This is a genomic window from Vibrio sp. Vb2960 (genome assembly GCF_033337665.1).
In the GTDB taxonomy this organism is placed as follows: domain Bacteria; phylum Pseudomonadota; class Gammaproteobacteria; order Enterobacterales; family Vibrionaceae; genus Vibrio; species Vibrio alginolyticus.
In genome coordinates, this window is sequence record NZ_JAWORD010000002.1 from 57,672 (window position 1) to 115,342 (window position 57,671).

Here is a 57,671-nt window from a genome sequence, read left to right on the forward strand (position 1 = left end):
AAGGCAGCATCACGAGCATGCGTCAGGAAGCGGGTGGTTTTCAAGTCTATACGCTATCAAACGGTATCGAAGTGTGGTTCCAAAAAGATACTAAAGCGGGTGGTCGAGCGTATATTTACTATGCGAGCCAAGGTGGTAAAGCCGCTGTTGATCCGACGTTGTATGCCGCTTATGAAATCGCAGCAACAACGGCAATACGCAGCGGGTTAGGGGCATTTTCTGGTTCAGAGCTAGATAGCTACTTACGCAAAAACAACATTGCGCTTGGCGCGATGCTTGATGCGACCAGTCACGGAGCTCAAATTACGGCGCCAAATACGCACCTAACTGATGCTTTGAATGGACTATACAACCTAGCGACGGAGATTAAAGTCGACGAGCGCCAGATGGCAGCAGCGAAGCAAGAGTTTAAACAGCAGAGCGGCGCTTTTTTTGAATCACCGATGGGAAAACTGATTCAAAAAGCAAACGGCAATTCTTATTTGCCGGGGAGTCGTCATCGTATAGTGTCCAGTGATGATGTTGAACAAGTGACTTCCGAGCAGGTACTAGCGGTGCATGAGCAACTTTTCAAAACCAATGATGGTTTTAAGATGGTTATTGTTGCAAACGTAGAGCCGGAAGAAATTACACCACTTTTGCGTAAGTATGTGGCCTCTATCGAAATGAAACCGAGTCGTTCGATTGATTATCACGTTGCGTTTAACCCGGAAGTGCCGGAGCGAACTGTGGTTGCGGATGGGCATGAACCTTCATCGTTGTATGTAATGCGTTTGACTAATACGAGCGATTACCAACGTACGGCAAGAGACACGGTTATCGAAGATATTTTGCAACGTATTAGTAATGCACGTGTTTTGGATATTGTGCGAGAAGAGTCTAGCCTTGATTACAGCCCGAGCATTTACACCATGACACAAGATCGCGAACCCATCTCTGATTGGCTCTTGGAGTCTCAAGTTGAGCCCGAAGACGTGGCACTTTTAGAGAGTAAACTGGGCAAAGTGTTTGATGGTTTAGCGTCAAATATTACCCAAAAAGAAGTGGATACGGCCGCGAAACAACTGGCAGTCGCGATGCAAGGATTGGATGACAACCCAGCACAGAGATCATGGGCATATACTCGTTATTTGGTGCATGATTACGGCGTCGATGTGTTGCTTGACGTTGAGAAAGTGGCTAAGAGTGTGACGTTAGATGAAGTGAAAGCGCATGCAAAATCAGCTTTTGGTCCACAAGCAAAACGCTCGGTGATGGTTTTAAATCCGGCCGAATAATCACGTAGTTTCTGACGAAAATCGTGGCAATAGTAATAAAAAAGACGGCGTGAAAGCCGTCTTTTTTAAGCACTTTAATCAGAGCGTTTTATGCTGATTTACGCGCAAGTCGCTTTTCATTGTTGGTGTTGTTTTCTTTTGTGTTCGCACTGTCTTGAGCCTTACCCTTTAACGTTACCACTTCTTTTTCAGGTAATTCAGCTGCTTCACCAAAGAATTTACCACCAGGTTCAATGCTGAGGTTATTGCTCCAGATCCTACCGCTTACGCGTCCCTTGGCAAGTACTTGAATGTGTTCTGCGTGACAGTTTCCGTCCATCATGCCATTAATGATCAGCTGTTTAGCGTAGATTTCACCGTTTACTCGCCCGCTTTCTGCGACAACGAGAGTGCCTTCCACGTTAATTTGACCATCGACGATGCCATCAATCTGGACATCGTTTTCTACTTTGAGTTCTCCGCTAAGAGAACAGCCTTTGGCGATGAGAGTTGAAGCTGCTGAGCTACTCGTTGTTCCACTGTTTTGATTAAAGATTCCCATCGTATTCTTCGCTCCTTAGTAAAAATGTCTTCGAAATCATTAAGGCTCCAATCGACAAATGGTTTCGGATTCAGTGCTCGCCCAACAAATCGCACCTCGTAATGCAGGTGAGGGCCAGAAGAGAGCCCACTGTTGCCGGAAATTGCAATCAGCTGCCCTTTTTTGACGAACTGACCACTTTTTACTTTGAACGCTTTCAAGTGCGAATAAGAACTCGAAAAACCGAAAGAATGTTGTAGCCTGAGGAAGTTACCAGAGCCTTTATTACTGCGGCGGGTAACTTCCACTACCCCATCGGCAGGGGCATAAATTTTGGTACCGATATTTACGGCAAAATCGAGCCCACGATGCATCTTGGCAACTTTTGTCACCGGATGGATACGCTTACCGAATCCGGAAGATAGCCGTACGTTGCCGACTGGAGAGCCACTTGGTATTTGGTTTAATAACACCATGCGAACGTTTGAGGTTATCGCCGCTGCATCGAGCCTAGCATCCAAGTTATTTGTCGAGGTATGTTCTCCAACCCCAAGCACTTTCTCTAATTCACCCAAACGTTCCGAAACAAGTTGTACCCGTTCTTCCCGTTCTGAAAGGTCATTTTCTAGCTCTGATTTAAGTGTTTTCAGTGTGCTGAGCTCTTCACCCATGGTGCGTGAATACTCTGTCAATTCAGCTTGTTTTAACGCTGCATTATCAACGCGAGTGTACAAGTGATGAATTAAGATTACGGTCGCGGCCAGAGCAACAACAAAAAAAACGAAAAACGTTTTTATGTTGCGTTGCATCCTTTTACTGAAGTACCAATGTCTTGAGCCATTGATAGTTGATATAGAGATCGTCAACTGGTCTTTCATCGTCTTCTATTGCTCGTATTTGGTATACGTCTCGTCACTGAGTTAGTAGGAATGTAAGGAAAACGAGTAGGGACCGCCAGAGGCAAATTGGAAAGAAGTGTCAGGTCGTGAGGCGTTTTCAGATATTAGATAAAAGACTCAATAAAGATTTAATATTCTGCTGATTTTGGTCGTAATTACTCCAAATCGCTTCATTTAACTGAATATTATGATTTTTAAGGCGGTTATCCGAGAAATTGGATTGTGAATATTGCCAATAGCATCCGCACGCAATTCAACTTACTTCACGGTTTGCCTTATAAATGTTGGATAATTTATCAAACCGACATTCATTACATCGATAACTTGTTTATGATAGCGGTTGATATAAAGCACTATTCATTGGCTTTAAACCTAAGCGTTACATTTCGTTTAGGAACACATAACTATGACAACGGAGTTGGTCGTGAAAAAACTACTATTGGCTACAGCAGTGGTCGCAGCAGCAGGGGGCGCTGGCTACCTGTACCAAAACAATACTACCGCGAGTGATGCAGGCTCACTGTTAACGCAAGTTCCTGCAGATTCACTTATGGTGACGTATCAGACAGAACCTTTTAACCATTATAAATACATGAACGCATTCGGTACGGCGAATCAAGGCTCGATTGCAGAACTTTTTGCCGATGAACCACTGTCTCCACAACAGCAGTTTGCAGTTAACTTATTCGATGGATACCTAGAGAGTGCTGCGTCGCCAGAAACATTAAAAGCTTATTTGGGCACCGGGGAAAACATTAATCCTGTGTTGTACACAATTGGTATGGTACCGGTGTACAAAGTGGATATTGAAGACCCTGCCGCGTTATGGAAAACACTGGATCATGAAGAGCAGATGAGCGGCGCTAAGCATGAGTTGGTTAAGCTTGGTGAAGTCGAGTATCGTCGTTACGAGATGACTGATTCAATTGACCCGCAGGACGGTATTGGCTTGGTTGTAGCCGTGGTTGATAACGTGCTTACGTTAACGGTTGATGTTCCGCAACTGGGCGTTCAAAACCCGATTAAAATGGCATTAGGGCTTGAAGCACCAAGTCAAAATATTGCTGACAGTGGACGCCTTGAGGCGTTGCAAGCCAAATACGGTGAAAACAACAACTCTTTTGGTTACTTTGATCATCGCGAAGTGATTAAAGGTTTGACGACGAAAGATGGCAATATGTTTGCTCGTCAAATCAGCACGTTGGATGCAATAGATCCTGAACCAACGATTGAGGAAATGCGTTCACCAGCCTGCCATACTGAGCTTACTCAAGTTGCAGAAAACTGGCCTCAGTCCGTCGCGTTTGCAGAATACAAGATGAAAGGCGATCAGGCGTTCATTAAAGGTTCTTTTGTTGTTGAGTCCAACAATAAAGTGATTCTAGATGCGCTCAAGTCGATTCGTGGTGTATTGGCTGAGTCTAAAAGTGATAAGAGTTTCTTTAGTATGGCGCTTGGTTTAGACATTAATACTCTAGCGCCATCGATTGGTCAGATTTGGGCTGACTTGACCCAGCCTCAATATCAATGCTCTTTATTGACACAAATGCAGCAAGAGATGGGCGGCCAGAATCCAGCAGCCGCTGTAAGCATGGGGTCAGGCATGGTTAATGGCCTTAAAGGGTTAAGCCTGCAAATGTTTGATATCAAAGTAGATACTAATGCTCAGCATGGTGAAGTATTTAGCCAGCTAGATGGTATGTTGTCTCTTTCTGCCAATGATCCAATGATGCTTATTCAAACTGCGCAAATGTTCGTTCCTGAACTTGCTCAATTGCAAATTCAACCGGATAACCAACCTGTTAATGTCAGTGACCTATTAGAAATGCATACTGGCATGAAGGTGGACGTGTTTGCTCGTCTAAACGAAAACCATTTCACTCTTTACAGTGGTGATAGTGCTGCGGAAGCAAGCAAAGAAGTGATGGCGCAATCACTTTCTCCAAATGGCTTGTTCAGCTTTGATTTTGATTCAGAACGTATTTTGGAAGTGTTAGAGAGTGCGTCGTCAATCACTGGGGAGCCGGTTCCGGATGATGTTGTCAAAAGCTTACAAGGCGAGCTTGTTGGTGGTATGACGATGGACGTGACAGACCAAGGTATTGGTTTTGAGTTTGATTACCGCGGTGCAACTAAACCTGTAACGGTTGCACAGCAGTAACACATTGCGTAGAAAAAGGCGGCTTGAAGCCGCCTTTTGTTATTATGTACCGTATTAAAAAGCGAGTGGGAAGAGCGACGCTTACTCATCTATTTGAGGATGAGAGTATTGCTGATATTCAGGTAACTCTTTTCTTAAATTACTAAATGTCGCCCATGCACTTTCTTTTGAGAGTTTGTTGATCAGCCAGTTTGGCAATAGACCTCCGGGGTCAGCAAACGCCTTGTATTCCACGAGTGTTGTATCGTTTGTGAGTTTTTGTAACTCCCAAGTCGCATCAACCGAGCGAATTCGAACATAACCATTTTGTTCAGCAAGATATGAGTCAGGTGCGCTTTTGATTTCTATGGTGAATCCCAGCTCATCGACCCAGTACTTTGAGTAGGTGACCATATCCCGATTTTTGGCAGGCCATGGTGCTTTAAACTGGGTGTAAACGATGTTCTCGGTGGCCGATATCTGATTTAAAACCCGGCTATGACTGGCATTGTCAATCCAGTTCGGGATATTGTCACTGTCTTCCAGTAGCGTTAAAAATGCACCATAGCTGGTGGGTGTGAACATCCGGGCACGGATCTCAACTAAACCGTCACTATGTTCTCGGGAGTAAATTGTGATTCCATTCTTGTCACTCTCGAACTGCCAGTTCTCGTTGGCGCTCGCATCAGTGCCAGCGGATATCAATGTGGCGAGTGTTAAGGCGCCCATTCTTAAATGCAACATCATGTTAGTATCCGCCAACTTTTCCTAAATTTAAGTTTATACGATTTGTCGTAACTATAAGGACAATAGTATGTTTTTTGTTATCGTTCTGAAGGTTGCTCTGCACTGAAGCCACGTTGAATGTTGGTGAAGGTAAGCGATGCAAATATTACGATAACGATCGCTAGATGCCATGCTTGACTCAATCCAAGCTGCACCAGAGTTAAGCTGACCAATGAGGAGACGACCATTTGTCCACCACCAGACATTGCCGCTGCGGCACCTGCTTGCTTTTTATAAGGTTGCATTACCATCGCTTGTGCACAAGGTAGGGCAATACCATTACCCAAGATCATTAATAGCTGTCCTAGCATCAGAAATAGAGGCTCAACAGGACAGAAAAATAACCATATTGCGGCAGCGAGGTGAAGAAATGGGGTGCAGAGCAGCATTTTTTTATTGCCAATAATTGGCCTTACTCGGTTACAAATCGTGGTACCACATAACATACCCAAAGCGGGAATGAGCGCCCACATCGCGTATTGAGCGGAGGTCATGCCAATTTGATCTTGCATGATAAATGGCATCACAGAGACTGTCGTAATCATTAAGCTGAAGTTTAACCAACTGATACTGGCGAAACTCATAAAGTAACGAGACGTAAGTAAGCTCTTGTATTGGAGTAACATTTTTCGGGGTGACGGAATGACAGAACGTTTTGTGATGGTTTCTGTGAACTTAAAGGCGATGATTACCCAAGCCAGCGAGACATAGCCCAACAGAGAAATAAACACCATACTCCAACCGAAGTGGAAGTTGATAAAGCCGCCAATCACAGGTGCAATAAGTGGCGTGATTGAAGCCGCCATGGCGATGTAAGACATTGCCACTGGGAGTTCATCCCCGCTAAATCTATCTCGAGTCGACGCCCTCGCGAGTACCGCGCAGCATCCTGTACCTAACCCTTGTAAAAAGCGCCCCATCACCATCCCTGTAAATGTGTCACTGAAGAAAATAATTATCAGCAGACCAGACATCGCGATGAGTAAACCGGTAAGTAATACTCTTTTTCGTCCTAAAGCATCTGACACTGGCCCGTAGATAAATTGAGAGGGGCCGAAGCCGAGCAAATAAATACTCACAAGCAGTTGAGCTTGGTCGAGGGAGATGGAAAAGTCTTTTGCTATCCATGGCAAAGAGGGCATAACTAGCCCCATGCTCAACTGGCCAACGCTAATAATAAGACAGGCGAGTAGTATAGTATGAAAGTTGATTGGGCGACTCATGACTGGTCTCCATTCAAACAACCTTTTTGGCGTCGTGAGCTTAAGCCGCCTTCGTCATCCACTTCATTTAGCTTTGCTTTGACCCGCTTCACAGTCGATAGACTGACTTCGCATTGCTCTGCTACGTTTTGCAATGTGTAGCCTTCTAGCAGTAACGTTGCGATCTGTTGGTGTTTGGTTTTGTTTGCGGGGCGGCCGCGAAACTTCTGTTTCCATAATTCTGGCTGCTCTTTAATGGCCTGTCGCCCTTGCTCTGCGGCAAACAGGCGATGTTCAGTCTGCACTTTCCCATATCCAGATAACACTGTGAGTAGTGTTTGAGTCTGAACAGAACCTGGCTCAAAAGTTATTGATTCACATACAGTTTTCAATGTTACCCCTTTATCGAGTAGCATTTTTATCGTGTTCAATGCTTGACTAAAGTCGCGACCAAATGCGGTCAGCCACCAGAGCACAATCGTATCCCCAGCTCTGACGGAATCGAGCAGTCGTAAGAATGCCTCTCTCTCGGTTGGAGGCATGCAACCACGAACCTTATCCTCAAAATGCTGAGCTTCGGGCGCAAAAGCTTTTAGAGTATTAAGGTGCTCTTGGTAAGCTCGATTTTTTGGCGAATAACGAGTGTAAAGATACGTGGTCATAAGGATTATGAGCCTCTTTTTGTTTGGTTCATATAGTGTAATAGCTCATAAATATACATGGGTTCATTAATGCTTACAACACTAAATGAGCCGTTTGGGAGTCAGAGGCAAATAAAAAAGCCAACCGAATGGCTGGCTATAGCTATTTAAGCTTTTGTTGTCTGGCGCTCGATTAACTTCACTGGCACCATCATTTTTACTAGGCTGCCGTTTTTCGTATTAATTTGATCAACAATGATCTTCACGCACTCGCGAGCGAGGCGACGGAAATCCTGGCGGAACGTGGTTAATTGATAGCTTAACCATTCTGTCTGAGGAATATTATCAAAACCAATGACTTGTAAGTCCTGAGGAATCCTCAACCCGCATTCTATACGGGCGATATCCATGACCGCCATCGCAAGGTTATCGGTTGCACAGAACACCGCTTCAGGCCGATTTTTGTCTGCCAGTATGGCACGGACTTTATCAAGTGAGCTCGCGTAGTCATAGCTGGCTTCAATGATGCGTGGCGTCTTGCCGGTTAGGTCTTCAAATTCAGAGCAGAAGCCGCTTTGACGTTCGTCATTCGTAAAGGTTGGCACTTCTCCCGTCAAATAAACCGCGTTCTTCACGCCACTTTTGTGCAGAAGTTGCGCAGCTTGTTGGCCTGCTTCGTAGTTGTCACTGATAACGTAGCTACTCCTAGTACCTTCAACAACTCGTGCGTATTGAACAATTGGGATATTAAACTCTTCACATTCTTCATAAAGGGACTTATTGAAGGTTGCGGAAGCAGCAATGACACCATCGACGCGATACTGGAAGATATTTGGGATTGAGTGGCCCTCTTCTTCATCCACTTGCCATGGAATCAATACGGCAGAATAACCTTTTTTCTGTAACTCACTGGAAATTAATTGCAGTGTTTTCATATGGATAGGGTAATCCGCATCAGGAAACACCAAACCTATCAATTTCGATTCGTTTGTGGTCAGGCTACGTGCAAAGGCGTTAGGGCGGTAGTTAAGGGCTTTAGCCGCTTCAAAGACTTTTTGCTTGGTCTTTTCGGATACTGAGCTACCCGGAACAAACACGCGCGATACAGTAGATTGAGAGACGCCTGCCATCTTTGCCACATCTTTTGATGTGACTACGTGTTTAATTGATTTCATGAATAAAACTTAGTTGCCAGTAATTGAGGTCATAAGACTAGCATAAATAGGTACGTATTCATAAATGTTCTGACGGGGTATCCTAAGTAGAATAATGGTTTTGGAGTGTTAAAAAGCAAAATGTGGGTTAACCCATTTGGTTTGCTTTGAACTAGCACTAGATCTAGAGCGTAGATACTGTCCGTTTGTTGGACGTACAGTATCTACGTAAAGAACATTAATTTGCTTGTTTGACTGCAACTTTACGTTTTGGGGAGAGGAGTGAATACCCCATGTATCCGATGCAAGCGGTAGCGACAAGAATAGAGCAGCCACGCATAAAGTTAATCAGCATAGGAGCGTTGTCGGTAAACGCGTTGATCCCCCAAAGCATCACGATCGAGAATACAAACATCACTAGTAAGCCATAACATGGAGCATCGATTTTGCCGGGAACGACATACCAACCATCTTCCTTGATTGGTTTATTTAGACGAGCATATTCCGCTTGCTGGCCTTTCACTGTGTAAAGATGCATTTCATCTTGTTTACCCGTCAGGAGAAGGCTAGCAATGTAAGCGACAACGGCATTCACAAGGACGCCAATCACGCAATACCAAGGCCACGCAATATCGGTCGCAACGGCTACATACCAAATCACCAAGAAGCTAGCAGCAACGCCAATCAACAAGCCTTTTTCCGTAATGTGTTTTGAGTAGAACCCAAGGACAAACATACAGAAGCTTGCACCGACAAAGTAAGAGCCTGCCTTACTCAGCACTTCCAGTACCGAGCCTGTGCTGGTGGCAAACATGATCGCTGGAATGATGACCAAAATCGCCCACGCTACCGTGAAGAAACGCGATACCTTCAAGTAATGCTCTTCCGACTCGTTTTGCTTGTAGAAGCGTTTGTAAAAGTCAGCCACAGAAACGGTCGCCATTGAGTTAAATGCGGAATCGAGACTCGACATACTTGCCGCCAGAATCGCAGCGGCAATGATGCCCATCAAGCCTGGCATTCCATATTCACTCGCATAATGAAGAATGATGGTGTTGCCGTTTTCGAACTCTTTACCGTCGTAATAAGCGTTGAACAGGACGCCAAGCAAGATAAAGACAAAGTAAATAAAGAAGGCCACGTAGCCCATCATCAGCATTGCCTTTTTCGCATCGCCCATGTTTTTCGCGGCCATACATCGTTGTACCATCATCTGGTTACCGCCATACACGGTGGTGTGGAACATCGTCATTGCGATAACACCAGCCCATACCGTCGTTACTTGGCTTAGGTCAAAACTTGTCTGTAGGGCATCGGTCATTCCTTTCGCTTTGAGTTCTGCCATGACCTCCGTCATTGGAGCAGGCATGCCATTCCAAACGGCTTCAATGATGATGAATGCGCCAATAAATAAGATTACTGCTTGAATCACATCGGTCCAAATGACAGCCGCGATACCGCCCATTACGGTGTAGATAAGGGCAATTGCAGTGACGATCATGATGCAGTACATCACGTCGATACCAGTAATGAACTCTAAAATCATTGCTGTCGCATAGAGTACGGCTGCCGAGCTCAATGCTTGTTTGATAAGGAAGATAAACGACAAAGTCAGTCGTGAAGCCTTACCGAAGCGTCGTTCTTGATACTCGTAGATAGAGGTTAAACCGTTGTTGTAGAAAAACGGCATAAACACAGCCACGATGAAGAAGATCACCAGCGGATAATTGAGGTGAATCGCGATAACCGACAGGCCTTCTTTGTAAGACCAAGCTGGCCCGCCAAGGAACGACATGGCACTCACGTAAGTACAAACGACAGAAATACCGATCGCCCACCAAGGGATGCTCTTATCACCCAAAGCGAATTGGCTAGCTGAAGTTACTCGCTTACCAATCACCGCACCCAATACTAGCGTTAGGGCTATGTATCCACCAAGGATGCTCCAGTTAAGTGCGCCAAACTCATGCATAATTAGGTCCTTCTAACTGTTCTTTCATTTGTGCAAACACGTCATAGCCAAGTTGCAGCAGGATATGAACGATGTCGATCGCCACCCAGTTTTCCTTCAGTAAATCGCCTTCGCGTCGCCAAATGTCCATAACGCGAAGTTCGATGTGTTTTCCGGTTGGGGCAAGACCGAGCCAGCCACTGTGACCAGTGTGAGTACCATGCATATGTGGCCAACCACCTGTGGATACGTAGTCATTTTTGGCCAAAAAATTGACCTCAATATCGACACTTCGGTCAGGGAAGGCAAACACAAATGGCGCTTGATGGTGGTTACGGAAACCTTTGATACCGCGCGTAGTACCAATACCAGCAGGGCCGTACCACATGAAGTCATTGTGCCAGTAGTTTTCAAGATCCATCGAGAAAAGATCTTGACCATCAAAACGACCCAAGCAAGACAGCATATCTTCAACCAGCTGGGCGCTCTTTTCACTTTCTTCCAAAGACACAACAGAATGTTGGATACCATTAGAAGTCGCAGGAGAAGGGACCAAGCCATCGTGACCTAAGCTTTTACGAAGAGGGTTGCAGCCTGCTTGATTCATCGCGTCGATGAAGTCTGGGATCATGTAAGATTCGGTGATTTGGTCGTTCTCCACACACACCATTTCGGTGTAACGCAAGTAGAGTGTTTTCCCTGTTGCTGGGATGCTAAACAGTGGTTGTTCAAATGTACCGATAAAATAGCCGGTAGAGTTGTACCAAGTGCGACCTTCGTATTCGCCGTGCATCACAATTATTGGTCGGCGCTCGGCGTCAGGCAAAGCATTAACAAGTGGTGAGAGGAAAGATTCGTGGGTTGCATCTGGGCCATTAAGATCGTTCACAGGGTGCGCCACGCACCATTTTACGTCAGGGTTCAAAGTTTGCAGAGCGGCCTGTTTTTGCTCGATGTCTGCGGCTTTGAAGTAGTTCTGGTAGAACTGTTCGATGATGTTGAGTGACATGTTGCTTCCTTACTGTCTGTGATTTTAATAAATAGTGTTTAGTCAGCCGTTAGCCTTGCTGAAGCAGGATTTGCTTCCAGATTGCGGCCTCGTCAAACAAAGTGAATTCGCGACGAAGACCCCAAGGGCCAAACTCAGCGTGGCTGATCCCCATGATGTAAACCTCTTTTCCTGAAGGCTTACCAAACATCCCATATCCCTCATGCTTACCGTGCAAAGACCATCGAATTGCAGCGCGTGGTGACATCATGTCGTCATCTCGGCCAATACGATGGTGAACGGTAAATTGAGCATTTGGGAAAGACGCACGAAGTGCCATCCAAAAATGATCGACTTCCGAGTGTGATAGGGCAGTTTGACCGCCAGTGTATTCGCCGATACAAGCGCGGTCGTACTCTTTCGGTACTATAGAGAACTCGGCATTCATAAGGCTTCTGAGAATTGCTTCGTATCGCTGACCATATTCGTTGTCGTTGCCTACGCCCAAATAAGGTCCAGGAATGTCGATTTCAGGTGTGAACGGAAATGGGCTTGATTCCACGCCACCTTCAAATTCGATTTGTTGGCGTGCAAACTCTTCTGACGTCATACCCAGTTGTTTCGCGATATCGGCTTGATCGCGAACCAACCATTCGTCATTGATTTGGTTATTGATAGCGTGGCAATCTGCGATAATACGGAAACGAAGTTTGCGGTTCGAGGCTTGCCCGTAGAAGCCGTTGCCACTGTGTGTTGCAGTAGAGATGATTCGATGAGAAGAAAGCATGCCTTGTTCCGGGGTGCCTGACCAAATGACGTCTTCGCCATATAGCGTGCGATCGGGAAACTCGGCCAGTGTCGCCATTGTTGCACTGATCACCCCTTCGTTTCCTTGAACGATAGAGAGTGGAGTACGCACAACAATGTCGGGAGAGTAGTAGTGTTCTAAGGTGTTTAAACCTCGGTCTTCCCAAATCTCTTTTGTGATACCAAGAATGTAGTCGGGAAAATCACGCCACTTTTCATCGAAGCCAACCATGGCCATAAATCACCTCCGTAATTGAATAATTATGTTTGAATTATGTTTTGATTACGTATTCAAAATATATCATGTTGCCATTTTGTCAACGGATTGTTTTTCGATTGTTTAAATATCGTGCTGATGATCAGGTTTTTAACAATTGAGCAGAAAACAAACTAAAAAAGTACAGGCGAGATGGAAGCTATCTCTTATCGAGACGTGTTAATAAGAAAGGAGGTCAAAGTTTTTTGTATGAATTTCCTAATATCTTATTGTTTTTTAATCGCTTAATTTATTTTGATCTGTTTGAATGGAAACAAATGATTAAGCCAAAACTGATAATCATGCAGATCAAGGCACCCAAATAGACTTTATCGCTAATATTCAGCTATTTTGGTGTCAATTATCCTTATATCTTTCAAATTTTCCTTTTGCATACGAATGCTTTAAGTCTTTTTTATTAAATCGGAAGTAGATAACGAATAAGCCACTAGAAAGGTGTTTATCTAGTGGCTATAACAGTCATAAGCGCTCTATGAGTGCAACGATCAGGATAAAAGCGCAGGTAACGATAGCGAGATGGCAGGGATGAAGGTAATCAACATCAACGCCACTATCATTGCACCAATCCAACCCATGATGGCTTTAGAGAGCGACTCTATCGGTACTTTGCCTACCTGACTTGCCATAAACAGGTTGGCTCCCAGAGGAGGCGTAACAAAGCCAATGGCCAAGTTCACGATCATCACGATACCAAAATGAACGGGGTCCATGCCGAGTGCTGACGTTATGGGTAGCAGAATTGGCGTGAGAATAACAATGGCCGCCAGCGTTTCCATAAAGGTACCAACAAGCAACAACAGAACATTGATGCAAAGCAGTATCAGAAGTTTGTTTTCGGTAATCGATAGAATGAACTGAGCAATCTCGGTCGGTAGACGTTCTAGGGTCAATATGCGGCCAAACGTCACGGACGCACCCACAATGACGAGCACAGCGCCAACTAACAGTGACGACTCTAGAATGATTTTCACCACTTGCGCTGGTTTGAGTTCTTTATAAACAAACATGCCAAAGAATAAGCCATAGAGCACACCAATGGCGGCTGATTCGGTAGGTGTGAAGATACCGGAATAGATACCGCCGAGAATGATCACGGGTAGTAGCATTGCCCAAGTGGCTTCTTTTAGCGCATCAAGACGCTCTGCCCAGGTCGCTTTGCGCTCGTTACCTGTGTAGCTCCGCATTTTTGAGACAATTAGACAATAGCCGATCAATACCATACCGACGACCAAGCCAGGAATGATGCCCGCCATGAACATCTTAGTTACCGAGACTTCAGCTGTGATCGCGTAGACGATCATCACCACAGAGGGTGGAATAATGACCCCAATTCCGCCGGAAGAGGCTATCAAGGCACCGGCAAAGCTGCGGTCGTATCCTTTCTTCACCATAGATGGAATCATCGTCAGGCCGATAGCGGCAACAGTGGCAGACCCCGTACCAGAGATGGAAGCGAAGAACATGCACGCCACAATGGCGACGATGCCAAGCCCACCAGTAAAGTGGCCAAAGAAGACCTCCGCCACGTGTAATAATCGTTTTGAGATCCCTCCTTGGCTCATAAGGTTACCTGCCAAGGTAAATAGAACGACGGCGAGGAGAGGGAAAGAGTCGAGCCCTGTTACCATTCCTTGGACTAAAAACTCGATGTTAAGAAACGGCAGACTGAGTATCGCGACCATACTGGCTGCCGCCAGAGCAATACCGACCGGAACGCCAATGAGCAGAAGCAGACCAAAGCTGCCAAACAAAAGTGCAGATGTCATGCGTTAAACTCCAATAGTCGGTTAGAAGTACGATACTTTGCTTTGATATGGCGATAGCGTTGGCGAGAAAAGCGAACTCGTTCATTGCTGGTGGAGCACGCGCTCACACGTTGATAAATGCTTGTCACTAGGCGCGCGCAGCTTAATAGTGCGCAAACTAAAACAGAGGCATACAAACACGCAATAGGAATTTCCATTGCGGGTGCAATCTGACCGAGTTGTAGGCTGCGATTGATCACCTTAAATCCAAACCAGGCGACAGTGGCACTAAAGGCAAGGTAGATAAGATCAGAAACAATCAAACTGAATTGCGTCCAATTGCCCGGAAGTTTATCGATGAACACACGAATGCGGATGTGTCGATCATTTCGGATACAATAGCTGATGCTCAGGTACATCGCCCATACGAATAAATAACGTGCCAGCTCTTCAGCCCACGCGATCGTTGCATCGAACAGGCGTAGTGCGATTTGCAAGCACAGTAAAGTTGTCATCGTCGAGATCGCGATAACGATAAGGGTAGGTTCTAGGTATTTGTCTAGTAAGCGAAACCACTTCATGTTCACCTCCAAAACGAGAAAGCACGACCTGTTGCCAGATCGTGCAAAAGAGTGGGAGTTATAGGCGTTCTATCTCGGCAATCACGTTGTCAAACAAGTCTTTACCCGTTTTACTGCGCAAGTCCTGGTACACGGCCGCATTCATTTTCTCTTTCATGATGCTGCGTACCTCGTCTGGGACGATGTTAACCGTCATGCCTTTTGCTTCGAGCTCTTTGATTACTTCTTGGTTTTGTTGCGCGGCGAGCTCACGCTGTTTTGCGATGGTTTCTTTGCTTACTTCACTGATCAGCGCCTGTTGCTCTGCAGGCAGTGAATCCCAAAACGATTTGTTCATGAACAGCACGTAGTTAGTGTAAATGTGGTTAGTCAAAGAGAGGTATTTCTGCGCTTCATAAAAGCGTTCGGCATAAATTGAATAGATGCCGCTTTCTTGAGCGTTAATCAGACCTTGTTGGAGCGAGGTAAAAATTTCTCCCCAAGACAGAGGTGTTGGCGCAGTACCAATAGATTTCCACGCGCTTATTTGAGTGGGGTTAGATGCCGAGCGAATCTTTAGCCCTTTCAGGTCCTCAATACTATCAATTGGCTGTTTGTTGTTGGTCACGCTACGAAAGCCGACCTCCATAAAGCCAAGTCCATGAAAGCCTTTTGATTCCATAGCATTCAACAATGGTTGTCCGATCTTCTCACTGTCGAGCGCTTTGTGTGCTTGCTCTTCGCTATCAAAAAGGTAGAACACGTCGAGCACGTTAAACTCTGGGACGTAGGGAGAGAGTAAAACTGACGCACCAAACGTCATTTGTAAGTTGCCTTGCTGTACGAGTTCAGTCGTCTCACGCACATCGCCTAGTTGTCTTGCCGGATAGATTTCAACTTCTATCTCACCGTTTGAGCGAGCTTCCACTTCTTGTTCGAAATAGAGCATTGCTTTGTGTACGGGAGAGGTTTCTTGACTGTCATGAGCAAGACGAATAACACTGGTTGCAAACGTATTCATACTGCTAAATGCAAGCCCCAGTGCGGTAAGTGAAGTAAGGATTGCTTTCTTCATCGTTCTTCCTTGTTTCTAGTATGACCTGCGATTGGCATTCGTCGGCAAGTCACACAACTTTTTATGTTTTTATAAATTAGTTGAGCAATTCATATCCATTTTGCATACGAATCCAAAATAAAACATTAAAGTAACAAGTCAATAACAAGATTGATGAATTGATGAGGAATTAAATAACGATTGGTGAAAATTTAATCGTGATCACAGAAAATGCCTTACTCGAAAGCAAGGCATTTTGTTTATGAAGAATGAATAAAAATGGATTTATTAAATGGTGCTACTACGTTCGATCAAGGTGCCTTGCTCGAAAAGGTATTCGCCAGTTGCATCCAGGTTGCCGTTGATTCGATTCATCAAGTCTTCAACCGCTCGTTTAACAATTTTGTCGACTGGTTGAGCAATGGTGGTCAAATCATAGCTCGGCCATGCAGACATCGGAATGTTATCTACACCCATCACAGAGAAGTCTTGGGGGATCTTTGCTCCGGCTTGTCGCAAGCCATCCATAACGCCCATTGCCAAGATGTCGTTTGCACAGAAAATCGCATCGGGTTTGCTAGTGTGCGACAAGATCGCTTTCGCCGCTTCTAAGCCTGCTTCAAAGCTGTACTTGGCTTGGATAAAGGTTGGTGACGGGGAGCCGAGTTCTTGCAATTTTGAAGAGAAACCCAGCCAACGCTCTTCACTGGTCATGGAGCCAGCATCGCCACTGATGTAAGCACACTGTTTTGCGCCTTTCTGCGTTAAATACTCGGCTGCTTGTTGGCCCGCCAAGCGGTTATCAATACCAGAGCTGTTGGCATTAATGCCTTCGGCGTAGCGGTTGATCAAGCTTAAGTGAACGCCAAACTTTTCGCATTGGGCAAACGCGCGTGAGGTTAAACGGCTGGTGGCGATAACGAGTCCGTCCACTTGGTATTCAATGGCGCGTGAAATGGCGAGATCGAGGTCGTCTTTGTCGATAGGGCAAAGCACAACTTGTCCGCCACGCTTTTGAATTTCGACAGCCAAAGCACGAGATTGCATGTCGTACATTGGGTTTGATTCGCTATCTAACGCAATCGCCACTAAGCCTGAACGATTCGAAATCAGACCTCGGGCGATGGCATTCGGTGTGTATCCGAGCTTAGCTGCGGCATCCATCACCATTTTGCGTTTCTTCTCGCTAATACTCGCAGTCGGGCTGAATGCTCTAGATACCGTCGATTGAGAGACGCCGAGCATCTTCGCGACGTCGATCGAAGTTACTTTCGCTTTAATGGTGATACTCCTTATTTAAGGCCATTGAACCTTCTCATACGTGCTGAGTGTATGGGCTAGGGGATTTCTGTGTCTAGAGCATTACATTGATAAGGCGTAAATATCAGAGAAAACTCAAGAATTCATCACATTTCTCTCTTGTTTGAAGCCATCAATGATCATTTTGTGTTCAGACCCAACACAAAAGAAGCTAACGCCGAGTTCACGCCATTCCCGAGCTTGTTGAGCCGTCGCGACAAACATGCCAACAGGTTTATTGGCGGCTCTGGCCGCTTCGATTACTCGCATACTTGCTTGTGCGACGTTCTCATCATGAACGCTATCAGCACCATAAGCGACAGTGAGATCAACTTGGCCAATGAAGAGCGCATCAATACCTTCAACATTGGCAATCGCTTCAACATTTTCGACCCCTTGAGGGTCTTCAATTTGTGCAATGACAATCGTATTCGCACGGCTGTCTTTTAAGTGTTCAACCATGGGCTTAGTGGCGTATTGCGCTGCTCGACTGGAACCAGCATACCCTCGGCCACCTTCTCCGTAATGGCAGATTTTCGCCAGTTGCGTCGCTTGCTCAGCAGTACAAACATGGGGAATTTGTACACCCGCCGCGCCACAGTCAAGCGCGTTCAAAATGGTTGAAGGAGCGCTGTCTTGTACTCGTACCACGCACGCGAGGTCATTCGCTCTAGCCGCCATGATGCACAGATCAAGCGAGGAACGATCGAAAGGTGCGTGCTCTGCATCCAGTACCACAAAAGGCAACTCTGCCAGTGCCAATACCTCGATAATGTGAGGGTGAGGGGTTTTAACAAATGTACCTAATAGCGTTTCTTTAGTCAGACGTTGTTTAAAATTGCTCATGATTATCTCCTTTGCAAACGTATGCAAAAACTAACACGGAGAAATGTAAATTATGAGTAAAAATGATGTGATCTAAAACTCATTTTTGATTAAAAATTAAACTCAATCAAGGTCCTTATTACTTGCTTTTATTTGTTTAAATTAATTAATACAAAGGCTTAAGGGTTGTTTTTGTGGTTTGTTGACTTAACTTGTCAAATGTTAATTAAGTGTTTAATCTGATTTTGCATTCGTATCCAAAAGCATAAAAATAACCGTTCGTCAGCCTCAATGTTCAAGGAGAAAACCAATGGCACGCATTTTAAAAAACGGAATCACTGAAGAAGCATCAGCATCAAACGACGCAAAAGTGCGTCAGATTGTTGAAAGCATTCTTGCTGATATTGAATCGAAAGGTGATAGCGCTGTACGTGAGTTGTCTGAAAAGTTTGATAACTGGTCGCCGGAGCAATTCCGCCTGTCAGAAGAGCAAATCCAAGCCTGTGTGGATGCGCTTGATGAATCGACTCGTCATGATATCGAGTTCGCTCAGCAACAAGTTCGAAACTTTGCTCAAATTCAACGTGACTCAATGAAAGACGTCGAAGTAGAAACCATGCCTGGTGTGGTACTGGGGCATAAGAATATTCCAGTGAACAGCGTGGGTTGTTACATCCCTGGCGGTAAATACCCATTGGTTGCATCCGCTCACATGAGTGTACTGACGGCGAAAGTCGCGGGAGTAAAACGTGTTATTGCTTGTGCGCCTCCATTTAACGGCCAGCCGAATGTCGCGATTGTCGCTGCGATGGCAATGGCGGGTGCGGATGAAATCTACTGCTTCGGTGGTGTTCAGGCGGTAGGAGCTATGGCATTGGGCACGGAGACTATTGCGCCAGTCGATATGATTGTAGGGCCGGGTAACGCATTTGTAGCAGAGGCAAAACGTCAGTTGTTTGGTCGCGTTGGTATCGATTTGTTTGCAGGGCCAACGGAAACTCTTGTCATTGCTGATAAGAAAGGCTGTGACCCGGAATTGGCAGCGGCAGACTTGCTTGGTCAGGCTGAGCACGGTTACAACTCTCCAGCTGTCTTGTTGACCAACAGTGAGACATTTGCACAAGAAACCATCAAAGAGATTGAACGTCAGTTAACCATTCTCCCTACGGCTGAAGTTGCGGGTAAAGCGTGGGCAGATTACGGACAAGTGATCGTATGCGATAGCTACGAAGAAATGGTGGAAGTGGCAGACGATATTGCGTCTGAACACGTTCAAGTTATGACCGAAGATCCTAAATACTTCCTAGATAACATGACCAACTACGGTGCCTTGTTCCTAGGTCGTGAAACCAACGTTTCTTACGGCGATAAATGTATTGGTACCAACCATACACTGCCAACGAAGAAAGCGGCGCGATACACCGGTGGTCTTTGGGTAGGTAAATTTATCAAGACCTGTACTTACCAGCGTGTAACGGAAGCGGCATCCTTAAAAGTCGGTGAGTACTGCTCTCGCTTGTGTGCACTCGAAGGTTTTGCTGGCCACAAAGAGCAAGCGGATATTCGTGTGCGCCGTTACAAAGGCAAAGTAGAAGAGGCGTAATATGTCGAAACTTGCCTTAGTCACAGGCGGCAGTGGCGGACTGGGTGCCGCCATTTGTCGCAAGCTAGCTGAATCGGGATATCGCGTAATTCTGACTTACAACAGTAATCAGAAAGCGGCCGAGGATGTGCTTTCCTCGCTGCCACGTAACGAGCATCTAGCATTCAAATTGAACGTGGCAGATTCTAGTGCGATTGAACAGCTTAAACATCAAGTCAGTGAAATAAGCGACAAGCTGGATCTGTTGGTCAACTGTGCGGGGATGACGAAATTCGTCGCGCACTCTGATTTGCAAAGTTTAGATGACCAGCTGTTTGACCAAATTTTCCAAGTGAACGTCCGTGCGCCTTTTGCCATGGTTCGAGCGTTTGAGCCTTGGCTTAAGCAAGCCAATGGTTGTGTGGTGAACATTACTTCTATCGCGGCACAGACTGCGATGGGGAGCAACATTGCTTACTGTGCAAGTAAATCTGCCGCGGAGAACATGACCCGTTCTTTAGCTCGCGCTCTGTCTCCCGAGGTTCGAGTTCTGGCTGTTGCTCCAGGGCTTGTCGACACTGAGTTTGTCAAAGGCTTGGATGACGCATGGCGTAATCAACAAGAACAATCCACACCGCTTAAGCGTTTAGCCAATGATGAAGAAGTCGCTCAAGCCGTGTACGCCGCGGCAGATCTTCTGACCTTCTCGACAGGCAATACCATCGCGGTTGATGGTGGGCGACCTTTAGGTCTGTAACACACTTTCGGTTTGTAACTAACTTTAGGTTTGTAACTAACAATTCAAAGGCTAGGTCCAAACAAGGACAACAAGGATTTACAATGACTCTACAATCTAAAATGAATAATAATCTGGTCCGCTACATGGAACTGATTCCGGGTACGAGTGCGTTTATTGATGCGCGCACGCCAGGCAGTGATCTGAAAGATAACTTCTGCATTATCGGTGCTGGGGTGGCAGAAAGCAGTCGTCAGCATGTTCATATTCGCGATACGGCGGGCTTTAACATTGGTGCCGCAGGCCAACCGCCGGGCATCAAAAATTCGTTGCACTCTCATCGCACCGCTGAGCTTTTCTTGGTGTTCAAAGGTCAGTTCCGTTTTTATTGGGGGAACGATGGAGAGCATGAGGCGGTGTTGTCTCACGGTGACGTCATCTCGATTCCAACCAATCTCTTCCGTGGATTTGAAGTGGTTGGCCGCGATTACGGCTTTATGTTCTCGGTACTTGGCGGCGACGATTCAGGTGGCGGCGTTATTTGGCATCCAAACGTTATTAAAGACAGTCAAGGTTATGGTTTATACCTCAAAGCCGATGGCACACTCGTGGACACCATTAATGGCGACCCGGTGCCACAAGAATCAGAATTGATGCCGCTGCTTACCGAAGAAGAGCTCGCGACCTTCGATACCTACACCGCAGAAGAGATGATGCCATTTGTCGCTCTGCAAAAAGATTATCGTGAAATCAAAGGCGATTTCGGCGGAAGCAACGTGAAACAATACGCCTTAACGGGTCATCCTTTGGCGAGTTATGACTTCCAAGTAAAGAGTGAAGATGAAGTGAGCATCATGGCTTATGAGCTTTCTGAAGGTGGCTCGATTCCTCAACACTGCCGAGAAGAAAAACAAGTGCTTATCAACTTTGATGGCGATACTGAAGTGGTCCTCACGCATCAAGGCGAACAAGCGAGTGTTGTTTTAACGCGCGGTGATGTGCTGAATGTTCCAGAAGGTGCGTCTTATTCACTGACGAACTTGCGGGGTAATAGTTTGACGTATTGCATTCTTGGCTCTGATCAACCAAAGCCGCTTGCAGGAGAATAAAATGACGCAACCCACCTCGTTAGTTTGGCTACCCGGACTACTTTGTGATGGCACATTGTTTGAGGATATCAACCGAGCGTTGCCAAGTTGGGTTGAGCCTTCATGCCCGACGCTGGCTTCATTGCCGTCAATGGAACAGCTGGCGCAGAGAGTGTTGCAAGACGCACCGCAGGAGTTTGTCTTGGGTGGCTTATCAATGGGTGGGATTCTTGCCTTTGAGGTGTACCGTCAAGCGCCAAACAGAGTCAAAGGCTTGATCCTCATGGATACCAATGCAGCAGATGAAAAGCCAGAGGTGACACAAAAGCGTGATGCACTGGTTAGCCGTGCGTTAAGTGGTGAGTTTGAACGCATTACGGCTGACACTCTGATGCCTGTGCTGATTCATCCAAGCCGTTTGCAAGACAAAGCGTTAACTGAGCGTATCGAAGGCATGGCGGTTAATGTAGGTTTGGAGGCATTTGAAGCACATGCTAAAGCGTTAGCAACTCGCCCGGATGCTCGACCTTTATTGGCGGACATTCAAGCTCCTACGTTGGTGATAACAGGTAAAGAAGATAAGCTTTGTCCGCTAGACAATCATCTGCTCATGGAGAGATGCATCCCAAACGTCACACTTCATGTTATCCCTGAGTGTGGGCATCTATCTACGCTTGAGCAGCCTTTAATTATTAGTGAAGTGATGGCTACTTGGCTTCAAGATAACTTTGCTTAGTGTTGATAAGAACTTCATCACTCACCACCTTAAGGTTACTTGGGTATAGGTGGTGAGCGATGAGTATTATCAGAAGTAGTAGCGAATACCTGCCGCGAATTGATCATCACGGTTTTCGAATTTGCTGCCATCGTACTGATCTTTACCTAGGTCGAACTGGTATTCAGTCCAAACTAGGAATTTGTTCTTCTGGAAGTGGTATTCAAGACCAGGGATCAGCAAGTTACGCTCGTAACCTTGTGTCTCGTCACCACTATCCTCCATGTAGTTGTAGTTCAACGTTGGGCGCAAGCCGTTGTCGAAGTGGTAGTAAGTGTAGATTTCGCCACCTAGGGTATCGAACATTACGTCCGTACCGCCTTGGCTCACTGCTTCCCAGTTTTCGCCAACGTGGAAAGTCGCACCTGCGTAGAAGCCACCGTTGCTGTAGTTTGCGCCCAATAGCATGATGCGCATGTTGTCGCCGTTTTCTACGCCAACCACGCTTGCGTCTAGATCCGCAACTTCATTTTGATGGTAAGCCGCACCCAGTGTTACGCCATCAACGGGTTTGTAAGTGATCGAAGCACCCATGCCGTTTTTCAGTGAGGCTGTCGCATTGCTTGCTAGAGCAACACCTTCACGCGTGGTCTGGTAAGTAAAGCCGTAGCTCACTTTTTCATTAATTGAATTACGGTACGTAATTGAGTTTTCCGCACGACCAGCACCGGATGCGATACCCCAGTCAGCTAGGTTGTAAACACCTGAGCCACGAGTACCGAATACACGACCTAAATCGGTGTACCATGCTACGTCGTAGAAGGTAGACCACTGTTTAGTACCCGCAGCAATCTTGCCGTATTTTTCGTGATCAACACCTGCGTATAGCAAGCGGTCGTAAATGTTGTCGCCGTTCGCGCCAGAGTTGTAGCCCCATTCCGCGTGACCGAAACCAGTCCAGCCGTTATCCAGACCCATTTGGCCTTTCAAACCGAAACGTGAGCTGCCGCTGTTCCATTCGCCGTTGTCATCACCGCCACGGTCTTGGTAGCGAAGATCGAAACGGCCATCGATGGTTAGGCTGTCGCCAGCGTCATTAACAAAAGTGTGTGCAGCAAAGGCTGAGCTAGAAGTAAGCGCTGCTAAAATCACTGCAGAAAGGGTCGACTTTTTCATCATCAATCTCATTATTCAGGGCGCAGAAAGCCACCGTGCGTTCATGCCCGTTTTGAATAAGGGTTCTATCTTGAGGTTGTGCCCCATCCTTGAGGCACGAGTTGGGAGCATGTCGCCTGAACCGAGAGGGGATTCAGGCAACATAAAGGCGGGTTGACAATCCGCCCCTAGGACTTCTTATAGAGAAGGGTTTAGGATCTGTTGAGTACGCTCGAACACGTCTAGACCTTGCTGTTTTAGCCAGTAAGGAAGGTCGATCAGTACCCAGTTCTCAGATAGCTTGTCGCCGTCACGGTAGTAAACGTCAACCACTTGCATGTCTGCACGTACTTCACCACCTGTCATACCTAGGAAACCACCGATAGGCGTGTTAGATAGGTTTGGCCAGCCGAAGAAACAAGAGAAGTTACCTTCTGCGAAACGACATACGTGGCCGTTAAACTTCTTGTCTTTTAGGTTGTTACGGAACGGCAATTGGTGCTGCTGTTGGTAACGAGGGATTGTATAAGACGCACCGATACCACATGGACCGTACCAGATCATGTCTTTAGACCAGCTCTTCTCAAGAACTTCTGGTGGGCAACCCATAGCGCCGCTGTCGTTTAGTGCAGATAGGTCATCAACCATCTTGTTCACTAGTGCTAGTGTTGCTACGCCTTCTTCTGGTGCTGCGTCTTCGAACAGTAGACCATCGTGGTTACGAGGACCAGGGTATACGAAGTGCTTACCTGTTGATGGTGGCAGTGGGTAACAACCCGCTTGGTCCATTGCACCTAGAAGGTCTAGGAATAGGCCAGTCTTAGTGATCTTGCCGTTTTCAACACAGTTAAATTCTGCGTAACGGATGTTCATGATTTTGCCAGTTGGGCGCATGCCTAGGTATTCAGCGTCGAATAGACCCATGAAGTGACCCATGCTCATTACCCAGATTTCACCTGATGTTACTTCGTTCTCACCACCGATGAAGATGTCTTGACGACGCTGCATGCGAGTCATTGATTTCATCAAAGGAGCCCAGAAAACGTCAGCCGCTGCTTGAGCGCCTTGTTGCTCACGGAATGGGTAAACACCACGCCATAGGTAATCTTCTGAAGTGTGTGCTTTTAGTACTTCTGCCACGTTCTCGTGAGTTGCGTTTTCCATTGCGCTGAAGTATTCACGTACAACGCGTTTCGCTTCTTGATATTTAGACATAATAAACTCTCTTATTTGCTGTCGAGTCGGCTTTGGGAACAGGACTCGAAATTAAGTTTTTTCATCCGGCCGGGGAGCCAGCCGGAGTTTTTGAAATTCAGTTACGCTTTTGCTGCTTCGGCTTTTTTGCTCTTATCGAACACGCCGCCTTTTAGTGTCTCTGGCAGTGATAGCCATAGAAGACCAGCAAGGATCCATACGATTGGTGAACCCCACATTGCGGTTTGTAGGTCGGTACGCTCTTGGATGAAGATAAGTACCATTGGTGCCCACATACCGAGGATACGACCGCCGTGGAATAGCGCCGCGCCGTAGCTACGTAGGTGTGCTGGGAACAGTTCTGAGAAGTAACCACCCCATACCGCTGAAGAAGACAGGCCGAAGTTGTAAATCAGACCAAGTAGAGCCAGCATGTTTAGGCCGCCAATCACCATGTCGCCAGGTGCAACAAAGAAGATTGAAACCATGATGCCCGCTAGGATGAAGCCAAACGCGTTCACCTTACGACCGAATTTGTCAGCTACCCAACCCCAGAACCACGCACCAAACAGTGAACCAAATGCTGAGATAGAGAAGATGAGACCGATGGTTGCACCGTCGAACATACGTACATCACGTAGGTATGTGGTTACGAAGCCACCAAAGAATTGGAAACCGTAGAAGTTAAGGCCAGCCAGTAATAGACACGTTAGTGTGATCTTACGGTAAGGCTTGCTTAGCATTTCGCCCCAAGAGCCTTTTTTCGCTGGTGCATTTGATTCTTCTACTTTTGCTTGCTCTTCTTCACCGTAAGCGATCACTTTGCTGTCGCTAGGTAGTACAAAGATCATGACAACAGCGGCTGCCAATGGTGGGATACCACCTACAAGCATTAGGCTTTCCCATGGTGCATCGATGCTTGCAATAAATGCTGCATACGCACCCATTACCATCAGTGCTACAGAGAACATAGAAGACGCGAATGCCGTCAACTTACCACGTACCGTTGGCGTAAATAGGCCGATCATCAAGCTTACTGCCACGGTGAAGTAACCACCCAGTGACAAACCAATGATGAAACGCATTGCTGCCCATGTTGTGTAGTCGGTGAACATCATATTGATGATCGTAGCGCCACCGTTTAGGGCTGTGATGGTAATAAGAGTGGATTTCTTACCAAATTTTGTTGCGAACCAAGCACAGCTCAATGCACCAATAAGTGCACCAACCGACTGCCATGTATAGAACTGGGCAGTGTCTGACAGACTAATACCATCATACGCTTCAACGATGTATGGGCGTACGTAGTCAATAATTACAAAGTTATAACAATAGAAAAAGTAACCAACCAGTATCGCTAGATAGGCAGCTACCCTTTGAATCATAGGAACTTCGCTCATGTGTCTTTTGGCATTCATGACCGATAAACCTCTATTTTACTTAGGATTTGTTGCTATTCAAACTTAAAGAACACGATCTTATTGGGATCATCTTCGATTTCGTGTCGTGGTGAATCATAGTTTTTTTAAGGTCATTAGATCCGTGATCAATATCAATTTTAAAATGAATGCGTACCCAATTAGTGGTTTTTAGTGATGGGAGTCTCATTAAATCGGTCTTTTTGGCATTTTTGAATATATAACCGTCTATATTGGTGATTTTAGTCACAGTTATGGCGGGATTATCGTTTAGATATGCTTTTTTAAAGTAATATCCAAGCAACAAATAATTAGCACCCAGAATTATGGAAACCCTGAAATGGTTACGTACTCAAGTTTTGTGGTGATTGCGTTATACGTGTTAATCACCATATTAATCAGCTATTTAGTGAATAAGCGCTACAGCAATGGTGGCGACTTTTCTACGGGTGGAAAGCAATTTGGCTGGTTTACGGCAGGTGTTTCGATACTTGCGACTTACATTAGTGCGATGACGTTTGTAGGGATGCCAGGTTGGGTTTATAGCTCTGGCATGGAAGCGATGAGTATTCACCTTAACTATCCCATCGTTATTTTTTTCACCGTCATTTTCTTTGTGCCTGTTTTCTATAAGCTGGGTCTGACTTCGATTTATGAATACCTTGAGCACCGCTTTGGGGTGTATGCAAGAACCATCAACTCGATTGTGTTCATTGTGGTTCAATGTATCTCAGCGGGTGTGATTTTGTATGCCGTGGCGCTGATCTTAGTGCAAGTTCTGCCTATCAGTATTTCTGAAGCCATTATCTACATCAGTATTTTCACCGCTTGCTATACCTATGCGGGCGGGATTTCCACGGTTATCTGGACCGATATGTTGCAATCTGCAGTATTGGTTGCGGGCAGCATCGCTATTTTTGCCATTCTAATGACAGAGATTAATGCGGCAGATTACCTTTCTCGTGATCACCTGAATATCATCAACTTAGACTTTGATTTGGGTGTAGATACCACACTCTGGGCTGGCGTGGTTGCTGTGAGCTTTTTGCATTTGAGTGTGTACGGCACCAACCAATTGATCATCCAACGCACGTTAGCGACGAGATGTGAAAAGACCGCGCAGAAATCGATGCTGTTGTGTGGTTACGGTGCGTTTTTCGTGTACTTGTTCTTCGCGGTACTCGGTGTTCTTCTAAGTGTTTTCTATCAAGATCAATCGTTTGAAAACAGCAATGAAGTGATTTTGGATTTCGTCTTCAACCACACTAACCCAATCGTCGTTGGTTTGATCATTTCCGCATTGGCGGCCGCCGCAATGTCGACGCTGGATTCGACCTACAACTCAATGGCGACCGTCGCAACGTTCGATATCTACAAGCGTTTCGTTCGCAAAAGTGCCGATGATGAGCACTACGAAAAAGTCGCGAGAAAGATGAGTTTGCTCGCTGCGGCCATGGTGGTAGTGCCAGCTCTTCTAGCGGTATCGAATGAATCGGTACTCAAAACCATCGCTAGCCTGACTTCTATCTTCGTTGGTATCCGATTGGGTTCATTCGTGCTTGGTTTATTCTGGGCGAAAGCCAATGAGAAAGGCGTGATCGTTGGCAGTATCATGAGTGTGATTGCGGTATTTACTGCGATGTATCTCGACGTGGCTTGGCCGTGGTTCGCGCCAATTGGTACGTTCGTCTTCCTTTTGTTTGGTGTGTTAGTGAGTCGTCGTTGGGGCGCGGTGACTGCCGAGCAACAAATCTTTATCAATAATCAAAAACATCTTTTTGCAAAGCCAACCGCAAGCCATTACGGATTGTTGGTGTTCGCTGTGGCGACCATCGCTGCTTGTATGGTTCTCCCTGATTGGCTTTATGCTGCATTGTCGTAATAGGTAAGTTTATGCTGTCCATCTTTGATATTTACAAGATTGGTGTGGGCCCTTCTAGCTCTCACACCAATGGTCCAATGATCGCGGGTTACCACTTCACTCGTTTGATTGAATCGAACTTGGCAAAAGTGGTTCGTATTCAAGTCGATTTATATGGCTCACTCTCGTTAACGGGGATTGGTCACCATACAGACCGTGCAACGATTTTGGGTCTGTTGGGTAACAAACCAGATACCATCAAAATCGCTTCTGCGAACAAAGCGATGCGCAAGGCGATTGAAGAGGGCATGATGTCTGTCGATGGCCGTCATGAAATCGAATTCAACTACAAAACGGACATGTTGTTCCATGAAGAGAACCTTCCTCTGCATGAGAATGGCATGACGATTACTGCCTTAGATACGCACGGCAATCAGGTTGGGTTTGAAACTTACTACTCTATCGGTGGTGGTTTCATCGCAACGGCGGATGAACTGCAAAATGGCAGTGCGACTGCTCCCGTAGAAGTTGAGTTTCCATTCTCCAGTGCAGACGAAATGTTGGCACAGGCAGAGAAGAATGGCATGAGCCTTGGCGGCATGATTCTGAAAAACGAACAAGCGTTTCAGGATATGGAAGCCATCAATCAACGTGCCGAACAGATCTGGCGTGTGATGACGCGTTGCATGGAGCGCGGTTTCGAGACAGAAGGTATCTTGGATGGCGGCTTGAATGTGACCCGCCGTGCGCCTAACTTGCTGAAGAAGCTTGAAGCAAATGCAGCAATTGAACACGATCCAATGGAAATCATGGATTGGATTAACCTGTTTGCTTTTGCTGTGAGTGAAGAAAACGCGGCTGGTGGACAAGTCGTAACGTCGCCAACCAATGGTGCGGCGGGTGTGATTCCAGCGGTATTGATGTACTACCATCGCTTCATCAAAGAGCTCGATACTAAACAGCTTAAAGACTTCCTTGCTGTATCCGGTGCGATTGGCATTTTGTACAAAACTAATGCGTCTATCTCGGGTGCCGAAGTGGGTTGTCAGGGCGAAGTTGGCGTGTCTTCTTCCATGGCGGCAGCTGGCTTGACGGCGCTGCGTGGTGGTAGCAATGAGCAAATTTGTATTGCGGCCGAGATTGCCATGGAGCACTCACTAGGCATGACTTGTGACCCAATTGGGGGCTTAGTGCAAGTTCCGTGTATTGAGCGTAATGCAATGGGCGCAATGAAAGCGATCAATGCTTCTCGTATGGCATTAAAGCGTAACAGTAAATGTTTGATCTCGTTGGATAAGGTGATTGAAACCATGTATCAAACGGGCAAAGACATGAACAAGAAATACCGCGAGACGTCACTGGGTGGATTGGCTTTGATCCACCTAGCGCCGCCTTGCGAATAATGAGTTAGGCAAATCTAACCAACAAAAAAGCCGAAGCACTGAGATGCATCGGCTTTCCTTTTTTGGAGCGTTTATAACTTAGCTACGCGTTTGCTCACCTTTTGGTGTGCTTTGGATTGGTTGATAGTGCAAAATCACCATCGAGGTGGGTGACAGCAAGACTTCGCCTTCAGCATGTCCTGGGTTGAGGTTACGTACGTTTGTATCACAGATCGTCACCCATTCTTGCTTTCGCTCATTGGGGAGCTTAAAGCGCGCTGTGGCGTTAGTTTGGTTGATGAGGTAAACCAGCTCTTGCCCTTCTTTACCGATACCAAGGTGAAGTGCGACAGAGCTTAAACGGTTCCAATCATCGTGCTCCATTAAGCGACCGTCTGTACGGCGCCAGAAAATACGGTTGTTATTGCGGTTTTCGCCACTGAAAGCTCGGATAAATGGCACCATGTATTGATTTCGGTTGGCGACCATTTGTGACATCCATGCTTTGAAATGTTGCTTACGTTCTGTCTCTTCCCAGTTCAGCCAACTGGTTTCGTTGTCTTGGCAATAGGCATTATTGTTACCACCTTGGGTGTGAGACAACATGTCAGCAGTGAGAATGTGTGGGATACCGAAGGCAAACAGCAAGCTAGCAATAAGGTTGCGTTTTTGCTTCTCACGCGTGGCGATGATCATCAGATTTTCTGTCTCGCCCTCAACACCGTAGTTTTCTGAACGATTGTCACCGTGACCGTCGCGATTTTCTTCGCCATTGGCTTCGTTATGTTTGTGCTTGTAAGACACTAAATCTTGCAGTGTGAAGCCATCGTGATACGTGATGTAATTTACGGTGAGTTTGTATGGCCAGTTCGCTGCACTATAAATGTCACGAGAGCCCATTAATCGAGTGGCAAACTCTTTTAAATAGCCTTGATCACCGCGCCAAAAACTGCGGGAAATATCACGCAGTTTGTCATTACATTCGTTCCAACCAAATGGAAAGTTACCCACTTGGTAGCCATTTGGACCAATATCCCAAGGCTCGGCAATCAATTTGGTTTCACGCAAAATTGGGTCTTGCGCAACGGCTTTAAAGAAAGCTGCTTCTGGGTTGTAATCATCGCCCTGTCGACCTAACGTTGCAGCCAAGTCAAAACGGAAGCCATCGACTTTAAATTCGCTAACCCAGTAGCGCAATGTATCCATCACAAGGTTTAACGCTGGTTGGTAGGTGAGATCGACTGTATTTCCGCAGCCAGTGTAATTGGCGAAGTGGTTGCCATGTTTGATGTAAAAACAGGAATCGAGGGCCTTCAGGTTGAAGATTGTAGGCCCTTCACCACCTTCAGCAGTGTGGTTGTAAACCACGTCGAGAATCACTTCGATACCGTTTTTATGCAATTCGCGAATTGTTGTTTTTAATTCCGTAACGGCGTCTTGTTCTGCGTAGCGCGGATCGGGCACCATAAAGAGATAAGGGTTGTATCCCCAATAATTGACCTTTTCCATCTCTAGTAGGTGAGGCTCATGCATGCATGCTGCGACAGGTAGCAATTGCAGCGTGTTGATGTTTTGCTGTTTGTAAAAGGCCAGCATTTCAGGTGATGCAAGACCTAAGTAGCGCCCCTTCAGCTTGTCTTCAACCTCTGGGTGGCGTTGGGTAATCCCTTTGACGTGCGTCTCAAACAACACCATCTCTTCTCTGGGTATACGCGGGTGATCCGTGTTTTGCCAGTCAAAATCATCTTCGATAACGACGCACTTCGGCATATCGAAACTTTTGGCTGGAGAGTACGGAGGGTGATAGTGGAGGGCTTTATCTATTGATTTTGCGTACGGATCAGAAATTAACAGTGGCTCTTCCTTGTGGGAGACAAGGTAACCGTATTTTTGCCCCGGCTTAATATCTGGAATAAAAGTATGACGTATGCCAGCGTATTCATTCGTTAAACCGTGAAGCTCGTAGCTGCCATCGTCTGCAAACAATGCCAGTTGAATGTCTTTTGAGCCTGGAGCATGAATAGAGAAGTTACAGCCTTCTTTATTCAATGTTGCGCCCAGGGGGTAGGGGCGAGAGAGAAGTCGTGTCATCGGAGATACTTTATTTAATATTTATTGCTACCTTTAGGAAACTATAAGTTAAAAACTTTGTCTTACTAAGGTCAACCACCCTAAATATAAAAATATTCGTGTAATTTAATTACTTTATGTGACGGCTTAGAGTCAAAAATATGAAATGGCTATCACTTTGTAGCGGCTCAAAACCGAACAAACTTACTAATTCCTCCCTAGATTGGTGATCTGACTCGAAAAAACACCATTCGGTAAATTTTCTACTCCCTTCTCATCCCCCTTAAATTAGTTTAGGGCGGAGGAAGTCATCCTTGTACGCCTCGGGTAATCTCACAACTGTTGAAACAAACGGGGATTCGTTCCCATCTTACCTCTCTTTCTTTAGGTGTGTTTTTACTGCCTATATTCACCTAAAAGAGTGAGCAGGGAAGACAGAATTATAAATACCCTTAATGGAGTTAAGAATGAAAAAAGTAAGTGCAATTGCTGCTGCTGTAGCTGCAACTTTAGCTGCTGGTTCTGCATTCGCAGTGGATTTCCACGGTTACATGCGTGCTGGCGTTGGCGTGAACGCTGACGGTGGTCAACAATTAACATTCGAAAAGAACAAGATCGGTCGTCTAGGTAATGAAAGCGATATCTACGGCGAGATTCAACTAGGTAAAGAAGTTTACAACAACAACGGCAAAACGTTCTACGTAGACTCTATGGTTGCAATGACTTCTAATGGTTCAAACGACTGGGAAAGCACTTCTGCTAACTGTGGTTTGGATAACGGCGAAGTGAAATGTGTAGACGATGCACAATTCGCACTACGTCAGTTCAACGTTCAAGCTAAAGGCCTACTAAACTTTGCTCCTGAAGCAACGCTTTGGGCAGGTAAACGCTACTACCAACGTCACGACATTCATATCTCTGACTTCTACTACTGGAACATCTCTGGCGCGGGCGCTGGTGTTGAAGGTATCGAAGCTGGTCCTGGTAAAGTTTCTTTCGCTTGGGTTCGTAACGACCGCGGCGATATCGCAGACCCAGGCAACGATGGTGGCGCAACAAACGTAAACACTCTAGACGTACGTTACGCAGGTCTTCCTCTATGGGACAACGGCTCTCTAGAAATGGGCTTGAACTACGCAATTCTTAACGAAACTGACGCTGCGCCAAACGGCACTAAAGATGCGAAAAACGGCGTAATGTTCACAGCAGAATTGACTCAAGGTCTAGACGCTGGTTTCAACAAAACAGTGCTTCAGTACGGTACTGAAGGTTACTCAAAAACAATGGCATTCTACGGCGACGGTAGCTGGTACGGCGCAGAAGCTGACAACGGTGCATCTGGTTACCGCCTAATCAACTGGGGTGTAATCGGCATGGGCGACAGCTGGGAAATGGGTCACCAGTTAGTGTACGGTGTTGGTGAAGACATGTGGGCTGGCCAAGACAAGTGGGAAACAATGTCTGTTGTTGTTCGTCCAATGTACAAATGGGATGACAACCACAAAACTATCTTCGAAGCTGGTTACGCTATCGACGATAACGACGGCGAAGAAAACAAATACGGTAAGCTAACTGTTGCTCAAGCATGGTCTGCTGGCTCTAGCTTCTGGGCTCGTCCTGAAATCCGTGTTTACGCTTCTTACCTAACGGCTGACAAAGAAGACAACTCAAACACATTTGACAACGGTCGTTCAGACGATACGTTCCAATTCGGTGTACAAGCTGAAGCTTGGTGGTAATCATCTAACCACTAAGTCCTAAATTGTCCTAGAATGATACAGCCAGAACTTATCTGGCTGTATTTATTTAAAAAACAATAAAGAGTCGAGGTAGACAGTAATGAAAAAATGGCTTGCTCCCGTACTGCTGGGCATGTTGGCTACTGGTTGTGCGTCTGTAGAACAAGTAGAGATGAGTCCAAAAGGTCAGCAACAAGTGATCACGCAATCGGGTGATATTCAATGGGTACCGCTTAACGTGCCTGTGGTTACTGAATTCGCTTTGACTGATAAAAGCCAAATGTTGTTGGATGGTAACAGTGCTGGCGCTATTGCAGCGTTTGCTCTTCCAGGTAACCGTGGCAGTCTCGATATCAAATTAGAGACATTCGTAAGTAAAGAACTTCAATTTTATGCTCCTAATGTCGCAGTGATGAACTCGGCAGGAGAAACCATTTACCAAGCAGATTTTTCAAAGTTTAAGTATGAACCAGCAAAACTGTTGGACAACGATAAATTCGTACTTGATCTCAATGTGATTCCAGACATGACAGGTAACGATCTGCATGTGTTGGTTTACACGACTTCCGCCGATCTAAAAGGAAGTACACAAGTTTTACACCCTGCAAAAGCCTTCGCCATGGCGCGTCACACTCAGCCGCCAGATATTGCAGACCCTCTAGCGAAACATAGCCCACTCGGTCAGTTCCGCTTTTCGGTATCCGCGAATGATATTGTGAATACTAAGATTGTTGCGAAAAACGACAACATTCCCCAAGGTACGGACCTTACTAGCTACTACTACAGCTCAATTGAAGCGGCAGTCGCAGCGAATGATATTCCGAAAGCGCTCACTTTGCTTGATGAAGCAAAAGAGCTAGGTATTGAAGGTGCACAACAAGTGTTTGTGAAAGCCGTAAATAGAAAATAATCAGATAAAAAAAGGTCAGCGAAATGCTGACCTTTTTCATAGAAAATAAACTAATAAAAATACCCCTACATAGAGTTACCTTATTCACATAATTATTTTTATTACTTTGTTTTTTATATAGGTTGGATCAATAATTAATGGCAGTTCCTAATTTATTTTTTGTACTTAGGAAATAAACAAACTTCTCGAAGTGATTTAAATTCACAATCTGACGATATTTATTTGGCGTTTGATATTTCCATTTTAATAACGATTAATATTTCTTTTAACCGTTGAGTTTATTTTGCTTTGGATATACTAAAAAGGAATTATGTGAAATGAACATGATGAAGACCTCTCTTGCTGCTGCTCTACTTGTTGCCTTAGTGGGTTGTCAATCGACTGCAGAACCAGAAGCGGCCGCAGAGCCTGTTGTTAATATGTCTCAAGACGAAGTGGTTGCTTTCATGAAAGCGTGTGACAACCCAGATAGCACAGCGAAAGGACCTATTTCTAAACCACTATTTGTGGTGGGTACTTTTGCGGATTCCGATTGGAAACACGTGCCTCAGCGTCAATACACCTACAAAGGGAATAATTTCTACCAAGCCGTGGTTCAAGAAAAAGTAGGCTCCTACAAAATGCAGTATGCGACCGAATTATGGTTCCCACAATTTACCGCAAAAGGTAATAGAATGAACGTTGGTGAATTAACACCATTAACATTTGGTGGTTACGGTACGGATACTTCGGTTGATATTAAAGAAGATGGTAAATATGTATGGAGTCTTCAGTTTGAAGGAAAAGGCAAACCTGTTCATGTCATGGTAAATAAGTGCCAATAATATTCCATTCAGTTATTTAAAATCTATTTTTATTTATTAACCCCTGCATGAAACACATGTCGGGGTTAATTTTATTACTCAAATTTCCGTAGTTTATTTGAGTAAGTTAGGGAGAATAAAATGCGTAATATCCTACGTAACCATCGCCTGTCTCGATCGTTGCTTGCGTTAAGTGTGATTGGTGCTTTATCTGCGTGTAATTCTTCTGGTGGTGGCGACACTAATAGCAGCACTCCGCTACCGGATACCAGTTATGCTTGCCAAGCCAATGTCATGGCGAAAAGTAACCAACTTCGTACTTATCAAATAATGGTCGAGAGTTTTGTTGATGGTGATGCGAGCATTGGTCACGGTACAGGTTATGGCACCAGCCATCATAACGGCGATTTGCAAGGAGTGATTGATTCACTCGATTACATCCAAGGTTTAGGGATGAACGCGATTTGGTTGACGCCAGTTTTTGAATCGGAAGCGATAGCAGACCAAGAACACTGGGCCGATCGTCTGGATGCCACGGGCTACTTTGCTACGGATTACTTCACCATTGATCCACGTTTTGGTGATTTAGAAACGGCGAGAACTTTGGTCGATGAAGCACACAAACGCGGTTTGTACGTGTTTTTTGATGGCGTATTTGGCCACCATAAGAATGGTTTGATCAAACCATCTCCCTCCGGCTTGTTGCCATCGGGATCGAGCAACCCCGTTGATTACCCAGCCAGTCTCGATTTCTACAAAGAAGTGGCAACGTATTGGATCAAAGAACTGAAGATTGACGGCTGGCGTTTAGATCAAGCCTATCAAGTTCCGACAGACGCTTGGACACAACTTCGTAAAGCCGTCGATGAAGCCTCACAAAGTGTGATGTACACCAATAGCAAAGGCGAACAAGTGAATCCGTTGGGCTATATGGTGGCAGAGATTTGGAAAGGGGAGTCTGAGATCGCGAATGAGGCGTATGGATCGAACAGCGATCCAGCATTGTGCTCTGCGTTTGACTTCCCTATGCGATATCGCATCGTTGAAACTTTAGCCGTGAATGAGAGCGGCGTGGGTGGTCGCGGTGCGGATTGGTTAGACAACGGCTACAGCACACACAACCAATATCCAACACATGCGCAGCCGAATTTGATGATCGGCAACCATGATTTAGTGCGCTTTGGTGACTTGTTACAGCGCGGAAACTTGGCGGATGTGAATGATGCAGAATATTGGTTACGCCATAAAGCCGCGTTTGCTTTCCAAGCGGCGTACACCGGGCCAATCACGTTGTACTACGGTGATGAAATCGGGGATCAAGTGGATGGTTTTGCCGTAAAAGAAGACAACAGCACCTGCGCCATTCAAGGTTTGTGCGATGATCACGTTGCGCGCAGCAGTGCGAAAATTGAAGGCGTGACGGCGACGCTTGATGCAAACCAAGCCGATCTCAAATCTTATGTGACATCGCTGATGACAATGCGCGATGCGCATCCTGCACTTTATCAGGGGTCACGCACGAATTTAGTTGCGAGTAACGGCAGTTATGTGGATTTGAAACAATCTGGTTCGGACAAAGTCTTGTTTGCGCTAAATACCTTAGAGAGCGCTAGAAGCGTCACTCTTACTCAGGAGAGTGTTGGTACTGGTGAGTTGGTGGATTTGCTCACGAATGAAAAAATTACTCCGAGTAATGGTCAATATCAGATTCTGATGTCGCCACTACAAGGACGATTCTTTGCGGTAAAACCTTAAGGAATTATTCAGAATTGATGCTCACCAGTTGAGCTGACCACAAGCTTTCTTATAAACAAGCCAAGTGTTGTTGCTGACCCCATAGGCGCACACTTGGCTTTTTTCTGTCTGTTTTACTTTTCCCTTAATGGTTTTACGACGATGTAGCCAACAAGTTGCTTCGCTTTTTGTATTGGCGTTTGTTTTCAGCAGATGGATATTTGTGAGATAAGCTGCACATTAAAAAGTAAATTAACACTTGTGCAACGTAAAAATGTGACTGAAGGATTATTTATGCCCCACTAATATGTTTATCGTGTCTGGGATTTATATAACTAATGGAAAAGTATAATGAAATCCATAACGAACTCCCTCTGTCTCCTTGTTGCTGTTAGCTCTCCGTTTGCATATAGCCAAATTATCAACGGTGACTTTGAACAGTGGAATGGCAATGTACCTACGCAGTGGTCAGAGATTGACGCTGGCATTACAGTGTCGCCAAGCAGCGAGCAAATCAAATCGGGTGGTCTGGCTGCCCAGGTCGTCGTGAATACAGGTACCCAAAGCAACACCGACTTTTTGCAAACCATTAATGTGGAGCAAGGGAAAACCTATCCGTTTTCTGTCTCGGTTTATCATACCGAAGGAAATGTAAAAGCACGTCTGGTGGTTGATGGTTATCACAATTACTCGAACCCACAACAGATAAACCAGTGGCAAGAGCTCGCGCACAATTACACAGCGAGCTCGAACAAGACCATCAACGTCGGTTTGCGTTTTTACGATGAAGCCAGTTTTGATGGCTCAGAAGTTGTCTACGTCGATAATTTTCAACCGACCGAGACAAGTACACAACCTCCTGTAGAAAATTGTAGTGATCATGAGGTGGTTCTTACACTCACGACGGACAACTATGGCTCAGAAACTAGCTGGGAGTTGAAAAATAGCCAAGCGCAAGTGCTTTTCTCTGGTCAGGGGTATGAGTCGTCAACCTCTGTTGAAAAGACCATGTGTTTGGCCGATGGTAACTACCAATTTACGATTCAAGACAGCTATGGCGACGGCATTTGCTGTGGCAATGGTTCGGGGTCTTACGCGTTGAAGGTGGGAGATAAGACTCTTGCTTCTGGCGCTGAATTCTCGAAAAGTAAAACCACCGATTTTAACTTAGGTGACACAACGACGACCCCACCAGTGGTTGATGGTTACTATCAAGCGGCATCTGGTAAGACGGGATACGCTCTAAAAACAGCGTTGTTTAACATTATCAATAATCACTCCAGCCGAGGCTATTCTGCGGTCTGGACCTTGGTAAAAGATGCCGATATTGATCGTTATTATGAAAATGATGGCTCTATTCTCGATATGTACTCTGAAAAGCCATCTGCTAGCGATACAGTAAGCTTTACCAAAGTCACAGACCAATGTGGCCAATACAAAACGGAAGGGGATTGCTACAACCGTGAGCACTCTTTTCCGAAAAGCTGGTTTGGCGGTAAGGTTGAGCCGATGAACTCAGACGGTCATCACTTGTTTGCAACTGATGGTTATGTAAACGCGAAGCGCAGTAATTGGCCATTTGGTGAAGTGGGCACCGCGACCTACGTGTCTAGTAATGGCTCTAAACTTGGCCAAGCAAGCACTAGTCTGGGCTACTCCGGTACGGTGTTTGAGCCGATTGATGAGTTTAAGGGCGACTTCGCCCGTGCTTATTTCTACATGGCGACCCGTTATGAAAATGTTGTAGGTAATTGGGAAGGTAATTCAAGCAATGCGGATGCTGTCCTTGATGGTTCAAGTTCGACGGTTTTTGAACCTTGGGTGTTAAACATGCTTAAGCGTTGGCACAAAAATGATCCTGTTAGTGAAAAAGAACGAAATCGGAATCAACAAGTGTTTGATTTTCAAGGCAACCGCAACCCATTCATTGATCACCCTGAGTTTGTTGAACAGATTTGGGGAAACTAACACCTTCTTGATTTTGGTATCCACCATTTAGTGACGCCAACAAAACAAAGGGGAAGCGTGATGCTTCCCCTTTTTCATTACGGATGTTTTTAAATGAAACTAGTTTTTCGTTACCGTCACGATTGGCGCCGACTTGTCAGCCGCGTTGAAGTGAAAGTTGTAATTTCCTGCTTCTGCAATCGCAATTTTCAGGTTTGCACTACCGCCACCGACTTCCATCGTTAGCGCTTTACCAAGCTCAACACTGCCTTCGCCACCGAAGTTGGTGTCTGCTGCCCAGTCTGCGCTCGCAACTTTCATTTCGTAGTTGCCCGCCGCTAGGTCAATGTCTAGCGAATAAACGTCATTTGCAACATAGCTGAACTTCGCTGTTGAGTCTTGTGCTGGAGCATCCCATGTAGTGATAGTGCCACGTAAGTAAAGTGCTGTTTCACCGAATGTTGGTGCATCTGCTGATTTGGTCACTGACACGACCGGTTTTTCTACGCTTTCATCTTGAACATGCAGCGCGTTCAGAGTGAAGTTGTACTTACCTGTTTCAGCAACAGACAGCTTACAGTTACCTTCTGAACCTAAGTCTAGTGAACCAGAAGCTATATTCGCAATATCACAACCGATGTTTGGATTTGCCCAACCAGAGTCTGCGAATTTGAACTCGTGTTCACCAGCTTCAAGAACGCCAGTTACAGAGTACATACCGTTGCCAATAAAGGTCATCGCCCAATCACTGCTATCAGACCACTCGTTCATCGTGCCTTTCACGTAAACAACGGTTTCGCCGTAAGGAGGAATGCTCGATACGTCTTTGTTATCCGTGTTTACTGGTAGGCCAGCACCTTGTGCGCCGTCTTGTGGCTGCACGAATACCGCTGTTGTCAGTGCTGGTACTGTGAACGTTTCATTGGTGAAGCTTGCACCTTTGACGATGTTATCCGCAGAGTTTTGTTGAACTTCATGTAACTCGAAACCAGTTGCGCCAGCAACTTTGAAAGATTTCTCAGTTGATGTTGAGTTCACAACGGCCACGACAGCATCGTAGTTCGAATCTAAATCGGCACCTGCTGATGTACCATCGTCGATAGACATCACAATCAAGCCTTCCACTTGGTCTTTCCCTACGTTGCGGAAGTCAACACGGTTCATCACTTCTTGCGCGGTATCTAGGCGGAACAGTTCGCTTGTGCTACGGATTTTTAGTAGCTCTAGGAATTGTTGCTTAGTCAGCTCGATGTCGGTTGAGTCTGGTTTCGCCGTGCTGTCACCAACGATGGTTTTGATCAACTCCCAGTTTGCACCGTCTTTGTCTTCACGTGGTAGACCAACGTTCCAGTTATTGTCGCTTCCGTCGAAGAATACACGGTTGAACCAGTCACCAGAATCGTACGAGTCGCGCTGCATGGATTTAGAGCGCAATAGCTCAGAACCCATGTGGATGAATGGAATGCCTTGACCAAGCATCACCGTTGATAGGGACACAGACTGCATACGTGCACGCTCGGCAGATGAAGTGCCTGTCGCAATCTTGTAGGCGTTGTTATCCCACAATGTTTGGTTGTCGTGCTTAGACACGTAAGAGATGTTCTCTGATGGCACTTTTGTGTAGCCTGCAGGCGCACCATTGTAATCAACGTTCTTACCCAGTTTGGTTTCGCCTTTGTAATCAAGAAGGATGTAGTCAGCCAAGTTACCAGCCATACCTAGACGAACCAGATCTTGGTTGTGTAAACGACCATTAACCGATTCTGCGTCAGTTTTGGTTTCTTCGTTAGGGTAAGCAGCATTACCAAAGCCTTGGTTAAAGCGAAGTGGGTGCTTACCTTCAGAATCTACACCGCCATCAAACGGGCTTCCGCCACGAACTGCGTCACGCAGACGATCAGAGAAAGTACCGATTTCTGTCCCTGCCATGTTGACTTGTGTCGCCTGATCGAAGCGAGCGTTTTGCGCGACTTCACCAAAGTCCCAACCTTCGCCGTAGAACAAGGTATTCGGGTCAATTTCACGGACTTTTTCAAGTGCGTAAACCATCACATCTTTCGGCTGGTGGCCCATAAGGTCAAAACGGAAACCATCGACTTTATAGTCATCCGCCCATACCATCAATGAGTCAACCATTAGTTTACCCATCATCAAGTTCTCGGTTGCGGTGTTATCACAACAGGTTGAGTTTTCGACGCCGCCAGTGTTGACGTTTAGGCGGTGGTAGTACCCAGGGACAATCTTATCCAGTACTGATTTTTCGTTCACACCAGATGCATTTGTGTGGTTGTACACGACGTCCATGACCAGTTTCAGATCCATTTTATGCGTCGCTTGAACCATTTCGCGGAACTCAAGAATACGCTTAGACCCGTTAGGATCGGTCGCATAACTGCCTTCCGGCACGGTGTAGTGGTAAGGGTCGTAACCCCAGTTGAAGCTGTCTAGCATGCGAAGATCGTTCATCAACGCTTGTGCTTTGCCCGTTGTTGGGTCGTAGCTATTTAATACCTCTTCAATTACTTTGCCGTCATCTTCGGTCTCACAAATGGAGGCTTCTGGCTTGATGCCACAAAGTTTACCCACGGTGTCGGTGATATCGACTCGCTTGTCAGCGTCTTCATCCACGGTTGCAATATCAAATGCTGGCAAGATATGTAGCGTTGTTAGGCCAGCATCTTTTAAAGCTTGTAAGTGAGATACAGACTCACGCTCAGGTTCTGTAAGCGCCAGATATTTGCCATCAAGACTTGGTGTGCCTTTGCTGTCGTTAAAGCTGAAATCACGAATGTGTGACTCGTAAAGGACGTGGTCTTCGTCTTTTTTAACCGTTGGGCGTGCGTAGTTTTTCCAATCTTGAGGCATTAAGCTTGGATCATCTAAATCAACCACTTGCGAGTATCGTGAGTTCTTAGACAAGCTCATTGAATATGGGTCTGTTACCAAACGCGTTTCAACGACGCCAGTTGTTGGGTGGTATACCTTAACTTGGTAGCGATAATATTTGTTGACAACGTTGCTTTGTGCCTCAGAAACCCAGATACCTGTTGCTGGGTCTTCCGTCATGGCAACGGTCGCTTCTTCTGCTAAGTTTTCATCGTAGATTATCAGATCAACATCTTGGGCAGTTGGTGCCCATAGTTTGAAGGTTGCGGCACCGCCTTCCACAATCGCACCGAGTTCTTGACCGATCGCGTTACCTGCCTTGGAATCGGCAAACACTGCATCCAAAACGCCCGGTTTTTGCACTTCAGTTGCAGAAATGACGTCACCATTTGCGTTGTAAGCCACCATAACGATTTGTGACTTCAGGATCGTACGCAAGGTCGCGTCATCGACATCGATACCCGCAGCTTGAAGGCTAGCAAGGTGACGGAAGCGTGATTTCAGACCATCAGACAACTCACCAGCTTTTGTCAGCTCAACTGCTGTACCGCCAGAGATTTGCTTATCTTCATCCATTTTGATGTCATTGCTAATGCTGTAGAACAGCTTCATGGAATCCGCACTGGTCGCCGCTTCCCATGCAATGGTGTTGGCGTCTAACCAATGGGCTTTTTGACCATCAATATCAACAGGGCGCTCTTCTATTGGCTCGTAGTAAAGTTCACTGCTGCCGTGGAAGCCAAACAAACCTTTCGATTCGCCGATTTTCGTCAACTCTACTTTTGAGTTTGCGCTGCCGAACGCTTTCTCATCACCTTTGTGCAGAATGAAGTTCATGCATTCGTGTGGGTCAGAGGCGTCAGGGTTTATTTTCAGTACGTAGTAAGCACCGTAGGTGTCGTTGATGCCATCGAATGGGTGTGGCGCAGACCAATCCGTTCCTGTTCCCGGAATGCCCATTGCGTCTAAATCTGTGCTGGTACAGCCCTCACCGTTCCATAGGTGCAAGCCCCAACCTTCGTAGTCGCTTGCTGTTGAAGCTGATGCTACGTCACGTTTGTAATAAATGACGACTTCGTTCTCTCCCGCAGGGTACAAGCCTGAGCCAGGGTTCGTCGTATCTTCGTTCGTGCTATCACTACCACAACCGCTGATTACCGCGACGGAAATCAAAGGCAGTACGGTTTTGGCAATTGTTGATAATTTAAATGTCTTATTGTCCACGTTTACAAATCCATTGTTATTGAATTGATATTGAGCTGCGCGCTGCCTTCGCTGACTCAATCATCAAGAAGGTTTTGCACACGCTAGAAAGGCAGATGCCAAAAAAGGAAATGTTCAATTAGATGCTAATACACTGAATCATCAGCAAAATGTGAGAGCAGGCTGTTAAGTTTTTTACAGGTGCAAATTTTCTGTCACAGTCGATTTTGTTCACAAATTAAATAATAAAACAGGCGCATAGTGAGAGATTCTGCACATCATTAAAATGTAAATTTTTATGGGATGAGTAAGGGGGGATGATAGGGGATGAGAATGTCTCAGCCCCAAAACCGTGATTAAGTTCTATAAAAATGAGGGCTATATTTTTCTTTTAAAAATAAGTTGCAGTGATGTTGAATAAAATACCGCCATTAAGTCTTCGCAAGCTTCAGATTTTCGCTAAGTGGTCGTTATATAATGAAGGTAGTCGGCGTTACGTCGGCGCGTAATCATAAGATTTCCCTGAAAGGGAGTTGAATTGGGCCCTGAAACCAAAAGAGGCTATTTATGAGTAGTATGGGCATTGCCATTGCGGCAACTGGCCTTTCACTCGTCCTGATATTTGTGTGGATGATCTCGTTGTCGATGCGGAAACAGAGACTCGAGGCAGAGAGGAAAGCTCGCGAAGCCGCTTATCGAAAGGCGATGCATAAAGCGCGAGAGCAAGAGCGTAAAGAGCGAGAGTTCAAAGCCGAAACTGGGCATATCCCCACCATTTTATTTCTAGCGAAAGAAGCCGAAAAGGACAACATTCGTCAAGCGCTGTATTGGTATGATAAAGCCGCTAAACTGGACAATGTGACGGGGATGTACGGCATTGTTCGCTTAAGTGAACGCATGCGCGAAGATGTGATTTTAAAAGAGCAGGCAAACTTCTGGCGTACCGCAATTGCGGGAATGGAAGGGGATACCGAAGCGAAATTTTCGACGGGCAAGGCCTTGGTCTTTGGTCGAGGAACTGAAAAAAATATCCCAAAAGGTAACCAACTGATTGAAACTGCCGCCGAAGAAGGCTGCATTGATGCCATGATTTATATGGGGGAATGGCAGCTTTCACCAGACAATAGTGCAGGACGCAGTGCAGATGCGCTTTACTGGTTTATGAAAGCGGCGGAAAAAGACAGTGCAGATGGCAAGATCCAAGTCGGCTTATGTTACCTAAATGGCATTGGTACAGAAAAAAGCATGGTTAAAGGTTGCTACTGGCTGGAACGGGCCGCGGAAGGTGGCAGTGCTAAAGCGATGTATCATGCTGGCGAAGCGTGGAAGGATAAAGGTAAAACGGGTAATGCAATTGCTTACGTTTGGCTGTTTCTTGCTGCCAATATGGGCTACCAACCTGCGCGTACGTTACGTGATGAAGTGGCAACCAATATTGGTGTTGATGTTGTCGTTGGATTGCAGTCCATAGCGAAGCCGTTGCAAAGAAAGCTGGCCTCAGGAATGGTGAGAAAGCACTCTATTATTCGAGCCCTTAACAAAGTGTACAAACGCGAAGCGTATTTTCCTGCGGAAGAGGAGCTCAATGCGGTGTTGAATGATGAGAATAAAGACGCCTCCGAAGCTTGGGAGGAGGCATCAACACTAGATTTTCAGCCTAACATGACAACGGTAACAGCAGAAGACCAGGCAAGCACATCGCCCAACGAAAAAAAACTTTCTAAAGAGGCGCTCGATTTCACTCAAAACTTCCTTCAACCATAACCTATCTTATCCAGAAGCCTCAAGAGTGAGGCTTTTCTTTTGTCTTTAAAATGTTACGCCAAACCCAAGTCAGCTCAACGTATTTGAGGCTAGACATCCAATGACGTGAAAACTCATTTTCGACATTTGGAAGACGAAAGATGATAAGTCAACCTGTTAAAATCGGTGACGACACCGCCGTAGTCATTCCAAGCGTAATCCTGGCTCAGCTCGGGATAAGGGAAGGAGATACCCTAGAAATCGCACTGAATAAAGACAAAATGGAAATTAAGAAGATGGTGTTGAAAACCAGCGCGCCAACTTACTCTGAAGATATTGAGGAGAATTGAGTTAGAGAATCTTGGTTTGTCGGATACACTACTGGTTTCGCAAAACTGGCGCTTGCCGCTGTCTTTGAACTATCGATAACTACAATAAGAGGTAAGGTACTATGCAAGGTATCCTCTCTATACAATCTCATGTTTCTTTTGGTCATGCTGGTAACAGCAGTGCCGTTTTCCCAATGCAACGCATGGGCTTCGAAGTATGGCCGATTCATACCGTTCAATTTTCTAACCACACGCAGTATCAAGAAGGCTGGACTGGGCGAGCGTTTGCGGCTGAAGACATCAGCGAGTTAGTTCGTGGCCTTGGTAACATCGGCGCACTGGAAAAGTGCCAAGCGGTATTGACGGGCTACCAAGGTAGCGCAGAGCAGTGCCTTGCTGTTGAAGATACCGTGACGAAAGTGAAGCAAGCGAACCCGAACGCACTTTACGTTTGCGACCCTGTGATGGGCGCGCCAGACAAAGGCTGCATTGTGGCTCCGGGCATTGCTGAAAATCTTCTAACGCGTTTGATGCCAATGGCGGACGTGATCGTTCCGAACCAATTCGAGCTAAGTCAATTTGCTGAGATGGAAATCCACTCACTAGACGATGCGATCACCGCATGCCAACGTGCGCTAGAGAAAGGTCCAAAAGTGGTGCTAGTTAAGCACCTTTACTGCCTAGAAAATGGCAGCTTTAACATGCTATTGGCTACGCAAGAAGGTATTTACCTTGCGAAGCGTCCTCAATTTGAGTTTGCTAAACAACCTGTTGGCGTGGGCGATCTTATTTCAGCTATCTTTACCGCGGGACTCTTAAAAGGCTGGTCTCCTAAACAAGCTTTCCAACATTGTCACGACGCGTGTTACGGGGTGTTGAGTGCAACGTACCATGCGGGTGAGTGGGAACTGCAAACTATTGCTGCGCAGCAAGAGTTTGTTGAACCAAGCAAACACTTCCTGATTGAAGAAGTGGCTTTGGTCACCGCGTAATTGAGCGCAATTAAACAAAAAAGGGGAGCCATCATCGGCTCCCCTTTCTATTTGTTCTGTCAGTCTTACTGAGCTTTTTGCTGCTCTGATTTACAAACTGCTGCCGTAAAGACAACGTCTGTTGAGCTGTTTAGCGCAGTTTCTGCAGAGTCTTGAATCACACCGATAATGAAGCCAACCGCTACAACCTGCATTGCTACGTCGTTTGAGATACCAAACAGGCCACACGCAAGTGGGATAAGTAGTAGAGAGCCACCTGCAACACCTGATGCGCCGCATGCAGAAACCGCAGCTACAATACTTAGAAGTAGCGCAGTCAGTAGATCAACTTCGATACCCATAGTGTGCACAGCTGCAAGCGTTAGCGTTGTGATAGTGATTGCAGCACCAGCCATGTTGATGGTCGCACCTAGAGGAATAGATACTGAGTATGTATCCTCGTCCAGTTTTAGCTTCTCACATAGTGCCATGTTTACTGGAATATTCGCCGCACTTGAACGAGTGAAGAACGCTGTTACACCACTTTCACGCAGACAACGGAATACAAGTGGGTAAGGGTTTTGTTTGGTTTTAACGAACACGATCGCCGGGTTTACAACGAGTGCGATGATCATCATTGCGCCAAGAAGAACCGCCAGAAGGTGTGCGTAGCTTGCTAGCGCGCTAAAGCCCGTTGTCGCAAACGTTGAAGCAACCAAGCCAAAGATACCAAATGGTGCAAGACGAATGATAAAGCGCACAATGTGAGACACGCTGTGGCTTAGATCTTCAAATACGGCCTTCGTTGTTGCCGATGCGTGGTGTAGTGCAAGACCCAGACCCACACCCCAAGCAAGAATGCCGATGTAGTTTGCTTCTACTAGTGCATTTACTGGGTTGTCGACCAGTTTAAACAACAATGTGCGTAGAATTTCAGCAATACCTTGAGGAGGCGTTGTACCTTCAGCGCCGGTGACAAGCGTTAAATTGGTCGGGAAAAGGAAGCTTAGAACCACTGCTGATAGCGCCGCGAAGAATGTACCCATCAGGTACAGTACAACGATTGGGCGCATGTAAGTGTGTTGGTTTTTCTTTTGGTTTGCAATTGAAGCGGCAACCAAAATAAACACAAGAATTGGCGCGATCGCTTTAAGCGCACCGACAAAAAGGCTACCAATTAATCCCGCGCTTTCGGCATGGCTTGGAGAAATTGTCGCGAGCAAAATACCAAAGACGATACCGACAAGGATCTGGACGACGAGGTTACCACGAGCATATCGGGCAACGAGGCTGTTGTGTTGCATACATCATTCCTGCAATTTTATGCCAGAGTGGCAGGGCAATAGTCCATCATTACACGGCGATAATGCCCTTATATTACAAGGGGTGAGCATTGCTTCTGGTCACTAAGACACATGATTATCAATTATCCTGTTTTTACAAATTCAGCCATTTTCTTGCTGAATATCACATATCTTAGCTTGGTAATATTTTGTGTCTAGTTTTAGTTTGTTTTTGGATTAAATGTTTGCTCAATGTTATTTAAATAAGATTTTTATGTTGAAAATTATCATTAGTTATGAGTAATGGTTTTTAATAAAGTTGTTAAAAAGGAGACTTTCGTCTCCTTTGATTTTATTGACAACTCAAACGCAACAAATTAATAACTTTGTTGGCGCCTGCGCTTATCATTCATGGCATTGCGAGCAAGTTTACCGAATTGTCGACTTTGAGCTCGTTGCTCTGCCAAAGTCGCACCGTTAAAGGCTTGTTCTCGCAATAGTTTTTGATAGTTATTGAAACGACGAACTTCCAGTTTGCCATTTTCAATCGCAGTTTGAATTGCGCAACCCGGCTCAGTTTGATGCTGGCAATCACCAAAGCGACAACGCTGAGCGAGAGCCTCAATGTCAGAAAATGCCTCACTGACCCCCGATTCACAATCTGCTAGTTGAAGCTCGCGCATTCCCGGAGTATCAATCAAGATGCCGCCATCAGGTAATAGATGGATAGAGCGCGATGTAGTTGTATGTCGACCTTTGCTATCGTCTTCACGAATATGCCCAGTTGCCTGTTCTTGTTGCCCGAGTAATGCATTAACAAGAGTTGATTTGCCAACGCCTGAAGAACCGATAAAAGCGAGGGTTTGTCCTTCTTTGCACCAGGTCATGAGTTTAGAAGCACTCTCTATTTCTAAGCCGTTGACTGTCTCTATAGCTAATAGAGGGTCGAGCTTCTGTACTTGGCTTTTTAGTTCATCAGTATTGTCACACAAATCGGCTTTGGAAAGCACGATGACGGGTTCGACTTCGGCTTCATGAGCCAAGGCAAGATAGCGTTCAATACGACTTAAATTGAAGTCGTCGTTAAGGGAACAGACGATAAACACTGTATCCACATTGGCTGTGATGAGTTGCTCTGCCACTTTGCTGCCAGCGGCTTTGCGGCTAAAGAGGCTCAAGCGATCCAGTAAGCGAACAAATTGCTGATCTTCATTTAAGATTACCCAGTCTCCGACGGTCATGTTGGGTAAAGAATGGTGGGCATTAAGATGAACTTGCCCAGTTTCTGTTGCCAATAAATAACCACTTCGGTGGTGCGCAATCACACGAGCAAAGATAGTGTTGTCGTAATCGTCTAATGTCAGTTGTTGCTGAAAAAATGGTTTCCAACCCAATTGTTTTAGAGGGTTTGAAGTTGAAACTAATGTGTCACAAAAAGTATGTGTTTGATTCATTATTGAATTATCCCAGACGCAACAAAGCGCCTTAATACAAATCGCATTAGGGTCTAATTCGGATAGAGTTGACCCCGGTGAAGACCGGGCAGAGAAGGGGAAGTTGTGGTTATGCCACAGAGTTGGTGCTGTTAGGGTTACCCTTGCGATGCCCAGTTAGTGTTATTCAATACAATCATCTTGTGTCCTCTTCGTTGGTTAATAAATAAGTGAGTTAATTAAGCCAAAAGAGTATAGCCGCCGTTTTTTAAAGAGGGTAGCTATACTGCAAAAATATTAACTTTGTTTTGTGATGCGCTCTTCCATAATTTGCGAATACGTGTTGGCTTCTAAGCCGTATATGATTTGGACATGACGATCATCCAATATCACGACGCCATGCGCGCCATGATTTTTGAGTGCGTTCTTATCGATGACGGACGTCGCTCTGAGGGTAAGACGCAGCCGAGTCGCACATGCACCAGTTTCTAGCAGGTTCTCTATGCCCCCAATGGCGTCAATGATCGTATCGACGTCTTGTTCGACATTGGGGTTGGTATGAGTTAGGAAATTGAAAAATTGCTTCAGCACTGACTTAACCGTCATTTGAAGAGCCTTCGGTCGTTAGTTTTGAAATGGCTTCAACAATCGGTGCCGGCGAGAGCGTATGCGGTACTTTAGTGATTAACGTGCCATCCGGCTTCAAGAAGTAAAAGTAAGAGCTATGATCCAGCGTGTACTTTAGTTCCGAGCCTTCCAATTCTGTCTTGCGGAAAATGACACCATAGTTGTGTGCCAAAGGTGTCGTTACATCAAGTGGTGCCGATAGGCCTTCAATCATTGGATGGAAGTAATGGGCATATTTTGCTGATGCATCGGCCTCATCACGCTCTGGGTCTAAAGAAATGAACATCGGGCGTAGTTGTGCTTTTTGCGCGTCGTCAATTTGATTCAGTGCTCCTGCCAGCATTGCAAGAGAAGTTGGGCAAACGTCTGGGCAGCGAGTAAAGCCAAAATAGACGACTCGGATGCGAGGGTCATTCACATCGAAGATATTGACGGCTTGGTTATTTTCCCCAAACAATACCGTTTGTTGAGAGGTGGAACTGTCCACTTGCTCTGGCTTCGTTTTCTGATTATCTAAATAGCTCTTTACGCCAAATCCGAGTGCGAAAGCAGCTACGAGAAATAGGGACCAATTGCGGCTCATAACGATTCCTTATCTTTGCATTTTTATAGCAGGGTAAACGGTATTCTCTCCATCACTGAGTTCACCAACCCAAGTCATTGCATCCTCCGTGCAAACCGGGAGAATGATGTCACCTTGATATTGGCCAGGAGCGATTTGCTTCAGCAAAAACTTAGGCTCACCCATCTCCATTTCTCTTCCTGAAAGACTTAGGATGAGTTGCTTAGCATCGCTTGTATGCCACTCAACATTTAGAGTGGTAGGAACCAAGGGTTGAGCAGTTTCTGAGTTTAGCGTCATCGTAACATTTTCTTGGACGCAAGAGGTTGTAGAGAGAAAGCAGTATTCATCTATTGACTTGCTTTGAGTGGAAGAAGAAAAGCTTTTTATTAGAGTCGGGGCATAAAATCCCGCAACTAATGCGGCTGAAACAGCGGCGATTTGTAACAGTTTCATTAAGGTTCAGCATTTATCACTTAACATTACGAGCATCGTAGCACAGATGCGCCGCTCGCCAACTCGTGACCTCGGTAAATTGTGCGTTATACCTCGGTGACCAGCTTCTTAGTAACGCGACGGACTTTATTGCATCAAATACAGCAGAGTTTTCAATTGAGATGTTTTGCCCTTAGCCAGTAGATAAAAACGGAGCCAATTGGCTCCGTTTTTATTTGGTTCAGTATGTGTTTGATACCAAAGTTATTTATCTGAATCTGCGAATTTCTCTAGACCCAAAACCAGAGCAATGGCTGCAAGCATCATCACGACAGCAAGTACTAACTGAGAAGGTTGTGATGTCACGTGTTCAAATTCAAATGGTGATAGGTTGTGCTGTAGCAATGGCACTTGTTCGCCCTTCGAATTGGTGCGCCAAGTGATGGTTTCTTTCCATGGCCAAATCTTTGGCAACGTACCAATCATTAATCCAGTCAAAAACATCAGGGTGAAATCACGGAACTTGCGTAGTAACCACGACAATAAGTGAGAGAAGGACAGTAAACCGATCACGCAGCCAGACAAAAATAGCGCTAATGTATCGACTTGAAAACCTTTCACTGCGGCTAATACAGGAGCATACATGCCAATCAGCAGCAAAATAAAACTGCCAGAGATACCCGGCAAGATCATCGCACAAATCGCGATAGCTCCAGCGAATAAGGTGTTAATGGCCGTTGGTTCCATGTGTAAAGGTTTGAGCACAGTAATACTATAAGCAAACCCGACACCAACGAGCAGAATGACAAAGCGGACAAGATCGCGTTGCTCAACCTGACGAATAATGTGATACACAGAGACCAAAATCAGACCAAAGAAAAATGACCAAAGTGGGATTGGGTGTGTGTCAAGAAGCCAAGTAATCAACTTTGCTAGCGTTGCGATACTGGTGAAAATGCCGGCAAACAGAGCGATAAGGAAGAATCCGTTGATGTGATTAAACGCGGCTTTAACCCCTTCTTTTCGCCAGATAGAGAAAAGTGAGGGGTTAATGCGTCGAATGCTTTCAAGCAGCGTATCGTAAATACCAGTGATAAACGCGATGGTGCCGCCAGATACACCAGGTACAACATCTGCTGCACCCATGGCGATTCCCTTGAAGAAAGTAATTAAGTAGTTCATTGCTCTAATGCTAAGTCGTTTCGATGGCAGAGAGTATACAAACATTGCGATGAAAAAAGTATGAAATAGTGCTGTAACTACTTGGTTTTATATCCAATCTATTGCCTATCTTTATTACCCGCCAAGAGACAATGCCGCCGTAACGAGCTTTTAATGCTTGGTTTACATTTTTGAGATGATTAACTCTACTATCAATTATCAATCTTGGTTGCATTATGCAATTGCAATTTGCATTATCAAATTGCATTTTGATAATTTGCGCGTGAATAAATCCAGCTTATATGAGATCTTGTGCCCAAAAATAAGTCTTTGCATTTTGGCATGATTAATGCATAATACTGCTCGACCCTTCTTAAGCCGAGGGTCACCTAGCCAACTGACGTTGTTAGTGAATACAATTTGTTCACACTAAATATAAGCCAATCGCGATTATTGCGGTTGGCTATTTTTTTATATGAACAACGTTACTTACGTGCTTTGCAAATTGCACTTCTCTTACTGTCAGTCATAAAAAAGGGCTGACGTGTTACGCCAACCCTTGTGTTTTACTTTACGTTTTAACCCGTTTATCTAGCAGTTCAGTATCCCATTAACTGTAGCAAATTTTCAGCTGTCACAATGGCTTCTTTACGATTAGCAATATTAAGCTTTTGGTACAGGTTGCGAATGTGGGTTTTAATTGTCGTACCTGCCACATCCAGCTCTTGTGCGATTTGCTCGTTACTAAAGCCTGAATAAATCAGTCCCAGAACCTGCCATTCGCGTTGTGTTAATGGGCTGGTACGTACTAGCTCTGGCACATTAGGGTGATTCACCAACTTTTCAATAAAGTCTTCATCAAAGTGAATTGACCGGCTACGTTGATTCGATGAAATGTCCTTCATTAACTGTTGAGCACGGTGACGCTCAAGATCGCCCAGTTCATGGCGGAGGCTCAACTTCTCCAGCAGACCGCCAATGGTTGCACCATCAATCAGGAAGTTTCCGACCATGCCAGTTTGGTTCGTCATTACTAATGCTTCTTTTAACAGAGCCTTGGCTTGCTCCTCATCTTTTTGGCGAGCAGAAAGGACCGCTTCAACCACTAAGTTGCGATTAGTATCTGTGATTAGGTTAGTGCGACGAGCTTCACCTTGGAGGAAATCTAACGCAGCACGAGCGTCGGTATATTGGCCTAAGTTAATGTGGGCGCGGGCAATGTTACGCCATTGCAATTGAGAAAAGTGGTTGCATGCCGATTCAGGACGAACCGCAGTGTTGAGCCATTCTTGCATTGCATCGGTATTCCCGCGCGCTTGCCAAAATAGAATCAACGATAGTGAAGCGTTTGCAGTCCAATCTACGTGGTAAGTCGACTGTTTCATCAAGTGTTGGATGTGCTCAATGAATTTACCGGCTTTGTCTAATTCACCGCGTCCAATCGCAATACGCGCCAACATCGAATAGCTATGTAAGTGCTTGCTTGGTGAATGGTTTTCGAGAATTTGCAGACCTTTGTACGCGCATTCTTCCGCTTCATCAAGTCGGTTCCAGCACCAAAGTACTTGCGCGCGAATACGCAGCAAAAATTCATGAAGAGGAACATGCTGAAGCTGCTGATCTTCAATCAGACGAAATGCGGAATCTTGTAGTTCAAAGGCAGCTTGCACGTAACCTTGTGCAATTAAAATCTCGCTTTGCTGCAATATTGCCCATAACGCTTGGTGATATACTTGATACTGACGAGCTAGCTTTTCAGTTTGTTGCATCATCGGCAAAGCACGGTCTAGTTTACCTAGCACGTGGTTAACTTCACCAACAACCGAAGTCGCCACAATTCGGCTACGGTAAATAGTGTTATCAAGTTGGCTAAGCGCTAGCTCCGCTAATTCGAGAGCTTTTTCTGGTTGGTTACTGTTGATAGCCACTTGAGCAAGCAACGCGTTTGCTTGACCTTGATAATGAATATCTAACGCAATGTTACGCTTTTTGTGTTCCTCTTCCGCTTCTTCAAGCAGGTGGCCCACTTGGTTATAACGATGCTGACTTTGAGCCAACCATGCTCGGAGCATCGTAAGTTTTGGGTGGCTGAACAACAGATCATCGTCCAACTTGTTAATTGAGCTTTCCAGTGTGCTGAGTTCGCCTTGGTTAAACATCTTCCAGCCGAATTCGTTTAGGATCTCTACCACTAAGTCCTTATCATTCGATTTTTGTGCATGATGAATCGCTTGGTGTGGTGCTTTTTGTTGTAACCAAGCGATAGCAGCATTGCGGTGGAGATCTTTTTCTTGCTGAGGAATACGAGCTTGGCGCTCATGAGATAAAAACTCGCCAAATAAGTTATGGAACCGGAACCAGTTCTGTTCCCCTTCGAGCGGATAAATGAATAAGCCGTAACGGTTAAGCGATTCAATCATTCCCAGTGCATCTTCGCGTTGGGTAAGGGCAAACACTAGCTCATCATTGAAGTGGTCAAGCACGGATACTTGCATTAAAAAGTGACGAGTTTCGTGATCGAGTAAGTCAAACACTTCTTCGACCAAGTAATCCCACAAGTGCGCGTGATTGAACTGCGATACCGACTCTACAGTTTGCGCCAATGTGCGGTTTTGATGTTGGGCTTGTAATGCGATCAACTGCATCGCCGATGGCCAACCTTCAACATAGGTTCTTAGGCTGTTCGCCATGTCTTCATCAATACCATCGGCGATACGCTGGTTAAAGAAGCGAGTGGTTTCTTCGGTATCAAACGCCAACATCTCGTTGCCAATTTCGATCATTAAATCACGAACACGTAAGTTTGCAGTGCCTAGAGGAGGCGCTGCACGACTGGTTACCACAACGGTGAGGTTGTCTGGCATGTGCTTTAAAAAGAAACGCATGGATTCATGGATTTCATCATTCGTGATTAAATGGTAGTCATCAAGCACCACGTAGCACTCTTGATGAAAGTCAGCCATTTCTGCGAATACTTCGCTAAATAGGGAGCGTAAAGACGAGATCTGACGTTTTTCCGCCAGTTTTTGTGCGTTAGCGCAACTGAAGTTGGTGGCTTTGTTTAATGCTTGAAGCAGATAGTTTACAAAGCGAAAGCCGTCGTTATCGCTGTCATCAATGCTGTACCAACCGACGTTTGGCTTATCGGATAGCCACTGCGCTGCCATTGTTGTTTTTCCGTAACCTGCTGGGGATCGGAATAAAACCAATTTGTAGTAAGGCGCTTGCTGTAGTAAGTCCAACACTCGTGGGCGCACGATGGCATTGTGCAGGCGTCCTGGTCGAGTAAGCTTAGATGGAATCCACATTAGTAGTTATGTCCTTATTTATGTATACCCAAATGACAGCAACGTGATCATTCTAGTAAAGCCCCCTTGAAAGCCGTCTTACTGAATGATGCCATCAGCATCAAAAACACTGTTTGAATACCGGATAATGTCGCTACTATTGGGGCTTGCGTCCGTCTGAAAAACCATTCCATACGGTCACTTAAATATAAAAGCTAGCGAAAACTAGAAATAACTCACATCGCCTAATTCTAGTTTGTATAAAAAGCGTACAATCCTGTGAGCTGAGAGGGATGTTACGACATCAGAAATGTTCGTTACTTTGATCCACTTCCTAATTCTCAAGGGTTGATGGATTTACCATCAACTACGCCCTTTATTTGTGATTTTCGTCACTTAAATATCGTTTGTTTCGTTAGCGTTAAGATCGCGTTGCACATAGATTACGAAAAGTTCTTCTACGCTGACCGAGTTAATGTGACCGATATTACAATTTTCACATCATCAGATGAGTGGACTATAAAAAGCGTCATGAACGGGTTTTAACCTTTCTCACATTCCATTGTGATCAAAATCACTAAGAACTGGTGCAAAGTTCACTTTGTTGAGATTTGGATCACTAACCTAGCAATGGTACCCCCTCTACGCCCTCAGCCCTCCTCCTTCAAAGGATGAGAATTAGGAGGATGTTTATTCACAAAGGTAAATGCACGATGTATGGCAGATGAATTACCAAAAGACGTGAGAATTTCGTAATGAAACCTACTCAACAAAAACAATTTGACAAGAAGTCGTTCCAAGAAAGCGTAAAGAAACACCTATCTGTAACTTACGCTCATACGATTGAAAATGCAGACAGCCGCGCATGGTACCTAGCAATGGGGCATGCTCTGGCTGAATTTACTACACTAGATTTGCTTGCGACAGAAGAAGATCCACGCATTAAAAGTGCGAAGAGCGTTAACTACCTTTCGCTAGAATTCCTTATCGGTCGTTTGACTGGTAACAACCTAATCAGCATGGGTCTGTATGAACAAGTAACAGAAGCAATGGCTGAACTGGGTTACAACCTAACTGATCTGCTAGAAGAAGAGCGTGACCCATCATTGGGTAACGGTGGCCTTGGTCGTCTGGCTGCGTGTTTCATGGATTCATGTGCGGCACAAGAATTCCCAACTGTCGGCTATGGTTTACATTACGAATACGGTCTATTTAAACAGTCATTCAAAGATGGTCGCCAGCAAGAAGCACCTGACGCATGGCGCGGTGTAGAAGGTTACCCTTGGGAAATTGCGCGTCCAGAACTTGCGCAAGAGATCGGTTTCTACGGTCACGTTGAAGTGATTAACGAGAACGGTAAAGAAGTTCGCAAATGGGTACCAGGCATGACAGTAAGAGCAATGCCTTGGGATCTTCCAATTGTGGGTTACGAATCAGACACTGTTTACCCGCTACGTCTTTGGGAATGTCAGGCGATCGCACCATTCTCACTAGCAAGCTTTAACAATGGTGATTACTTCGAAGCTCAGCACGCACTGATCGACGCAGGTAACATCACTAAAGTGCTTTACCCGAACGACAACCACGAGAAAGGTAAAACACTGCGTCTAATGCAGCAGTACTTCCACTCAGCAGCGTCTGTACGTGACATCCTACGTCGCCACGAAGCTGCGGGCTACTCGCTAGCGGATCTACCTAAGCAAGAGACTATCCAGCTTAACGATACGCACCCAACGATTGCGATTCCTGAACTAATGCGCATCCTGATGGATGAAAAAGGTTTAACTTGGGAAGCGGCTTGGGAAATCAGCTCTAAGACATTTGCGTACACCAACCACACGCTACTTCCAGAAGCACTAGAGACATGGCCAGAGTCGCTAATCCAGCACCTGCTACCACGTCATATGGAGATCATTTACGAGATCAACCACCGCTTCCTACAAGATGTACGTGCAATGTGGCCGGGTGATGTCGCGAAACAACAGAAGCTTTCTATCATCGAAGAAGGTTTCCACCGCATGGTTCGCATGGCAAACCTATGTGTAATCGGCTCTTACGCAGTAAACGGTGTAGCAGCACTTCACTCTGAATTGGTTAAGAAAGACCTATTCCCAGAGTTCCACGAAATGTACCCGACACGTCTACACAACGTAACGAACGGTATTACGCCACGTCGCTGGTTGAAGTTCTGTAACCCAGGTCTGTCTCAGCTTATCACTGAGAAAGTCGGCCCAGAATGGCCAGCGAAACTAGAGCAACTTGAAGGTATTGCGAAGTACGCTACTGACGCGACATTCCAAAAAGAATTCATGGCAGTGAAGAAAGAGAACAAAGAACGCCTAGCAACTTGGGTGAAAGAGAACATGGGTATCGAGCTCGATACTAATGCAATCTTCGATGTTCAAATCAAGCGTCTGCACGAGTACAAACGTCAGCATCTAGACTTGCTACACGTACTGTCTCTGTACCACCGTATTCTTAATGAACCAGGTTTTGAGTGTACGCCACGCGTTGTGTTCTTCGCAGCAAAAGCAGCACCGGGTTACCACCTAGCGAAAGAAATCATCTTCGCAATCAACAAGATTGCAGACAAGGTGAACAACGATCCTCGCATCGGTAACAAGCTGAAAGTGGTATTCATCCCTGACTACCGCGTGAGCATGGCTGAAATCATTATCCCTGCGGCTGACGTTTCTCAACAAATCTCGCTAGCGGGTAAAGAAGCATCAGGTACAGGTAACATGAAGATGGCGCTAAACGGTGCGCTAACTATCGGTACAATGGATGGTGCAAACGTTGAGATTCGTGAGGAAGTAGGCGATGAGAACATCTATATCTTCGGTCTAGATGTTGAAGGTGTGAAAGCGCTGAAAGCTCAAGGTTACAACCCATTTGATTACTACAATGCGGATCACTTACTCAAAGCGTCAATGGACTTGCTATTGGGTGAAGAGTTCACACCAGGCCAACCAGGCTTACTGCGTGCCACATACGACAGCCTGCTAGACGGTGGTGACCCATACTTATGTCTCGCGGATTTCGCCTCTTACGTGAAAGCACACGAAGACATGAGCGAACAATATAAAGATCAAGCTGGCTGGGCGAAGAAGGCCATTCTTAATACCGCCCTTGTTGGCAAGTTCACGTCAGACCGCTCAATCCGCGACTACGTGAACAATATCTGGAAACTTGAAGCGGTGAAACGCTAATAGAACCTAGTTAAGACCAAGGTAGCCAAGCGCTACCTTTGGTCATTTTCCAAAAGAAGTTATTGATAACAATAAAACCCTAC

The 57,671-nt window shown here is 45.7% G+C and carries 43 protein-coding genes (1 of these 43 only partly in view); 17 read left to right on the forward strand and 26 right to left on the reverse strand.

The annotated features are described in order from the left end of the window. Window positions 1-1,277, forward strand: the 3' end of a protein-coding gene (locus tag R7O03_RS02280) for a M16 family metallopeptidase (protein ID WP_258481604.1). 1,474 nt of this gene lie to the left of the window's left edge; only the last 1,277 of its 2,751 coding nucleotides appear in the window; its start codon lies off the left edge, out of view; it ends in the stop codon at window positions 1,275-1,277. Between the two features lie 88 nt (window positions 1,278-1,365). Here R7O03_RS02280 and R7O03_RS02285 read toward each other — a convergent pair whose 3' ends face one another. Further along, entirely contained in the window at window positions 1,366-1,818 is a 453-nt protein-coding gene (locus tag R7O03_RS02285; protein ID WP_080659230.1) for a bactofilin family protein, read from the reverse strand. Continuing rightward, complete coding sequence (locus tag R7O03_RS02290) at window positions 1,722-2,675, reverse strand: M23 family metallopeptidase (RefSeq protein WP_213866680.1); 954 nt, start codon at window positions 2,673-2,675, stop codon at window positions 1,722-1,724. The genes R7O03_RS02285 and R7O03_RS02290 overlap by 97 nt, the downstream gene beginning before the upstream one ends. 427 nt (window positions 2,676-3,102) lie before the next feature. Here R7O03_RS02290 and R7O03_RS02295 point away from each other — a divergent pair, with 427 nt between their 5' ends. Beyond that, the gene (locus R7O03_RS02295) at window positions 3,103-4,857 is read left to right on the forward strand and encodes a hypothetical protein (protein ID WP_017634495.1); all 1,755 of its coding nucleotides are present in this window, start codon (window positions 3,103-3,105) and stop codon (window positions 4,855-4,857) included. 81 nt (window positions 4,858-4,938) lie between these two features. Here R7O03_RS02295 and R7O03_RS02300 read toward each other — a convergent pair whose 3' ends face one another. From R7O03_RS02300 to R7O03_RS02355, 12 genes are all read right to left on the reverse strand, one after another. Further along, window positions 4,939-5,583, reverse strand: coding sequence for an START domain-containing protein (locus R7O03_RS02300; protein ID WP_017820098.1), 645 nt, complete (start codon window positions 5,581-5,583; stop codon window positions 4,939-4,941). Window positions 5,584-5,660: 77 nt separating this feature from the next. Next, window positions 5,661-6,845, reverse strand: a complete 1,185-nt coding sequence (locus R7O03_RS02305; RefSeq protein ID WP_017820099.1) for a multidrug effflux MFS transporter — start codon at window positions 6,843-6,845, stop codon at window positions 5,661-5,663. After that, a complete protein-coding gene (locus R7O03_RS02310; RefSeq protein WP_047102429.1) occupies window positions 6,842-7,486 on the reverse strand; it encodes a recombinase family protein in 645 nt (214 codons plus the stop codon). The genes R7O03_RS02305 and R7O03_RS02310 overlap by 4 nt, the downstream gene beginning before the upstream one ends. A gap of 146 nt (window positions 7,487-7,632) precedes the next feature. Beyond that, window positions 7,633-8,640 carry a LacI family DNA-binding transcriptional regulator gene (locus R7O03_RS02315; protein WP_017820101.1) on the reverse strand — a complete coding sequence of 336 codons (1,008 nt, stop codon included), beginning with the start codon at window positions 8,638-8,640 and terminating at the stop codon, window positions 7,633-7,635. A 217-nt stretch (window positions 8,641-8,857) separates the two neighbouring features. After that, complete coding sequence (locus R7O03_RS02320; RefSeq protein WP_005374733.1) at window positions 8,858-10,591, reverse strand: sodium:solute symporter family transporter; 1,734 nt, start codon at window positions 10,589-10,591, stop codon at window positions 8,858-8,860. Next, the gene (locus tag R7O03_RS02325) at window positions 10,584-11,579 is read right to left on the reverse strand and encodes an ester cyclase (protein ID WP_182016042.1); all 996 of its coding nucleotides are present in this window, start codon (window positions 11,577-11,579) and stop codon (window positions 10,584-10,586) included. Before R7O03_RS02325 ends, R7O03_RS02320 begins: the two co-directional genes overlap by 8 nt. Window positions 11,580-11,628: 49 nt before the next feature. Then, window positions 11,629-12,603 (reverse strand): ester cyclase, encoded by a 975-nt coding sequence (locus R7O03_RS02330; protein ID WP_256903072.1) that lies wholly within the window; start codon window positions 12,601-12,603, stop codon window positions 11,629-11,631. A 524-nt stretch (window positions 12,604-13,127) separates the two neighbouring features. Continuing rightward, complete coding sequence (locus R7O03_RS02335; protein ID WP_318131402.1) at window positions 13,128-14,408, reverse strand: TRAP transporter large permease; 1,281 nt, start codon at window positions 14,406-14,408, stop codon at window positions 13,128-13,130. Beyond that, on the reverse strand, window positions 14,405-14,968 hold the full coding sequence (locus R7O03_RS02340; RefSeq protein WP_318131404.1) for a TRAP transporter small permease: 564 nt from the start codon (window positions 14,966-14,968) through the stop codon (window positions 14,405-14,407). The genes R7O03_RS02335 and R7O03_RS02340 overlap by 4 nt, the downstream gene beginning before the upstream one ends. A 58-nt stretch (window positions 14,969-15,026) precedes the next feature. Then, window positions 15,027-16,022, reverse strand: a complete 996-nt coding sequence (locus R7O03_RS02345; protein ID WP_167415827.1) for a TRAP transporter substrate-binding protein — start codon at window positions 16,020-16,022, stop codon at window positions 15,027-15,029. Between the two features lie 267 nt (window positions 16,023-16,289). Further along, window positions 16,290-17,246 (reverse strand): LacI family DNA-binding transcriptional regulator, encoded by a 957-nt coding sequence (locus tag R7O03_RS02350; protein ID WP_025768661.1) that lies wholly within the window; start codon window positions 17,244-17,246, stop codon window positions 16,290-16,292. Between the two features lie 150 nt (window positions 17,247-17,396). After that, on the reverse strand, window positions 17,397-18,146 hold the full coding sequence (locus R7O03_RS02355) for an HpcH/HpaI aldolase family protein (RefSeq protein WP_213903395.1): 750 nt from the start codon (window positions 18,144-18,146) through the stop codon (window positions 17,397-17,399). A gap of 289 nt (window positions 18,147-18,435) precedes the next feature. On the opposite strand from R7O03_RS02355, the gene hisD reads away from it, so the two are divergent. The 4 genes from hisD (at window position 18,436) to R7O03_RS02375 (ending at window position 22,267) form a co-directional block, all read left to right on the forward strand. Then, complete coding sequence (gene hisD, locus R7O03_RS02360) at window positions 18,436-19,728, forward strand: histidinol dehydrogenase (RefSeq protein WP_315957342.1); 1,293 nt, start codon at window positions 18,436-18,438, stop codon at window positions 19,726-19,728. Window position 19,729: 1 nt separating this feature from the next. Continuing rightward, window positions 19,730-20,464 carry an SDR family NAD(P)-dependent oxidoreductase gene (locus tag R7O03_RS02365; RefSeq protein ID WP_025768659.1) on the forward strand — a complete coding sequence of 245 codons (735 nt, stop codon included), beginning with the start codon at window positions 19,730-19,732 and terminating at the stop codon, window positions 20,462-20,464. A gap of 83 nt (window positions 20,465-20,547) precedes the next feature. After that, the gene (locus R7O03_RS02370) at window positions 20,548-21,552 is read left to right on the forward strand and encodes a cupin (RefSeq protein ID WP_005374765.1); all 1,005 of its coding nucleotides are present in this window, start codon (window positions 20,548-20,550) and stop codon (window positions 21,550-21,552) included. A 1-nt stretch (window position 21,553) separates the two neighbouring features. Beyond that, window positions 21,554-22,267: an alpha/beta fold hydrolase gene (locus R7O03_RS02375; protein ID WP_213871300.1), complete on the forward strand. Its 714-nt coding sequence runs from the start codon at window positions 21,554-21,556 to the stop codon at window positions 22,265-22,267. A gap of 69 nt (window positions 22,268-22,336) precedes the next feature. Here R7O03_RS02375 and R7O03_RS02380 read toward each other — a convergent pair whose 3' ends face one another. The 3 genes from R7O03_RS02380 to R7O03_RS02390 form a co-directional block, all read right to left on the reverse strand. After that, complete coding sequence (locus R7O03_RS02380) at window positions 22,337-23,422, reverse strand: porin (protein WP_318131405.1); 1,086 nt, start codon at window positions 23,420-23,422, stop codon at window positions 22,337-22,339. Between the two features lie 177 nt (window positions 23,423-23,599). Continuing rightward, window positions 23,600-24,616: a nuclear transport factor 2 family protein gene (locus tag R7O03_RS02385; RefSeq protein WP_005374772.1), complete on the reverse strand. Its 1,017-nt coding sequence runs from the start codon at window positions 24,614-24,616 to the stop codon at window positions 23,600-23,602. Between the two features lie 101 nt (window positions 24,617-24,717). Next, window positions 24,718-26,013: an MFS transporter gene (locus tag R7O03_RS02390; RefSeq protein WP_039840592.1), complete on the reverse strand. Its 1,296-nt coding sequence runs from the start codon at window positions 26,011-26,013 to the stop codon at window positions 24,718-24,720. Window positions 26,014-26,353: 340 nt separating this feature from the next. Between R7O03_RS02390 and R7O03_RS02395 the strand changes: the two genes are divergently transcribed. After that, window positions 26,354-27,895 (forward strand): sodium:solute symporter, encoded by a 1,542-nt coding sequence (locus R7O03_RS02395; protein ID WP_005374777.1) that lies wholly within the window; start codon window positions 26,354-26,356, stop codon window positions 27,893-27,895. An 11-nt stretch (window positions 27,896-27,906) separates the two neighbouring features. Next, window positions 27,907-29,277, forward strand: coding sequence for an L-serine ammonia-lyase (locus R7O03_RS02400; protein ID WP_318070918.1), 1,371 nt, complete (start codon window positions 27,907-27,909; stop codon window positions 29,275-29,277). A gap of 78 nt (window positions 29,278-29,355) precedes the next feature. Here the strand turns inward: R7O03_RS02400 and glgX are convergent, their stop codons facing one another. Further along, window positions 29,356-31,347 (reverse strand): glycogen debranching protein GlgX, encoded by a 1,992-nt coding sequence (gene glgX / locus R7O03_RS02405; RefSeq protein WP_318131406.1) that lies wholly within the window; start codon window positions 31,345-31,347, stop codon window positions 29,356-29,358. A gap of 446 nt (window positions 31,348-31,793) precedes the next feature. On the opposite strand from glgX, the gene R7O03_RS02410 reads away from it, so the two are divergent. The 5 genes from R7O03_RS02410 to R7O03_RS02430 all read left to right on the forward strand — a co-directional run bounded on the left by R7O03_RS02410 (window position 31,794) and on the right by R7O03_RS02430 (window position 38,480). Further along, entirely contained in the window at window positions 31,794-33,065 is a 1,272-nt protein-coding gene (locus tag R7O03_RS02410; protein ID WP_005374784.1) for a maltoporin, read from the forward strand. A 100-nt stretch (window positions 33,066-33,165) separates the two neighbouring features. Continuing rightward, window positions 33,166-33,975, forward strand: coding sequence for a MalM family protein (locus R7O03_RS02415; RefSeq protein WP_005374786.1), 810 nt, complete (start codon window positions 33,166-33,168; stop codon window positions 33,973-33,975). A 317-nt stretch (window positions 33,976-34,292) separates the two neighbouring features. Further along, the gene (locus tag R7O03_RS02420) at window positions 34,293-34,799 is read left to right on the forward strand and encodes a hypothetical protein (protein ID WP_005374788.1); all 507 of its coding nucleotides are present in this window, start codon (window positions 34,293-34,295) and stop codon (window positions 34,797-34,799) included. Window positions 34,800-34,919: 120 nt separating this feature from the next. Beyond that, the gene (locus R7O03_RS02425) at window positions 34,920-36,533 is read left to right on the forward strand and encodes an alpha-amylase family glycosyl hydrolase (protein WP_318131408.1); all 1,614 of its coding nucleotides are present in this window, start codon (window positions 34,920-34,922) and stop codon (window positions 36,531-36,533) included. A gap of 330 nt (window positions 36,534-36,863) precedes the next feature. Continuing rightward, window positions 36,864-38,480 (forward strand): endonuclease, encoded by a 1,617-nt coding sequence (locus tag R7O03_RS02430; RefSeq protein WP_318128497.1) that lies wholly within the window; start codon window positions 36,864-36,866, stop codon window positions 38,478-38,480. A gap of 99 nt (window positions 38,481-38,579) precedes the next feature. Here R7O03_RS02430 and pulA read toward each other — a convergent pair whose 3' ends face one another. Next, entirely contained in the window at window positions 38,580-42,569 is a 3,990-nt protein-coding gene (gene pulA, locus R7O03_RS02435; RefSeq protein WP_318131410.1) for a pullulanase-type alpha-1,6-glucosidase, read from the reverse strand. A gap of 546 nt (window positions 42,570-43,115) precedes the next feature. On the opposite strand from pulA, the gene R7O03_RS02440 reads away from it, so the two are divergent. The 3 genes from R7O03_RS02440 to pdxY all read left to right on the forward strand — a co-directional run bounded on the left by R7O03_RS02440 (window position 43,116) and on the right by pdxY (window position 45,612). Beyond that, window positions 43,116-44,312, forward strand: a complete 1,197-nt coding sequence (locus R7O03_RS02440) for a tetratricopeptide repeat protein (protein ID WP_132936243.1) — start codon at window positions 43,116-43,118, stop codon at window positions 44,310-44,312. A gap of 140 nt (window positions 44,313-44,452) precedes the next feature. Beyond that, window positions 44,453-44,641, forward strand: coding sequence for an AbrB/MazE/SpoVT family DNA-binding domain-containing protein (locus tag R7O03_RS02445; RefSeq protein WP_017634469.1), 189 nt, complete (start codon window positions 44,453-44,455; stop codon window positions 44,639-44,641). Window positions 44,642-44,742: 101 nt separating this feature from the next. Then, window positions 44,743-45,612, forward strand: a complete 870-nt coding sequence (pdxY, locus tag R7O03_RS02450; RefSeq protein ID WP_136976802.1) for a pyridoxal kinase PdxY — start codon at window positions 44,743-44,745, stop codon at window positions 45,610-45,612. A gap of 65 nt (window positions 45,613-45,677) precedes the next feature. On the opposite strand, the gene sstT is transcribed toward pdxY, so the two are convergent. The 7 genes from sstT to malT form a co-directional block, all read right to left on the reverse strand. Continuing rightward, entirely contained in the window at window positions 45,678-46,895 is a 1,218-nt protein-coding gene (gene sstT, locus R7O03_RS02455) for a serine/threonine transporter SstT (protein ID WP_318122830.1), read from the reverse strand. A 356-nt stretch (window positions 46,896-47,251) separates the two neighbouring features. After that, a complete protein-coding gene (gene rsgA, locus R7O03_RS02460; RefSeq protein WP_318131412.1) occupies window positions 47,252-48,328 on the reverse strand; it encodes a ribosome small subunit-dependent GTPase A in 1,077 nt (358 codons plus the stop codon). A gap of 276 nt (window positions 48,329-48,604) precedes the next feature. Then, window positions 48,605-48,913 (reverse strand): PTS transporter subunit EIIB, encoded by a 309-nt coding sequence (locus tag R7O03_RS02465; protein WP_213875816.1) that lies wholly within the window; start codon window positions 48,911-48,913, stop codon window positions 48,605-48,607. Beyond that, the gene (locus R7O03_RS02470) at window positions 48,903-49,517 is read right to left on the reverse strand and encodes an SCO family protein (protein ID WP_042522188.1); all 615 of its coding nucleotides are present in this window, start codon (window positions 49,515-49,517) and stop codon (window positions 48,903-48,905) included. Before R7O03_RS02470 ends, R7O03_RS02465 begins: the two co-directional genes overlap by 11 nt. A gap of 9 nt (window positions 49,518-49,526) precedes the next feature. Next, window positions 49,527-49,952, reverse strand: a complete 426-nt coding sequence (locus R7O03_RS02475) for a hypothetical protein (RefSeq protein ID WP_025768641.1) — start codon at window positions 49,950-49,952, stop codon at window positions 49,527-49,529. 243 nt (window positions 49,953-50,195) lie between these two features. Further along, the gene (locus R7O03_RS02480) at window positions 50,196-51,113 is read right to left on the reverse strand and encodes a DUF368 domain-containing protein (RefSeq protein WP_031778872.1); all 918 of its coding nucleotides are present in this window, start codon (window positions 51,111-51,113) and stop codon (window positions 50,196-50,198) included. Between the two features lie 578 nt (window positions 51,114-51,691). After that, window positions 51,692-54,400: an HTH-type transcriptional regulator MalT gene (malT, locus tag R7O03_RS02485; RefSeq protein ID WP_005374834.1), complete on the reverse strand. Its 2,709-nt coding sequence runs from the start codon at window positions 54,398-54,400 to the stop codon at window positions 51,692-51,694. A 734-nt stretch (window positions 54,401-55,134) separates the two neighbouring features. On the opposite strand from malT, the gene R7O03_RS02490 reads away from it, so the two are divergent. Then, window positions 55,135-57,588: a glycogen/starch/alpha-glucan phosphorylase gene (locus tag R7O03_RS02490; RefSeq protein WP_053307964.1), complete on the forward strand. Its 2,454-nt coding sequence runs from the start codon at window positions 55,135-55,137 to the stop codon at window positions 57,586-57,588. Window positions 57,589-57,671: the final 83 nt, after the last annotated feature.

Coding starts and splice junctions, on each gene's coding strand:
- R7O03_RS02285 (WP_080659230.1), bottom strand. CDS start 1,818: ATGGGAATCTTTAATCAAAACAGTGGAACAACGAGTAGCTCAGCAGCT.
- R7O03_RS02290 (WP_213866680.1), bottom strand. CDS start 2,675: ATGAAAGACCAGTTGACGATCTCTATATCAACTATCAATGGCTCAAGA.
- R7O03_RS02295 (WP_017634495.1), top strand. CDS start 3,103: ATGACAACGGAGTTGGTCGTGAAAAAACTACTATTGGCTACAGCAGTG.
- R7O03_RS02300 (WP_017820098.1), bottom strand. CDS start 5,583: ATGATGTTGCATTTAAGAATGGGCGCCTTAACACTCGCCACATTGATA.
- R7O03_RS02305 (WP_017820099.1), bottom strand. CDS start 6,845: ATGAGTCGCCCAATCAACTTTCATACTATACTACTCGCCTGTCTTATT.
- R7O03_RS02310 (WP_047102429.1), bottom strand. CDS start 7,486: ATGACCACGTATCTTTACACTCGTTATTCGCCAAAAAATCGAGCTTAC.
- R7O03_RS02315 (WP_017820101.1), bottom strand. CDS start 8,640: ATGAAATCAATTAAACACGTAGTCACATCAAAAGATGTGGCAAAGATG.
- R7O03_RS02320 (WP_005374733.1), bottom strand. CDS start 10,591: ATGCATGAGTTTGGCGCACTTAACTGGAGCATCCTTGGTGGATACATA.
- R7O03_RS02325 (WP_182016042.1), bottom strand. CDS start 11,579: ATGTCACTCAACATCATCGAACAGTTCTACCAGAACTACTTCAAAGCC.
- R7O03_RS02330 (WP_256903072.1), bottom strand. CDS start 12,603: ATGGCCATGGTTGGCTTCGATGAAAAGTGGCGTGATTTTCCCGACTAC.
- R7O03_RS02335 (WP_318131402.1), bottom strand. CDS start 14,408: ATGACATCTGCACTTTTGTTTGGCAGCTTTGGTCTGCTTCTGCTCATT.
- R7O03_RS02340 (WP_318131404.1), bottom strand. CDS start 14,968: ATGAAGTGGTTTCGCTTACTAGACAAATACCTAGAACCTACCCTTATC.
- R7O03_RS02345 (WP_167415827.1), bottom strand. CDS start 16,022: ATGAAGAAAGCAATCCTTACTTCACTTACCGCACTGGGGCTTGCATTT.
- R7O03_RS02350 (WP_025768661.1), bottom strand. CDS start 17,246: ATGCTCGGCGTCTCTCAATCGACGGTATCTAGAGCATTCAGCCCGACT.
- R7O03_RS02355 (WP_213903395.1), bottom strand. CDS start 18,146: ATGAGCAATTTTAAACAACGTCTGACTAAAGAAACGCTATTAGGTACA.
- hisD (WP_315957342.1), top strand. CDS start 18,436: ATGGCACGCATTTTAAAAAACGGAATCACTGAAGAAGCATCAGCATCA.
- R7O03_RS02365 (WP_025768659.1), top strand. CDS start 19,730: ATGTCGAAACTTGCCTTAGTCACAGGCGGCAGTGGCGGACTGGGTGCC.
- R7O03_RS02370 (WP_005374765.1), top strand. CDS start 20,548: ATGACTCTACAATCTAAAATGAATAATAATCTGGTCCGCTACATGGAA.
- R7O03_RS02375 (WP_213871300.1), top strand. CDS start 21,554: ATGACGCAACCCACCTCGTTAGTTTGGCTACCCGGACTACTTTGTGAT.
- R7O03_RS02380 (WP_318131405.1), bottom strand. CDS start 23,422: ATGAAAAAGTCGACCCTTTCTGCAGTGATTTTAGCAGCGCTTACTTCT.
- R7O03_RS02385 (WP_005374772.1), bottom strand. CDS start 24,616: ATGTCTAAATATCAAGAAGCGAAACGCGTTGTACGTGAATACTTCAGC.
- R7O03_RS02390 (WP_039840592.1), bottom strand. CDS start 26,013: ATGAATGCCAAAAGACACATGAGCGAAGTTCCTATGATTCAAAGGGTA.
- R7O03_RS02395 (WP_005374777.1), top strand. CDS start 26,354: ATGGTTACGTACTCAAGTTTTGTGGTGATTGCGTTATACGTGTTAATC.
- R7O03_RS02400 (WP_318070918.1), top strand. CDS start 27,907: ATGCTGTCCATCTTTGATATTTACAAGATTGGTGTGGGCCCTTCTAGC.
- glgX (WP_318131406.1), bottom strand. CDS start 31,347: ATGACACGACTTCTCTCTCGCCCCTACCCCCTGGGCGCAACATTGAAT.
- R7O03_RS02410 (WP_005374784.1), top strand. CDS start 31,794: ATGAAAAAAGTAAGTGCAATTGCTGCTGCTGTAGCTGCAACTTTAGCT.
- R7O03_RS02415 (WP_005374786.1), top strand. CDS start 33,166: ATGAAAAAATGGCTTGCTCCCGTACTGCTGGGCATGTTGGCTACTGGT.
- R7O03_RS02420 (WP_005374788.1), top strand. CDS start 34,293: ATGAACATGATGAAGACCTCTCTTGCTGCTGCTCTACTTGTTGCCTTA.
- R7O03_RS02425 (WP_318131408.1), top strand. CDS start 34,920: ATGCGTAATATCCTACGTAACCATCGCCTGTCTCGATCGTTGCTTGCG.
- R7O03_RS02430 (WP_318128497.1), top strand. CDS start 36,864: ATGAAATCCATAACGAACTCCCTCTGTCTCCTTGTTGCTGTTAGCTCT.
- R7O03_RS02440 (WP_132936243.1), top strand. CDS start 43,116: ATGAGTAGTATGGGCATTGCCATTGCGGCAACTGGCCTTTCACTCGTC.
- R7O03_RS02445 (WP_017634469.1), top strand. CDS start 44,453: ATGATAAGTCAACCTGTTAAAATCGGTGACGACACCGCCGTAGTCATT.
- pdxY (WP_136976802.1), top strand. CDS start 44,743: ATGCAAGGTATCCTCTCTATACAATCTCATGTTTCTTTTGGTCATGCT.
- sstT (WP_318122830.1), bottom strand. CDS start 46,895: ATGCAACACAACAGCCTCGTTGCCCGATATGCTCGTGGTAACCTCGTC.
- rsgA (WP_318131412.1), bottom strand. CDS start 48,328: ATGAATCAAACACATACTTTTTGTGACACATTAGTTTCAACTTCAAAC.
- R7O03_RS02465 (WP_213875816.1), bottom strand. CDS start 48,913: ATGACGGTTAAGTCAGTGCTGAAGCAATTTTTCAATTTCCTAACTCAT.
- R7O03_RS02470 (WP_042522188.1), bottom strand. CDS start 49,517: ATGAGCCGCAATTGGTCCCTATTTCTCGTAGCTGCTTTCGCACTCGGA.
- R7O03_RS02475 (WP_025768641.1), bottom strand. CDS start 49,952: ATGAAACTGTTACAAATCGCCGCTGTTTCAGCCGCATTAGTTGCGGGA.
- R7O03_RS02480 (WP_031778872.1), bottom strand. CDS start 51,113: ATGAACTACTTAATTACTTTCTTCAAGGGAATCGCCATGGGTGCAGCA.
- malT (WP_005374834.1), bottom strand. CDS start 54,400: ATGTGGATTCCATCTAAGCTTACTCGACCAGGACGCCTGCACAATGCC.
- R7O03_RS02490 (WP_053307964.1), top strand. CDS start 55,135: ATGAAACCTACTCAACAAAAACAATTTGACAAGAAGTCGTTCCAAGAA.